The sequence below is a fragment of the Bradyrhizobium macuxiense genome (genome assembly GCF_001542415.1).
GTDB classification, from domain to species: Bacteria; Pseudomonadota; Alphaproteobacteria; order Rhizobiales; family Xanthobacteraceae; genus Bradyrhizobium; species Bradyrhizobium macuxiense.
Genome location: NZ_LNCU01000010.1, coordinates 42353 through 97579 on the forward strand (window position 1 = coordinate 42353; position 55227 = coordinate 97579).

The 55227-nt window shown below is 64.9% G+C and carries 53 protein-coding genes, 6 pseudogenes and 1 riboswitch (1 of these 60 running past the window's edge); of the genes and pseudogenes, 25 read left to right on the plus strand and 34 right to left on the minus strand.

Translation table 11 applies throughout. The annotated features are described in order from the left end of the window. From AS156_RS43780 to AS156_RS00965, 6 genes and pseudogenes are all read left to right on the plus strand, one after another. Window positions 1-107: pseudogene (locus tag AS156_RS43780) on the plus strand (S49 family peptidase); the annotation flags it as partial. Window positions 108-223: 116 nt separating this feature from the next. Next, entirely contained in the window at window positions 224-415 is a 192-nt protein-coding gene (locus AS156_RS00945; protein ID WP_066499281.1) for a hypothetical protein, read from the plus strand. Window positions 416-693: 278 nt separating this feature from the next. Beyond that, window positions 694-1629, plus strand: coding sequence for a glycine--tRNA ligase subunit alpha (locus AS156_RS00950; RefSeq protein ID WP_066498757.1), 936 nt, complete (start codon window positions 694-696; stop codon window positions 1627-1629). Beyond that, window positions 1629-3725: a glycine--tRNA ligase subunit beta gene (glyS, locus tag AS156_RS00955; protein WP_066498759.1), complete on the plus strand. Its 2097-nt coding sequence runs from the start codon at window positions 1629-1631 to the stop codon at window positions 3723-3725. Before AS156_RS00950 ends, glyS begins: the two co-directional genes overlap by 1 nt. A 158-nt stretch (window positions 3726-3883) precedes the next feature. Then, the gene (locus AS156_RS00960; protein WP_245312511.1) at window positions 3884-4318 is read left to right on the plus strand and encodes a class I SAM-dependent methyltransferase; all 435 of its coding nucleotides are present in this window, start codon (window positions 3884-3886) and stop codon (window positions 4316-4318) included. Window positions 4319-4535: 217 nt separating this feature from the next. Then, window positions 4536-5618 carry a hypothetical protein gene (locus AS156_RS00965; RefSeq protein ID WP_066498761.1) on the plus strand — a complete coding sequence of 361 codons (1083 nt, stop codon included), beginning with the start codon at window positions 4536-4538 and terminating at the stop codon, window positions 5616-5618. A gap of 122 nt (window positions 5619-5740) precedes the next feature. On the opposite strand, the gene AS156_RS00970 is transcribed toward AS156_RS00965, so the two are convergent. After that, entirely contained in the window at window positions 5741-6100 is a 360-nt protein-coding gene (locus AS156_RS00970) for a DUF1236 domain-containing protein (protein WP_066498763.1), read from the minus strand. 235 nt (window positions 6101-6335) lie between these two features. On the opposite strand from AS156_RS00970, the gene AS156_RS40180 reads away from it, so the two are divergent. From AS156_RS40180 to AS156_RS01000, 8 genes and pseudogenes are all read left to right on the plus strand, one after another. Further along, window positions 6336-6491 (plus strand): DUF3096 domain-containing protein, encoded by a 156-nt coding sequence (locus AS156_RS40180; RefSeq protein ID WP_082747267.1) that lies wholly within the window; start codon window positions 6336-6338, stop codon window positions 6489-6491. A 91-nt stretch (window positions 6492-6582) separates the two neighbouring features. Next, window positions 6583-8362 (plus strand): pyruvate, phosphate dikinase (locus AS156_RS43785; protein ID WP_245312490.1); only part of this gene is annotated, 1780 nt, incomplete at its 3' end. Window positions 8363-8365: 3 nt separating this feature from the next. After that, a pseudogene (locus AS156_RS43790) lies at window positions 8366-9478 on the plus strand (putative PEP-binding protein); the annotation flags it as partial. 416 nt (window positions 9479-9894) lie between these two features. Beyond that, window positions 9895-11364, plus strand: a complete 1470-nt coding sequence (locus AS156_RS00980; RefSeq protein ID WP_066498764.1) for a cell wall hydrolase — start codon at window positions 9895-9897, stop codon at window positions 11362-11364. 259 nt (window positions 11365-11623) lie between these two features. Next, on the plus strand, window positions 11624-12868 hold the full coding sequence (locus AS156_RS00985) for an MFS transporter (RefSeq protein ID WP_066498772.1): 1245 nt from the start codon (window positions 11624-11626) through the stop codon (window positions 12866-12868). 45 nt (window positions 12869-12913) lie between these two features. Beyond that, entirely contained in the window at window positions 12914-13900 is a 987-nt protein-coding gene (acuI, locus tag AS156_RS00990; RefSeq protein ID WP_066499284.1) for an acrylyl-CoA reductase (NADPH), read from the plus strand. Between the two features lie 178 nt (window positions 13901-14078). Then, window positions 14079-14663: a hypothetical protein gene (locus AS156_RS00995; RefSeq protein WP_066498774.1), complete on the plus strand. Its 585-nt coding sequence runs from the start codon at window positions 14079-14081 to the stop codon at window positions 14661-14663. A 144-nt stretch (window positions 14664-14807) separates the two neighbouring features. After that, entirely contained in the window at window positions 14808-15041 is a 234-nt protein-coding gene (locus tag AS156_RS01000) for a DUF6894 family protein (protein ID WP_066498775.1), read from the plus strand. Window positions 15042-15066: 25 nt separating this feature from the next. Here AS156_RS01000 and AS156_RS01005 read toward each other — a convergent pair whose 3' ends face one another. From AS156_RS01005 to AS156_RS01050, 10 genes are all read right to left on the minus strand, one after another. Next, complete coding sequence (locus tag AS156_RS01005) at window positions 15067-17760, minus strand: DUF2339 domain-containing protein (RefSeq protein ID WP_066498777.1); 2694 nt, start codon at window positions 17758-17760, stop codon at window positions 15067-15069. A 112-nt stretch (window positions 17761-17872) separates the two neighbouring features. Then, window positions 17873-18379 carry a tyrosine phosphatase family protein gene (locus AS156_RS01010; protein ID WP_066498780.1) on the minus strand — a complete coding sequence of 169 codons (507 nt, stop codon included), beginning with the start codon at window positions 18377-18379 and terminating at the stop codon, window positions 17873-17875. A 77-nt stretch (window positions 18380-18456) separates the two neighbouring features. Further along, window positions 18457-19065, minus strand: coding sequence for an HD domain-containing protein (locus AS156_RS01015; protein ID WP_066498784.1), 609 nt, complete (start codon window positions 19063-19065; stop codon window positions 18457-18459). After that, a complete protein-coding gene (locus AS156_RS01020) occupies window positions 19062-19688 on the minus strand; it encodes a DNA-3-methyladenine glycosylase I (RefSeq protein ID WP_066498787.1) in 627 nt (208 codons plus the stop codon). Before AS156_RS01020 ends, AS156_RS01015 begins: the two co-directional genes overlap by 4 nt. Then, window positions 19685-20566 carry a CAF17-like 4Fe-4S cluster assembly/insertion protein YgfZ gene (ygfZ, locus tag AS156_RS01025; protein WP_066498792.1) on the minus strand — a complete coding sequence of 294 codons (882 nt, stop codon included), beginning with the start codon at window positions 20564-20566 and terminating at the stop codon, window positions 19685-19687. The genes AS156_RS01020 and ygfZ overlap by 4 nt, the downstream gene beginning before the upstream one ends. A gap of 177 nt (window positions 20567-20743) precedes the next feature. Further along, the gene (locus tag AS156_RS01030) at window positions 20744-21010 is read right to left on the minus strand and encodes a hypothetical protein (protein WP_066499286.1); all 267 of its coding nucleotides are present in this window, start codon (window positions 21008-21010) and stop codon (window positions 20744-20746) included. A gap of 152 nt (window positions 21011-21162) precedes the next feature. After that, window positions 21163-21819 (minus strand): HAD family hydrolase, encoded by a 657-nt coding sequence (locus AS156_RS01035; protein ID WP_066498794.1) that lies wholly within the window; start codon window positions 21817-21819, stop codon window positions 21163-21165. After that, entirely contained in the window at window positions 21809-22186 is a 378-nt protein-coding gene (locus AS156_RS01040) for a TIGR02301 family protein (RefSeq protein WP_066498798.1), read from the minus strand. The genes AS156_RS01035 and AS156_RS01040 overlap by 11 nt, the downstream gene beginning before the upstream one ends. Window positions 22187-22281: 95 nt before the next feature. Next, a complete protein-coding gene (locus AS156_RS01045) occupies window positions 22282-22701 on the minus strand; it encodes an NUDIX hydrolase (RefSeq protein WP_066498803.1) in 420 nt (139 codons plus the stop codon). A gap of 126 nt (window positions 22702-22827) precedes the next feature. Continuing rightward, entirely contained in the window at window positions 22828-23328 is a 501-nt protein-coding gene (locus AS156_RS01050; RefSeq protein WP_066498804.1) for a hypothetical protein, read from the minus strand. A 62-nt stretch (window positions 23329-23390) separates the two neighbouring features. Between AS156_RS01050 and AS156_RS01055 the strand changes: the two genes are divergently transcribed. Continuing rightward, entirely contained in the window at window positions 23391-24152 is a 762-nt protein-coding gene (locus AS156_RS01055; protein WP_066498807.1) for an SOS response-associated peptidase, read from the plus strand. 391 nt (window positions 24153-24543) lie between these two features. On the opposite strand, the gene AS156_RS01060 is transcribed toward AS156_RS01055, so the two are convergent. From AS156_RS01060 to AS156_RS43795, 4 genes and pseudogenes are all read right to left on the minus strand, one after another. Beyond that, window positions 24544-24933, minus strand: a complete 390-nt coding sequence (locus tag AS156_RS01060; RefSeq protein WP_066498810.1) for a RidA family protein — start codon at window positions 24931-24933, stop codon at window positions 24544-24546. A 3-nt stretch (window positions 24934-24936) separates the two neighbouring features. Continuing rightward, on the minus strand, window positions 24937-25404 hold the full coding sequence (locus AS156_RS01065) for a DUF6691 family protein (RefSeq protein WP_066498813.1): 468 nt from the start codon (window positions 25402-25404) through the stop codon (window positions 24937-24939). A 2-nt stretch (window positions 25405-25406) separates the two neighbouring features. Continuing rightward, window positions 25407-25697 (minus strand): YeeE/YedE family protein (locus AS156_RS01070; RefSeq protein ID WP_245312491.1); only part of this gene is annotated, 291 nt, incomplete at its 5' end. A 4-nt stretch (window positions 25698-25701) separates the two neighbouring features. Beyond that, a pseudogene (locus AS156_RS43795) lies at window positions 25702-25832 on the minus strand (YeeE/YedE family protein); the annotation flags it as partial. A gap of 195 nt (window positions 25833-26027) precedes the next feature. Here AS156_RS43795 and AS156_RS01075 point away from each other — a divergent pair. Next, a complete protein-coding gene (locus AS156_RS01075) occupies window positions 26028-26513 on the plus strand; it encodes a DUF4262 domain-containing protein (RefSeq protein WP_066498815.1) in 486 nt (161 codons plus the stop codon). 304 nt (window positions 26514-26817) lie between these two features. Continuing rightward, window positions 26818-27252, plus strand: coding sequence for a hypothetical protein (locus AS156_RS01080; protein ID WP_066498817.1), 435 nt, complete (start codon window positions 26818-26820; stop codon window positions 27250-27252). A 16-nt stretch (window positions 27253-27268) separates the two neighbouring features. On the opposite strand, the gene AS156_RS01085 is transcribed toward AS156_RS01080, so the two are convergent. The 3 genes from AS156_RS01085 to AS156_RS01095 all read right to left on the minus strand — a co-directional run bounded on the left by AS156_RS01085 (window position 27269) and on the right by AS156_RS01095 (window position 28998). Then, window positions 27269-27781, minus strand: a complete 513-nt coding sequence (locus tag AS156_RS01085) for a mismatch-specific DNA-glycosylase (RefSeq protein ID WP_066498819.1) — start codon at window positions 27779-27781, stop codon at window positions 27269-27271. A gap of 66 nt (window positions 27782-27847) precedes the next feature. Further along, window positions 27848-28327, minus strand: coding sequence for an NUDIX hydrolase (locus AS156_RS01090; protein ID WP_066498827.1), 480 nt, complete (start codon window positions 28325-28327; stop codon window positions 27848-27850). 272 nt (window positions 28328-28599) lie between these two features. Continuing rightward, a complete protein-coding gene (locus tag AS156_RS01095) occupies window positions 28600-28998 on the minus strand; it encodes a hypothetical protein (RefSeq protein ID WP_066498829.1) in 399 nt (132 codons plus the stop codon). 157 nt (window positions 28999-29155) lie between these two features. Between AS156_RS01095 and AS156_RS01100 the strand changes: the two genes are divergently transcribed. Continuing rightward, entirely contained in the window at window positions 29156-30820 is a 1665-nt protein-coding gene (locus AS156_RS01100) for a flavin-containing monooxygenase (protein WP_245312492.1), read from the plus strand. 158 nt (window positions 30821-30978) lie between these two features. Here AS156_RS01100 and thiC read toward each other — a convergent pair whose 3' ends face one another. The 7 genes and pseudogenes from thiC to AS156_RS01130 all read right to left on the minus strand — a co-directional run bounded on the left by thiC (window position 30979) and on the right by AS156_RS01130 (window position 36590). Continuing rightward, the gene (thiC, locus tag AS156_RS01105) at window positions 30979-32844 is read right to left on the minus strand and encodes a phosphomethylpyrimidine synthase ThiC (RefSeq protein ID WP_066498830.1); all 1866 of its coding nucleotides are present in this window, start codon (window positions 32842-32844) and stop codon (window positions 30979-30981) included. 140 nt (window positions 32845-32984) lie between these two features. Beyond that, entirely contained in the window at window positions 32985-33593 is a 609-nt protein-coding gene (gene thiE / locus AS156_RS01110; RefSeq protein WP_066498831.1) for a thiamine phosphate synthase, read from the minus strand. Beyond that, window positions 33580-34362, minus strand: a complete 783-nt coding sequence (locus AS156_RS01115) for a thiazole synthase (RefSeq protein WP_066498832.1) — start codon at window positions 34360-34362, stop codon at window positions 33580-33582. The genes thiE and AS156_RS01115 overlap by 14 nt, the downstream gene beginning before the upstream one ends. A 187-nt stretch (window positions 34363-34549) precedes the next feature. Next, the gene (gene thiS, locus AS156_RS01120) at window positions 34550-34747 is read right to left on the minus strand and encodes a sulfur carrier protein ThiS (RefSeq protein WP_066498835.1); all 198 of its coding nucleotides are present in this window, start codon (window positions 34745-34747) and stop codon (window positions 34550-34552) included. Continuing rightward, window positions 34738-35422, minus strand: a pseudogene (locus tag AS156_RS01125) (FAD-dependent oxidoreductase); the annotation flags it as partial. The pseudogene AS156_RS01125 and the gene thiS, both read right to left, overlap by 10 nt. Before the next feature lies 1 nt (window position 35423). Next, a pseudogene (locus AS156_RS43800) lies at window positions 35424-35756 on the minus strand (FAD-dependent oxidoreductase); the annotation flags it as partial. Further along, window positions 35744-35901: riboswitch (TPP riboswitch) on the minus strand. Its footprint overlaps the pseudogene before it by 13 nt. 164 nt (window positions 35902-36065) lie before the next feature. Continuing rightward, entirely contained in the window at window positions 36066-36590 is a 525-nt protein-coding gene (locus tag AS156_RS01130; protein WP_066499292.1) for a lytic transglycosylase domain-containing protein, read from the minus strand. Between the two features lie 311 nt (window positions 36591-36901). Between AS156_RS01130 and AS156_RS01135 the strand changes: the two genes are divergently transcribed. Then, entirely contained in the window at window positions 36902-37114 is a 213-nt protein-coding gene (locus AS156_RS01135; protein WP_066498837.1) for a hypothetical protein, read from the plus strand. Window positions 37115-37128: 14 nt separating this feature from the next. On the opposite strand, the gene AS156_RS01140 is transcribed toward AS156_RS01135, so the two are convergent. Together AS156_RS01140 and AS156_RS01145 are read right to left on the minus strand one after the other, a co-directional pair. Further along, the gene (locus AS156_RS01140) at window positions 37129-38487 is read right to left on the minus strand and encodes an ATP-binding protein (protein ID WP_066498839.1); all 1359 of its coding nucleotides are present in this window, start codon (window positions 38485-38487) and stop codon (window positions 37129-37131) included. A gap of 2 nt (window positions 38488-38489) precedes the next feature. Then, entirely contained in the window at window positions 38490-39227 is a 738-nt protein-coding gene (locus AS156_RS01145) for a response regulator (RefSeq protein WP_066498840.1), read from the minus strand. Between the two features lie 358 nt (window positions 39228-39585). On the opposite strand from AS156_RS01145, the gene AS156_RS01150 reads away from it, so the two are divergent. The 3 genes from AS156_RS01150 to AS156_RS01160 all read left to right on the plus strand — a co-directional run bounded on the left by AS156_RS01150 (window position 39586) and on the right by AS156_RS01160 (window position 41009). After that, entirely contained in the window at window positions 39586-39963 is a 378-nt protein-coding gene (locus AS156_RS01150) for a PRC-barrel domain-containing protein (RefSeq protein ID WP_066498844.1), read from the plus strand. A 77-nt stretch (window positions 39964-40040) separates the two neighbouring features. Beyond that, window positions 40041-40568, plus strand: coding sequence for a PRC-barrel domain-containing protein (locus AS156_RS01155; RefSeq protein ID WP_066498845.1), 528 nt, complete (start codon window positions 40041-40043; stop codon window positions 40566-40568). 234 nt (window positions 40569-40802) lie between these two features. Beyond that, entirely contained in the window at window positions 40803-41009 is a 207-nt protein-coding gene (locus tag AS156_RS01160; protein ID WP_066498847.1) for a hypothetical protein, read from the plus strand. 48 nt (window positions 41010-41057) lie between these two features. On the opposite strand, the gene AS156_RS01165 is transcribed toward AS156_RS01160, so the two are convergent. Then, window positions 41058-42296 (minus strand): cytochrome-c peroxidase, encoded by a 1239-nt coding sequence (locus AS156_RS01165; RefSeq protein ID WP_066498848.1) that lies wholly within the window; start codon window positions 42294-42296, stop codon window positions 41058-41060. 125 nt (window positions 42297-42421) lie between these two features. Between AS156_RS01165 and AS156_RS01170 the strand changes: the two genes are divergently transcribed. Beyond that, window positions 42422-43999 carry an acid phosphatase gene (locus AS156_RS01170; protein ID WP_066498849.1) on the plus strand — a complete coding sequence of 526 codons (1578 nt, stop codon included), beginning with the start codon at window positions 42422-42424 and terminating at the stop codon, window positions 43997-43999. A 154-nt stretch (window positions 44000-44153) separates the two neighbouring features. On the opposite strand, the gene AS156_RS01175 is transcribed toward AS156_RS01170, so the two are convergent. Then, window positions 44154-45551, minus strand: a complete 1398-nt coding sequence (locus AS156_RS01175; RefSeq protein ID WP_245312494.1) for a glycerophosphodiester phosphodiesterase family protein — start codon at window positions 45549-45551, stop codon at window positions 44154-44156. 220 nt (window positions 45552-45771) lie between these two features. On the opposite strand from AS156_RS01175, the gene AS156_RS01180 reads away from it, so the two are divergent. Next, window positions 45772-48810 carry an alpha-mannosidase gene (locus AS156_RS01180; protein ID WP_160331039.1) on the plus strand — a complete coding sequence of 1013 codons (3039 nt, stop codon included), beginning with the start codon at window positions 45772-45774 and terminating at the stop codon, window positions 48808-48810. Here AS156_RS01180 and AS156_RS01185 read toward each other — a convergent pair. The 5 genes and pseudogenes from AS156_RS01185 to AS156_RS01200 form a co-directional block, all read right to left on the minus strand. Beyond that, window positions 48807-49961 carry a mandelate racemase/muconate lactonizing enzyme family protein gene (locus AS156_RS01185; protein ID WP_201455979.1) on the minus strand — a complete coding sequence of 385 codons (1155 nt, stop codon included), beginning with the start codon at window positions 49959-49961 and terminating at the stop codon, window positions 48807-48809. The genes AS156_RS01180 and AS156_RS01185 overlap by 4 nt on opposite strands. Before the next feature lie 192 nt (window positions 49962-50153). Then, window positions 50154-51371: an ABC transporter substrate-binding protein gene (locus tag AS156_RS01190; RefSeq protein WP_066498858.1), complete on the minus strand. Its 1218-nt coding sequence runs from the start codon at window positions 51369-51371 to the stop codon at window positions 50154-50156. Between the two features lie 184 nt (window positions 51372-51555). Then, window positions 51556-51900, minus strand: a 345-nt coding sequence (locus tag AS156_RS43805) for a DUF4403 family protein (protein ID WP_245312495.1), incomplete at its 5' end; no start/stop codon positions are given. A gap of 1 nt (window position 51901) precedes the next feature. Next, a pseudogene (locus AS156_RS01195) lies at window positions 51902-53129 on the minus strand (DUF4403 family protein); the annotation flags it as partial. Window positions 53130-53326: 197 nt separating this feature from the next. After that, on the minus strand, window positions 53327-54016 hold the full coding sequence (locus tag AS156_RS01200) for a L,D-transpeptidase (RefSeq protein WP_066498860.1): 690 nt from the start codon (window positions 54014-54016) through the stop codon (window positions 53327-53329). A gap of 249 nt (window positions 54017-54265) precedes the next feature. On the opposite strand from AS156_RS01200, the gene AS156_RS01205 reads away from it, so the two are divergent. After that, window positions 54266-55227: the 5' portion of an acyltransferase family protein gene (locus tag AS156_RS01205; protein WP_066498864.1), read on the plus strand. It continues 250 nt past the right edge of the window; only the first 962 of its 1212 coding nucleotides appear in the window; its start codon is at window positions 54266-54268; its stop codon lies off the right edge, out of view.

The window sequence follows — 55227 nt, forward strand, 5'->3', positions numbered from 1 at the left end:
GGCGGGCCCCGGGGGCACTGGCGGCTTTGGACGGGATCGGCGGCCTGCCGGACGAATTGATCTCGGCGCTGGAAACCAGGGCGATTTGGGCCAGATTCGGGTTCTGAACACGTGGATTTGAGCGCGCCATTTAGCCCTAAAAGTGCGATTGCGGCTCGAGCCGGGTTAAGGGAGAATACTAGTCATTGGGGGCCTGATCGACGTGAACGACAAGGATCGACCGATGCCGCCGCTGATCGCATTTGCAGGCGTCCTGGGTGGCCTGGCCGTGGTCCGCTGGGCGTACAGGACCGCCGTCCGGATCAACCAGGAACTGGAAGAGGCGCGGCTCGAGCGCGTGGCCGAGACCGCGCGTGCGAGCGAAATCAAGACCCTGCGCCGCGACCCCGTGACCGGGGCCTATCGCCCGGGCTAGGGCTCGGATCTCCCTCGCCCCGCTCTTGCGGGGTCGAGACGAGCGAAGCTCGCTCTTAGAGGGCGGGGGTGAGGGGCTGCTTCCGCAGAATCGATAAACGTGAGTTCGCGGAGAATCCCCCTCACCCGAAATTCGCGCTGTGCGCGAATTTCGACCTCTCCCCGCAAGCGGGGCGAGGTAAGAGGTGACGGAAACACCGCCCATCGCCTTGATTCCATTGGCCGTCGCCGATACGGTCTCGCGCGCTTCACACCCCCCTCGCGAGACCTGTACTGACGATGGACGCCCTGCCTGACCACATGCGCCCGGAACGATCGTTCCAGGGCTTCATCCTGGCTCTCCAGCACTTCTGGGCCGAGCAGGGTTGCGTCATCCTGCAGCCCTACGACATGGAAATGGGCGCCGGCACCTTCCATCCCGCCACCACGCTGCGCGCGCTCGGGCCGAAGCCCTGGAATGCGGCCTATGTGCAGCCGTCGCGGCGGCCCAAGGACGGCCGCTACGGCGAAAACCCCAACCGGCTGCAGCACTACTACCAGTTCCAGGTGATCATGAAGCCGTCGCCGCCGAACCTTCAGGAATTGTACCTGAAGTCGCTCGCCGCGATCGGCATCGATTCCGCCGTGCATGACATCCGCTTCGTCGAGGACGACTGGGAGAGCCCGACGCTGGGCGCCTGGGGCCTCGGCTGGGAGTGCTGGTGCGACGGCATGGAGGTGTCGCAGTTCACCTACTTCCAGCAGGTCGCCGGTGTCGAATGCGCGCCGGTCGCGGGCGAACTCACCTACGGGCTCGAGCGTCTCGCGATGTATGTGCAGGGTGTCGACCGCGTCTACGACCTCAACTTCAACGGCCGCGAGGGCGCGGAGAAGGTCACCTATGGCGACGTCTTCCTGCAGGCCGAGCAGGAATACTCGCGGCACAATTTCGAAGTTGCCGACACCGCGATGCTGTTCGAGCAGTTCAGGATGGCGGAGGACGCCTGCCGCAAATATCTCGCCGCCGGCTGGCGTGAGGGCGGTAACACGAAGGAACATCTGATGGCCTTGCCGGCCTACGACCAGTGCATCAAGGCGAGCCACGTGTTCAACCTGCTCGACGCCCGCGGCGTCATCTCGGTGACGGAGCGCCAGAGCTACATCGCGCGCGTGCGCGAGCTCGCAAAGGCTTGCGGCGAGGCATGGATCCATACTGAAACGGGCAGGGCGGTCTGATGCCCGATCTTCTCCTCGAACTGTTCTCCGAAGAAATCCCCGCACGCATGCAGGCGAAGGCGGCGGACGATCTGCGCCGCATGGTGACCGACAAGCTCGTCGCCGAAGGTCTCGTCTATGAAGGCGCGAAAGCTTTCGCGACGCCGCGGCGGCTTGCGCTCACCGTGCACGGCATTCCCGTGCGCCAGCCCGACCTGAAGACTGAACGTCGCGGCCCAAAGATCGGTGCCCCGGATGCGGCGGTGCAGGGCTTTCTGAAAGCGACTGGTCTCAAGTCGCTCGATGAGGCAAAGGTCCAGAAAGATGCAAAGGGCGACTTCTACATCGCGCTGATCGAGAAGCCCGGCCGCCCCGCGATCGACGTGATCGCGGAGATACTGCCGGTGATCATCCGCACCTTCCCCTGGCCGAAATCGATGCGCTGGGGTGCGCGCTCGGCCAAGTCAGGCTCGCTGACCTGGGTGCGCCCGCTGCATGCCATCACTGCGACCTTCGGGCTCGAGACCGAAGAGCCCGATGTCGTGAAGTTCTCCGTCGACGGCATCGAGGCCGGGCAGACCACCTATGGCCATCGCTTCATGGCGCCGGGAGCGATCCCGGTGCGCCGATTCGAGGATTACGAGGCCAAGCTGAAGGCGGCGAAGGTCATCCTCGATCCGCAGGCGCGCAAGGACATCATCCTCGATGACGCCAAGGAGCTGGCGTTCGCGCAAGGCCTCGAGCTGGTCGAGGATCAGGTGCTGCTCGACGAGGTCTCCGGCCTTGTCGAATGGCCCGTCGTGATGATGGGATCGTTCGAGAAGGAATTTTTGTCGATCCCCGACGAGGTGATCCGCGCCACCATCCGCAACAACCAGAAGTGCTTTGTGGTCAAGGACCCCAAGACGGGCAAGCTGACCAACAAGTTCGTGCTGACCGCCAATATCGAGGCGCCCGACGGCGGCAAGACCATCGTCGCCGGCAACGAACGCGTGATCCGGCCGCGCTTGTCGGACGCGAAGTTCTTCTACGAGACCGACCTCAAGACGAAGTTGGAAGCCCGGCTGCCGAAGTTCGAGCAGATCGTATTCCACGAGAAGCTCGGCACCCAGGCCGAGCGGATCAAGCGGATCGAGCGGCTCGCCGCCGAGATCGCGCCGCTGGTCGGCGCCGATGTCGAGAAGACCAGGCGCGCCGCGCGCCTCGCGAAGGCGGATCTGCTGACCGAAGTGGTCGGCGAATTCCCCGAGCTGCAAGGCTTGATGGGCAAGTATTACGCGTTGGCGCAGGGCGAGGATGTATCCGTCGCTACCGCGAGCGAGGAGCATTGGAAGCCGCAGGGGCCGACCGATCGCGTGCCGACGGATCCGGTGAGCATTGCGGTGGCTCTGGCGGACAAGCTCGACACGCTGGCGGGGTTCTGGGCGATCGATGAGAAGCCGACGGGATCGAAGGACCCGTACGCGCTGCGTCGCGCGGCGCTGGGCGTGATCAGGCTGATCATCGAGAACACGCTGCGCCTGCCGGTCCTGAACACCGCCAAATCGGCTTTGCTTGGGCTGTCGACCAAGGCCGATGCCGAAGCGGTGCCGAACGATCTGCTTGCCTTCTTCGCCGACCGCCTGAAGGTCCAGCTCCGCGATCAGGGAGCACGTCACGATCTCGTCGATGCCGTGTTCTCGCTCGGCGGACAGGACGATCTCCTGCTCGTCGTGCGCCGCGTCGAGGCGCTCGGCAAATTCCTCGACAGCGATGACGGCAAGAACCTGCTCGCAGGCACCAAGCGCGCCAGCAATATCCTCGCGATCGAGGAAAAGAGGGACAAGCGGACCTTCGATGGCGCGCCCGATGCCGCGCTGTACAGGCTCGATGAAGAGAAGGCGCTGGCGAAGGCGATCGACCAGGTGAAGAGTGAAGCCTCCACCGCGGTCGCCAAGGAGGACTTTGCCGCCGCGATGAGTGCGATGGCAAAACTTCGCCCGGCGGTCGATGCGTTCTTCGACAAGGTCAAGGTCAATGACGATGACCCGAAGGTGCGCGAAAACCGCCTGAAGCTGCTCAACGAGATCCGCGCCGCGACGCGCGCGGTTGCGGACTTCTCCAGGATCGAGGGCTGATCGATGGACCGCGCAACGCTCGTCGCTTACGACAAGGAGGCGGCGGCGTTTGCGCAGGACTGGCACGACCAGCCGGCGCCGGTCGACTTGCAAGAGATCGTCACGCGCTTCTTCATCAGGGGCGGNCCGCCGATATCGGCTGCGGCAGCGGCCGCGAGGTGGCATGGCTGAGCGCCAACGGTTTTCCTGCCGAAGGGTACGACGCCTCCGAAGGCTTGCTGGCCGAAGCTCGCGCGCGCTATCCGCAGTTGCGCTTCACGCACGCCGAACTGCCTGAACTGAAGGGCATCGCGCCCGGTAGCTTTGACAATGTGCTGTGCGAGACCGTGATCATGCATCTCGACCACGCGCTGATCGCGCCGTCGGTCCGCCGCATGCTCGATATCGTGAGGCCCGGCGGCATCTTCTATCTGAGCTGGCGGGTGACCGCCGGAGACGATCTGCGCGATGCGCACGGCCGGCTCTATGCCGCGTTCGACGCGGCCGAAGTGCGGGCCGAACTGGCGGCCGCGGAGAGGCTGCTCGACCAGGAGATCGTCAGCGCATCCTCCGGCAAGGTCATTCACCGCATCGTCGTCCGGAAGGGCTCCTAGAGCCCCGTTCCGATTGGATCGGAACGGGGCTCTAGCTTTTTGTTTTGACGCGTTTTCTTCACACGAACCGGTATCCGCTTCGCTCGAAAACGCTCCTAAGCAATCATTGGAAATATTCCGACACAATTTGCAATTTGTTAACCATGCCCTGCCAAGGTCCTGACAGATCAACGATTTCTTAAGAAGTCGCCCTCGCGCCAATGCAGGGACCTTTCCGATGACCTCGATCGGCACCGCGCTCAATCCCTATGCCTCGGCCTATGCGCGGGCTGCGGCGACGCCGTCGCTCTCCGCGACGCTGTCCGGCGACGGCACGGCCGGCGATCTCTCGGCGCCCAACTCGGCGACCACGCTGACGCTGTCGGACGCTGCCCGCGCGCAGCTCGCCAAGGCGCCGCTGCCCGACTTCGCGACCGTCACCAGCGATGCGCGCACCACGCTCGATCGTGTCTATACGGTTGCCGGCGTGAAAGGCCCGATCGTCGACGGCAAAACGACCGTCGACCTCTCGTCGCTGGACCGCCGTTCGCTGTTCGCGATCTCGACCAACAATGGCGGCAAATTCACGCCGGACGAGCAGGCGGTCGCCGCCGGCGAATTGAAGCAGCGCTTCGATGCGGCGCTGGCGCCGTCGCTTGCGACCACGCGCCTGACCGGCGACTACAGCGTCAGCTACGAGGCGGCGCTCGATTATCTCGATGGCGCGAGTGCGGAAGAGAAGGCCACCGCAACGTGGGCCAGCCAGCGCGCCGCGGTGCTGAAGGGCTATCAGGCGACGCAGCAGGATCCGACCAAGGCGCCGTCAGGCATAACCGGAGACCCGATCGCCGCCGCACTGGCGGGGACCGCGCCTCCCGCGAAGGGCAACAGCCGCGACTTCAGCAGCGTCGCGAGCGACGTGCGCGCGTTCCTCGACCGGCAGAAGGGCGAGGCGGCAAGCAACGGCAAGGAACTGGTCTACGATGCCAGGCGCAAGACCGGACAATTGGCCGATCTGTCTTCGCTCGACAACCGCTCGCTCTCGGCGATCTCGCTGAACCAGGACAAGAAGTTCTCCGTCGAGGAGATCTACGCGGCCAAGCAGGAACTCAACACGCGGACGCGGCTCGCCGTGCTGGATTCCTTGAAGCAGAGCCTGTCGGCCGGCGATCCGCGCCAGTTCAGCCTCGGCATTCTCAAGCAGTATTCCTCCATGAGCTCGGAAGAACGGCAGGCGGCCAACTGGACGCCGGATTTCCAGGATGCCGCGATCAAGAGCTACAAGTCGACCTCGACGCTGCTCTCGATCCTCAAGTCCTGAGCAGGACAACGCGCAACAGAAAAGCCCTGCCTGAGGGGAGGTCAGGCAGGGCTTTCTGGTCCGGCTCGATCTTCGCGCACATCCGCTTGCGCGGGCCCGGACTGATCGTTCAGGCTAGTGCATTAATCGACCACCTGAACGATGCGACGCGAGCGCGGTTCGACCAGCACGGTCTCGCCGTTCACGACCGTGTAGCGATAGGGTGTCGCACCGAAGCGTTGCGGCACGTCGTAATAAGTCACGCCCATCTCCGGCAGCACGGTGCCGACCACGACGCGATCCGGAATGGTGTAATTCGGAACGCGCTCGCGCACGATGTATTCGCGGAACGCCGGACGCTGCTCGACCGCGATTCCCCCGTCCTCGTCGACTGCGACCGGAGGACCACCGCGGACGACGCCGACAGTCTGGGCCTGTGCGGCAACAGCCGGTACCGTGATCGCAGCGGCAATGGCTGCAACGGCAATTATTCTGTTTCGCATGGCTCGCTCCATTTTCATGTTGCAAGACGCCGGCATTCGCCAGCGCGCACTGGGAGCCAATGCATCCTGCGCGTCGATGTTCCGGAAAAACCGCTGTCATATACGCGGCATTTTCGGGCAAATTTCGTGAGGAAGGGAACCTGTTGGCGCGACGGGCGTCTTGATGTCGGAACATCGCCAGCCGATAAACTGCCGCCCTCGATTCGATCTTCAAATCTCAGCCGGAGAAACTTCAATGGTCATCACCGCTGCGCATGTGCCTGCTATCGTGGCTTTGATCGCAGGCATATTGATCCTGATCATGCCGCGGCTCCTCAACTTCATTGTAGCCATCTACCTCATCTTCACCGGACTGGTCGGGATGGGCCTCCTTCGGTGGCTGCACATGTAGCGGGAAAGCGGGGTTTCGCGGCTTGCGCGGGACCCCTCAAAATGGTGTAAGGCGCGCATCTTCGACCCCTCTTTTCGGATTGTTGTCTGACATGGCCAAAGCCGTCGCGAAGTCCAAGAAAACTGTCGTGAAAACTACCGAGAAAATAGCAGCGAAATCAAAGCCCTCCGCGCCGGCCCGCAAGGCCGTGCCGCAGGCACGCAAGGTCCTGAAGAAGAGCGCCCCGAAAACCGCCGCCAAGCCGGTGGCAAAGCCTGCCAGCAAGGCGCCGGCCGCGAAGACTGCGCCCGCTGCAATCAAGGCGGGCAAGTGGGTCTATACGTTCGGTGACGGCAAGGCCGAGGGCCAGGCGACCTTGCGCGATCTGCTCGGCGGCAAGGGTGCCAATCTCGCGGAGATGGCCAATCTCGGTCTGCCGGTGCCTCCCGGTTTCACCATTCCGACCTCGGTCTGCACCTATTTCTACGAGCACGGCAAGTCCTACCCGAAGGAGTTGAAGGCGCAGGTCGAGAAGGCGCTCGACTATGTCGGCAAGCTGACCGGCAAGTCGTTCGGCGATACCAAGAACCCGCTGCTCGTCTCGGTCCGCTCCGGCGCACGTGCCTCGATGCCGGGCATGATGGACACCGTGCTCAATCTCGGTCTCAACGACCGGACGGTCGAAGCGCTCGCCGAGCTCTCCGGCGACCGCCGCTTTGCCTATGACAGCTACCGCCGCTTCATCACGATGTATTCGGACGTGGTGCTCGGCTTCGAGCATCATCACTTCGAGGACATCCTCGACACCTTCAAGGACAGCCAGGGCTATTCACTCGACACCGACCTGACCGGCGACGACTGGGTCGAACTGGTCGGCAAGTACAAGGAAGCGGTGGCGAAGGAAACCGGCCACGACTTCCCGCAGGATCCGCACGACCAGCTGTGGGGCGCGATCGGCGCGGTGTTTTCGTCCTGGATGAACGCGCGCGCGGTGACCTACCGCAAGCTGCACGACATTCCGGAGTCCTGGGGCACCGCCGTCAACGTGCAGGCGATGGTGTTCGGCAACATGGGCGAGACGTCGGCGACCGGCGTTGCCTTCACGCGCAACCCCTCGACCGGCGAGAGCAAGCTCTACGGCGAGTTCCTGATCAATGCGCAGGGCGAGGACGTCGTTGCCGGCATCCGCACGCCGCAGGACATCACCGAGGAAGCACGCCAGGAAAGCGGCTCCGACAAGGCGTCGATGGAAGCCGCGATGCCCCAGGCGTTCAAGGAACTGACGCGGATCTACACGCTGCTGGAGAAGCACTACCGCGACATGCAGGACATGGAGTTCACGGTCGAGCAGGGCAAGCTGTGGATGCTGCAGACCCGCGGCGGCAAGCGCACCGCGAAGGCCGCGCTGCGCATCGCCGTCGAGCTCGCCAATGAAGGCCTGATCTCCAAGAAGGACGCGGTGACGCGGATCGATCCGGCTTCGCTCGATCAGCTGCTGCATCCGACCATCGATCCGGCGGCCAAGCGCGACGTGATCGCGACCGGTCTGCCGGCTTCGCCCGGCGCCGCCTCGGGCGAGATCGTGTTCTCCTCGGATGAAGCGGCCAAGCTGCAGGCCGATGGCCGCAAGGTCATCCTGGTCCGCATCGAGACCAGCCCGGAAGACATCCACGGCATGCACGCCGCCGAGGGCATCCTGACCACGCGCGGCGGCATGACGTCGCACGCGGCGGTGGTCGCCCGCGGCATGGGCAAGCCCTGCGTCTCCGGCTGCGGCACCATCCGCGTCGATTACGGTCGCGGCACTATGAGCGTGGGTCAGCGCACCTTCAAGACCGGCGATGTCATCACCATCGACGGCTCGGTCGGCCAGGTGCTGGCCGGCCGCATGCNNNATGCCGATGATCGAGCCGGAGCTGTCCGGCGAGTTCGGCACGCTGATGGGCTGGGCCGACCAGGTCCGCAAGCTCGGCGTCCGCGTCAACGGCGACACGCCCGATGACGCGCGCACCGCGGTGAAGTTCGGCGCCGAAGGCATCGGCCTCTGCCGCACCGAGCACATGTTCTTCGAGGAGACCCGCATCCGCACCGTGCGCGAGATGATCCTCTCCGAGGACGAGCAGTCGCGCCGTGCCGCGCTGTCGAAGCTGCTGCCGATGCAGCGCGCCGACTTCGTCGAGCTGTTCGAGATCATGAAGGGCCTGCCCGTCACGATCCGCCTGCTTGATCCGCCACTGCACGAGTTCCTGCCGCACACGCAGGCCGAGATCGAGGAAGTGGCGCGCGCGATGAACACCGATCCGCGCAAGCTCGCCGATCGTGCCCGTGAGCTGTCCGAGTTCAACCCGATGCTCGGCTTCCGCGGCTGCCGTCTGGCGATCGCCTACCCTGAAATCGCCGAGATGCAGGCGCGCGCGATCTTCGAGGCGGCCGTCGAAGCCGGCAAGCGCACCGGCAAGCCGGTCGGTCTCGAGGTGATGGTGCCGCTGATCGCGACCAAGGCCGAGTTCGATCTCGTCAAGGCGCGCATCGATGCGACCGCCAATGCCGTGATGAAGGAGACCGGCGTCAAGCTGAGCTACCAGGTCGGCACCATGATCGAGCTGCCGCGCGCCTGCCTGATGGCGGGCCAGGTGGCGGAGACCGCGGAGTTCTTCTCGTTCGGCACCAACGACCTGACGCAGACCACCTACGGCATCAGCCGCGACGACGCCGCGAGCTTCCTCGGCACCTATGTCGCCAAGGGCATTCTCGAGATCGATCCGTTCATCTCGGTCGATCGCGACGGCGTCGGCGAGCTCGTCCGGATCGGCGTCACGCGCGGCCGCAAGACGCGCCCGAGCCTGAAGGTCGGGATCTGCGGCGAGCACGGCGGCGATCCGGCGTCGGTGGCGTTCTGCCACGAGGTCGGCCTCGACTACGTGTCCTGCTCGCCCTATCGCGTGCCGATCGCACGCCTCGCCGCCGCGCAGGCCGCGCTCGGCAAGGCGATCGCGAGCCAGGCGTAACGCCTCTGACGGCGAACCAAGCGATGTCATGCCCAGGCTTGTCCCGGGCATCTTCGTTTCTGGAGGGCTGCCGACATCGTCATTGCGAAGAGCGAAAGCGACGAAGCAATCCATCCTTCCGCGTGCGTTGAGCGATGGATTGCTTCGCTGCGCTCGCAATGACGATCGAATTGACGGTTATGCGCCTCAACACTTCGTTCACCATCTTCGTTGACGCGACATTTACGACTTTCGTGCGCCGCGCATTTACCAAGGCGCGCGATGTGACCTCGCGAAAATCCACGACCGCTTGAGTGTAGCGCGCGTGCAACGCCGATTAACTCCGCGGCAACCTAAACAGGTTAGCTACAAAAAGGATCGAATTGCGCGCGTCTGCTGCGTTCGATCGCACTCTGTAAGCGTTGCGTGAGCGTACGATGTTTGTGTTGCGTAACCAGCCGAAGAGCGCACGGCTTGCGCTCTTCGGTCTCGGTCTCAGCATCTTCGCTTTGATGCCGACCGAGATCGGATATCAGGATATCGCCTCGCTGCTGGCCCGCCAGCCGGGCGTCGCGGAGCGCTGGCAGAAGCGCGTGTTCGCGTCCGCCGTCGGTTCCATCCAGGTCGCCACCTACAGCTTCGGCCGTCCGATCGGCACATCCGCGCCGCAAGCGCCGACGCTTCTGCTCGCAAGGCTCGATAATCAGGGCATCGATATCTCCGGGGCGGTGACGCGCAATCCGATCGCGGCGCCGCCGCCGCGTTACCAGGCATCCGATTTTCCCAAGGTCGATCGCACGCTGAAGGGCGATCGTCTCGTGGTCGCAAAGCCGGATCCGGCCGCGCCCGCCAATGCCGTACCGCCGAACGAGGATCCGGCAACGTCCAATTCGTCGGTCAAGGGCATGAAGACGACCGACAAGGCGCCGGCCGAGAACGCACCGCTCGATCCTGAATTGCAGGAGGCGCTGCGTGCGCCGCCGCTGCCGCAATATTCGACGTCATCGCTGCCGCAATACGATGTGTCTCTTTCGCTCGAGGCCGACCCGCTCGACGATTTGAAGCCCGCGCCCGCGGCTCCGGCACCCGCCGCCAGCGGAGCCGCACCGAGCGATCCGTTCTCGTTCCAGACGGCGAGCCTGTTCTTTGGTTCGTCGCTCGGCTCGCCGGAGAACATCGAGCGCTGGCTGCCCGGCGAGGAGCCGGTGATCGTGACTCCGGCCGCGCCGCCGGATCCCGACATGAAGGTGATGACGTCATTGCCCGTCGATGCCGACGGGCCGGTCAAGGCCGGCGAGATGGGCGAGAGCATCGCGCCGAAGGGGCAGGTCAATGCCGACAACCAGCGCGCCAAGACTCCGGCGGAGCGGCTCGGCCTGTTCGACGCGAAGTCGCGCGCCAAGTCGGAGAAATGCCTGGCGGAGGCAGTCTATTTCGAAGCGCGCGGCGAAGCCGTACGTGGCCAGATCGCGGTGGCTCAGGTGGTGATGAACCGCGTCTTCTCCGGCAAATATCCGGAGACCGTGTGCGGCGTCGTCTACCAGAACAAGAACCGCCGTTTCGCCTGCCAGTTCACCTTCGCCTGCGACAACATTCCAGACGTCGTGCGCGAGCCTGACATGTGGGACCGTGCGAAGAAGATCGCGTCGGCGATGCTCGACGGCAAATTGTGGCTGCCGGAGGTCAACCGCTCGACCCACTACCATGCCTATTGGGTGCGGCCGTCCTGGGTCAGCGAGATGAAGAAGACCTACAAGTTCGGCGTCCACACCTTCTATCGGCCGCGCGCCTGGGGCGACGGCAGCGATGCGCCGAAGTGGGGGAATCCGGCAGAAACCGCAGAGATATCGGCCGAGCTCGCCGAGGCTGCGCAGAGCTCAGCCGAGCAGGCCAGCGCGAAGCGCTAGGCTCTTCGCGGATGACCCGACCCCATATGCGCAGCGCATCGGGGGCTCTCGATCCTGTTGCCGACATACTGGCAATTCCGGATTCCGGGGCGCGCGTCCTGGAAATGACGTTCATCATGCTTTCCGATTTCGCAGGGCAGCCCTGCAGGCGAAGATTTTTCTCCCGTCCCCCTTGGGGTTTTCATGCATCTGCATTAACTGCCCGTAACGTTGCGCGCGGGACGGTTGCCGTGCGCCGGCAGTCGCGGGGAAAGATCAGATGGCTGTAACCACCGGGGACCTTCGTCCGGCGTCGAGCACGTGGCGCACGCCGCTCGTGATCATCGTCTGCGGTTGCGCGATCGCGCTGCTCAGCTTTGGTCCGCGCTCCAGCCTCGGCTTCTTCGTGCAGCCAATGGGGCGCGAATTCGCCTGGGGCCGAGATGTCTTCGGCCTCGCGATCGCATTCCAAAACTTGTTGTGGGGCCTTGGCCAGCCGATCGCCGGCGCGATCGCCGATCGCTTCGGCCTGCTGCGCGTGATGATCGTCGGCGCCTTGCTGTATGCGGCGGGCCTGTTGTTGATGCGTTACGCGACAACGCCGTTGTCGCTCGACTTCAGCGCCGGCGTGCTGATCGGTTTCGGCCTGTCAGGCTCGTCGTTCAACCTCGTGCTGGCCGCCTTCAGCAAGCTGTTGCCGCCCGAGCGGCGCGGCATCGCGCTTGGCGCGGGTACTGCGGCGGGCTCGTTCGGCCAGTTTCTGTTCGCGCCATTCGGCGTGGCCCTGATCGACAATTTCGGCTGGCAGACCGCGCTTGTCGTGTTCAGCGCGTTGATGCTGCTGATCCTGCCGCTGTCGCTGGCGCTCGCGACGCCGCCGGCCAAAACGGGCAACGTTCCGGCCGCCGACCAGCAGTCGTTCAAGACCGCGCTGGCCGAAGCCTTCGGTCATCGATCCTACGTGCTGCTGGTGCTCGGCTTCTTCACCTGCGGCTTCCAGCTTGCTTTCATCACCATCCATCTGCCGGCCTATCTCGCCGATCGCGGCATTTCGGCTTCGACCGGTGGTTGGGTGGTTGCGGCGATCGGCCTGTTCAACATCGTCGGCTCGCTCAGCGTCGGCTGGCTGCAGAACTACTTTCCGAAGCGCTACCTGCTCTCCGCGATCTACTTCACGCGCGCGCTCGCGACCGTTGCCTTCATCTCGTTCCCGGTCACGCCATTCTCGGCGATCGCATTCGGCGCCGTGTCGGGGCTGTTGTGGCTGTCCAGCGTGCCGCCGACCTCGGCGCTGGTGGCGTTGATGTTCGGCACGCGCTGGTTTTCCACGCTCTACGGCTTCGCCTTCGTCAGCCATCAGGTAGGCGGCTTCCTCGGCGTGTGGCTCGGCGGCGTCGCGTTCGAGCGGTTTGGTTCCTACACGCCGATCTGGTGGCTTTCGATCCTGTTCGGCGTGCTGTCGGCCCTGATCAATCTGCCGATCGTCGAAGCCCCGGTCGCTCGCCCGGTTGCGCAGCCTGCCTGATGGGTTAAACATTCCCCGAAACCAGGATTTCGGGGAGTGCACATCGTGGCAACGTTCAAGGCAATCAGGATCGACAAGGCGGACAAGGGTACCACCGCCGCACTCACGCAATTCGACGATGCCGAGCTGATGGATGGCGACGTCACGGTGCGGGTCGAGTGGTCGACGCTGAACTACAAGGACGGCCTCGCACTGACCGGCAAGGCGCCGGTGGTGCGCCGGTTCCCGATGATCGCCGGGATCGACTTCGCCGGCATCGTCGAGCAATCCGGCCATCCCGACTGGAAGGCGGGCGACAAGGTCGTCTGCAACGGCTGGGGCATGGGCGAGACCCATCTCGGCGCCTATGCCGAGAAGGCCCGCGTCAAGGGCGACTGGCTGGTACGGCTGCCCGATGGCATTTCGGCGCGGGATGCGATGGCGGTCGGCACCGCCGGCTATACCGCGATGCTGTCGGTGCTGGCGCTGGAGAAGCATGGCCTCACCCCGAAAAGCGGCCCGGTCGTGGTGACGGGTGCCGCCGGCGGCGTCGGCTCGGTCGCGATCGCGGTGCTGTCGAAGCTCGGCTACCACGTTATCGCCTCGACCGGGCGGGTGTCGGAGACCGACTATCTGAAGGGTCTTGGCGCCTCCGAGGTGATCGACCGCGCCGAACTGTCGGGCCCGGCCAAGCCGCTGGCGAAGGAGCGCTGGGCCGGCGGCATCGACAGCGTCGGGTCAACTACGCTGGCGAATCTGGTGTCCATGACGCGTTATGGCGGTGCCGTCGCAGCCTGTGGTCTCGCAGCCGGTATGGATTTGCCGACGTCGGTCGCGCCCTTCATTTTGCGGGGAGTGTGCCTTCTCGGCATCGATTCAGTGATGTGCCCGATCGAATTGCGAAGGACCGCCTGGCGCCGTCTTGCCAGCGATCTGGACAAGGTAAAACTGGCTGATATCACTCGCGAAATCGCCTTGGACGAGGTCATCGGCTACGGCCCGAAAATCCTCGGTGGCGAGGTCCGCGGCCGGGTCGTGGTAAAAATAGTCTGAGGGCGTTCAGACTTTACCAACCAAGCTGCTCCAATGTTGCCACTGTTGGTATGGTAAGCAGCGGGTAAAGAGACCTGCAGCATGATCTGGGGGCCTCGCGCAGATGTCGATGGCGCCTGTGTGGGGATCGTGCGCATACAAGGAGCGGGAGCCCGCGCTCGTAAGTTGGAGTAGCTGCATGCTTGCGCGTTTGATTTTGGGGGCCGTCACGGCCGGAGCCATGGTCGTGCCGGCGTTCGCAGGCATGATGACCGCCGACGAGGCCCGCAAGTTCGTCGCAGGCAAGGTTTTCGCCTTCACCTGCTTCGATGGCACCCGCGGTGCCGGCCGTATCCTCGACGACATGGGCGCGGCAGGTTCGATCCAGTTCTCCGGCTCCGGGCCGATCCGACATGTGCGCCTGCCGGGCAACACCTTGCAGATCCGCGGCCAGAGCGTCTGCGCCTCGCTGAAGGGGCTGCCGTTCGAGCCGTGCTTCAATCTCGACAAACAGGACGACCGCACTTTCCGCGGCTCGGTCTCCGGAATGGGCTTTGCCTATTGCGAATTCCGTCACCAAGGCGGCCAACAGATGCTGATGGCCCGCGCGGTGGCGCGGCCGCGCCATCGTCGATCCGAGCAGACACGTTCGGCCGACGCGTCGCCGACCGAGGTGACGGCACGCGTGGAAACGCCGCGCGTCGAGAGCAACAAGCTCGAGCCGGTCAAGACCCAACCGGCCAAGAGCGAGGCCCCGCCGGAATTGCGTCGCTCGACCGATTGACGCTACAAGTTAATCTTCGCGCTGACACGAATATTGGTCGCCAAGCCGTAGTCATACGGATGGCGGCCTGCACACCTTGGTAGCTACTCAATGTTCAACGTCCGCCGGAAAGTCGGGCGTTGGCCCCTGCATTTGAGTAGAATTATGGCGCAGTATTTTTTCAAGATCAGTCACGGCGAATACGCCGGCGCCTCCGATCAGGCGACGGAGTTCGAGAACCGGGACATGGCCTGGTCCGAGATGACGAAGGTCTGCAGCAACTTCCTTGGCAGTATCTCGCGCAATCTGAAGCAGAACAGCGAGTGGCACATGGAGTTGCTCGACGAAGGCCGCAAGCCCGTGTTCAGGATCCGCCTCGTTGCGGAATCCGTCGACTGACGCCCGCCGCTCTTCACAGCTCCGCCTATCCTTCAGCTTGAGGGACAGGCGGCGGGGCCTGCTTGCGAAACAGGATCCGCTGGTACAGCCAACCGATCGCGACCAGCACGATGCCCAGGCACATGAACGATAGGGCACGATAGACGCCGGTCAGCGTCGACATGTCGACCAGGAACGCCTTGAGGATCGTCAGGCCGATCACGGCGGCGGAGGCGAGCCGCGCTCGCTGCGAGTTCACCAGAATACCAATACCCAGCAGCACGACGCCGAACATCAGCCAGGCGATCGAGTAGGTGTACTGCTCTGCGTCAGTGGTCTCGCCGTAAGTCAGCACCGGCCCGTGATAGAGCCTGCGAATTTCGAACGTCACGTAGGCGAGCGCGAGGATCAGCGCGCCTGCCGCGATGCTGTTGCCATAGGCGGCGGGGCGATGACCCGCTACCGCATAGGACAACAGCAGCGCGAGCACGGCCGGCAGCGCATAGCCGAGCAGCAGCAGGTTGATGAAGCTGCCGCCGACGTCGTCGGACCACAGCATCGGATTCTCGAGCCCCAGCAGTCCGAACACGCTGGCAAGCCCGGCGAAGGCGGTCAGCAGGACCGCGCCGACATTGTGAACGATGCTGCCGCTGCGCAGCCGCAGACGCTCCAGCCCGATCGCCATCGCTAGCGTCACGCCGACCTGCAACGCGACCTCGGTGAGGCCAGTGGCCTCGCGATACACGTCGCCGCCGTTGACGGCGTGACGGATCTCCATGAAGGCGAGCAGCACCGTGAACAAGATGGCCGCGGACTCGACCATCCGCAGCGGGACGTCGTCGCCATTGCGGCGCAGGAAGGTGCTGCCCGCCCAGAACGACAGCGCCGGAATGCCGTAACCCCACAACAGCCAGTTGAAGATCGGCGTGGTGCCGACGGCGTCGCCGGCAATCCGCGGCTCGTAACCGATGCGCAGCACCACGATGGCGGCCAGGAGTGCGGCGAGCCAGCGCAGGAACGGAATCGGCCGCTGCACCGAGAGCCATGCCGTGCCCATCGATACCAGCGCCAGCGCGATGGTGAGCCGGCCCCTGTCGAGCGCGAAGGTGAGCGCCAGCGCGAGCGAGGCGAGCGCGCCGGTGGCGAACAGCGCGATCGAGGGCGACGGCTCCGGCCGTTCGCTGCGCCGGCTCAGCACTTCGGTCGCGGCCGCATAGGCCGCCGCAAGCAGCACGGCGAGGATCGCGAACGGGATCGAGCGGTCCAGATGCGCGATGCGCGCATAGAGCGCGACGAGCAGCGCGACTGGCGTGAAGACGGCCGCTGCAGCCCAGGTTGCCCTGAGCTTCGTCGTGGCAAAACGCATCTGCGCGAGGAAGCCCGCGATGCCGAACCCAGCCGCAAAGGCCGCTGCGGTCATGAGATGCAGCGAGACCGAACCATCGGTCGTGGACGGGCCGATGCCCGGGATCGCGCCGCCCGGCAGCACCAGCATGTCGAGGTTGCGGCGGACGGCCCATTCGCCGAACACGATGAAGACGAAGGCCGAGGCGGCGCCGATCGCGCCCGCTGCAGCAGGCGCGCGCCAGGCGACCACCAGACTGCCGGCGACCAGCAGCGCGAAGGTGATCATCGCGCCGTCGGCATGGAAGCTGCTCAAGACGATCGCCATCGCGCCGAACAGATAGGCCGCGAGTGAACCGGACGAGATCGGCTCGATCTCCTCGCCGTCGCCGTCGGGGCCGAACATGAAGCCGCAGACCACGAGCAATGCGGCAAGCACGAAGCCCGCGATGACGTGGAAGGCGTGCGGCGCGACCATGTCGGGCCCGCATTGCAGACAGGGGAAGGTCCACAGCAGCGCAAAGGCGATCGTCGTCACTGCCAGCCAGCGCCACAACCGGATGCGCGCAAGCCCGAACGAGGCCGCGGTCACGACGGCGAGATAGATATAGAGCGACCAGTAGTCGGGCTTGTCGGAGGAGACCAGGATCGGCGTGACGAAGGCGCCGACAATGCCGAGCCCGGCGAGCACAGGGCCATGCAGCAGCGCGGCTGCGAGCGTACCGAGAGCGACCAGGCCGAGCAGGATGAAAGCGGTTGCCGGCACGAGGAAGTCGTAGAGCGCATAGGCGGCATAGACGGTGGCGAATGCCACCGCGGTGCCGGCGGCAGTGAGGATCGCCGGGATGTTGGCGATCGGCAGCGCCGCGATGTTCGAGATGTCTTCCTTGCGCCGCGTCCACTCGCCGGCCGCAAGCAGCGCCAGCGCGAACAGGCCGCCGAGCATCACGCGCACGCCGGGGCCGAGCAGGCCGGCCTCGATCGAGTAGCGCACCATGAAGAAGCCGCCGAGCGCGAGCGTCAGGCCACCGATCCACACTACCCAGCGCGTGCCGAGGGTTTCCTCGAGGCCGGGCGCCGGTTGCGGCAATGGTGGCGGCGCGGCGCTCGGGGCGCTGGCTGACGGCTGGTCCTGTGCATCAGGCGCAACGGAGGCCGCCTCCGGCAGCGGCGGTGGTGCCGGGGCGACCTGCGGTGCAGCTGATAGCGTCGGCTCGAATTCCTCATGCGGTGCCAGCGGTGGCGGCGCGACCGGACGCGCGGCGGCCGGCGGCGCGGCCTCGATCGCGTCCAGCCGGCTGCGCAGCGTCGCAACCTGGTTCAGCGCCTTGCGCGCGAAGATGATCGCGACGATGGCGATGACCAGCGTCAGGAAGTCGAATGGTGAATAGAACATTGGGCCTCCGGCAAAGCGCGCCGGACTCTTGGCCAGCCAGCGGCCCGTCGCAATGTCTTTTGTGCAGCCTGAGGGGCTGGAAGTTCAAACGATCGGGCGTGACGAGTTTTTGCTATTCCAGATCGATGCGGAACGGGCGGCCTTCGACGCTCATGCTGCCCGGACCCATCGCATCGAGCGCGCGCAGCATCCGGCCGTCACGGCCCAGCGCCTTGTCGGCGAGGCTGACGATCAACCGGTTGGGGGCCGCGATCGGCGAGGCGTCGCGGATCAGCCGAGCGATCGCCATTTCATCGCGTTGCGGATTGAGCGCGCAGGCCGCGGCAAACGCGCTCGCGGTCGACCGGCTGATGCCGGCATAGCAGTGGACCACCATCGGCGCACGACGGTCCCAGCCGCGCACGAAGCTCAGCACCTGCTCGATATGCGCCTCATTGGGCGCGACGAAGCCGTCCATCGCTTCCGTGATGTCGTCCATCGACACTTTCAGGTGGTGGGCGGGAAGTACGGATGGCGGCCGCAGCACCTGATCGACATTGGCCATCACGGTGAGCACATGGCTGGCACCCGTGGCCCTGACCGTGTCGGGGAGCGCGGCAAGCGAGCAGACGTGGAGCATGATGGTTCCTGAAATTCTTCTCTCTGTCCCGGCAATTATAGGCCCGTACGGAGGAGGGTGAAAGCCGCTGCGGCCGGTCAGCCGTGCAGCGACTTGAAGCGTTCGAGGAACTGTTTCTCGGCCCTGGCGGCGGTCCATGGCGTCAGATAGTCGCGCTCGGTCGCCTCGGGCAAACCGGGATCGCGGCCGAACAGGCGCTTGGCTTCGCTCTCTGAAAATCCCGCAAGATACGTCGCCTCGAGATAGGCGGCGCCGCGATCGGCGGCCTTGATCTGCTGGGTGATCTCGTCCGCGAGCACCGCTGGCAGTCCGAACCGGATATGGATCGCGGACAACAGCCGCTTCTCCACCACCTTGTAGTCGCCGCCGAGCACCGCCTTGAACGGCGAGATCATGTCGCCGATGACGTATTCCGGCGCGTCGTGCAGCAGCGCGGCCAGCCGGAAACGCGCATCGACGCGCGGCATCTGCTGGCGCAGCACGGCTTCGACCAGAAGCGTGTGCTGCGCCACCGAGAAGATATGCGCGCCGCTGGTCTGGCCGTTCCAGCGCGCCACCCGCGCCAGCCCGTGCGCGATGTCGACGATCTCGATATCGAGCGGCGACGGGTCGAGCAGGTCGAGCCGGCGGCCGGACAGCATCCGCTGCCAGGCACGGACGGATTCGACCGATCTGCGCGCGGTCATTTCGTCTTGAGCCGCGGTGCGCGGAGCTTGCCGCTGCAGGCCTGGTGACAGAAGCAGGTGACGAGATGATCGTTGACCATGCCGGTCGCCTGCATGAAGGCATAGACGATGGTCGGACCGACGAACTTGAAGCCGCGCGCACCGAGATCCTTGGACACCTTGATCGAGACCGGCGTCGAGGCCGGCACGCTCGCGGTGGTCTTGAACTGGTTGACCTTCGGCTTGCCGTCGACGAAGTCCCACAGCAGCTTCGAGAAGCCGGGACCCTTCTCCATGATCTCCAGATACGATTTGGCGCTGGCGATCGCGCCTTCGATCTTGGCGCGGTTGCGGACGATGCCGGCATCGTTCATCAGCGCGTGGACCTTCTTGTCGCTGTAGCGCGCGATCTTCTCGGGCTGGAAGTCGTCGAAGGCTTTGCGGAAGTTGTCGCGCTTGCGCAGGATGGTGATCCAGGACAGGCCGGCCTGGAAGCCGTCGAGGATCAGCTTTTCGTAGAGCGCGCGGTCGTCGTATTCGGGCACGCCCCATTCGGTGTCGTGATAGGCGACGTAGAACGGATCCTCTCCCGGCCACGGGCAGCGCGTCTTGCCGTCCGGATGCAATTGTGCGGCGCGGCTCATGCGACGGTCTTCTTGGGTGAGGCGCGAACGACGTCAGGCTCGGCGAGATGAAGCGACAGGCCGCCCGCGGTCAGCGACAGCCCTGCGTCGAGCGCGTCGGCGACGCGGTCGATGCGGACTAATGCCAGGCCATTTTTGCCTGCGGTCGAACCGATGGTGCCGACCTGTTTCTCGCCGGCCAGGATCGTTGCGCCGGCTTCGGGCGAGGGGCCGTCGAGGATGATCTTCACCGTGCGGGTGCGCGCCGTGCCGCGGTGCTGCATGCGCGAGACCACCTCCTGGCCGACATAGCAACCCTTGTCGAAGTCGACGCCGTGGAGGTGATCCATGTTGGTCTCATGCGGGAAGGCGTCGCCATACATGAAGTCGAGCCCGCCGCGCGGCACGCCGGTCGCGATGCGATGCGCGTCGTAGGCCGCGCTGTCCACGAGGTCGGCACCAGCGAGATCGGCGACATCCTCTTTCGAATCTTCCGGGATCAGGAAACGCCAGCCAAGCGCTGCATCACGGGGATCGATGAACGCGAAGTCCGCCTTTCTTACCGGCTCGCCGTCCCACACTGCCAGCACACCGAGACGGTCGGAGAAATCTTCGACCGCGACCTTCGCGCGCAGCTTGTAAAAGCTGAGCTTGTCGGCGAGGCCCTTGGCGAGCGCGCGCGGCGCGTCGATCAGGAAGCCGCCGCCGAAGTCGGCCGCGAGCTCGGTGATCAGAAAGTCGACGATGATCTTGCCCTGCGGCGTCAACAGCGCGCCGAACCGTGCCTGTCCCGGACGCAGCTCGGCGATGTCCGCGGTGATGAGGCCGTTGAGGAAGTTGCGGGCGTCCTCGCCAGTGACCCTGATCACGCCCCGATCCGGAAGAAACGCTGCTTTCATTCGCAAAATTGGCTCTTTTCCAGGTTCGTTGGGAGACGCGCAGGCCGCGAGCATCCCCTGCCAAGCTAAGGCGCTCGCGTGCACCGAACAAGGCCCGAACGGCTGTGGAAAGCGAGCGTCAAGAACGTCATCGCCGGATAGGCGGGTGCATTCCCGCGAGGCCCAGAGCCGTAACGGCTACTGCCGGGCCAGCGTCAGCGAGAATTCGCCGTTGCGCACGCGCGCGCCAAGACCTTCGGCGAACTTGGCCACCGCATCCTCGCCATAAGTGGAGACAAGCTCGGCCAGCGCCGCAAACAGGCTCGCCTGCGCCAGGCAGTCGCCGTCGACGCCGTCATGACGCGCTTCCGCCCAGGCCTCGTTGAGGTAGCCCAGCGCCGCCTGCTTCTGCTCGTGATCGGGCCGGGGGTTTTGGTGAAGGGAGAACGACGCTGGATGGCGCATGAAACTCATCAAAATGGATGAGCGGTCCGGGGGCGAACCACTACGTGACGGTCGAGATGTATCACGCATGCGGGTACCGCCTAGCCATATCTTTAAGAAGGGTTAACGGCCGGCCCGGCATTTAAAGGGGAATTCCGGGCGCCGGCTGTGGCTCACCCCAATGAGCTGTGGATATGGTCCAGCACCGCCCGCGGCGAGGCGCACAGGTGGCTCGCACCGGCCTCGGTCAGTTCCTCCGCCGTGCCGTAGCCATACGTGACGCCGATCGCGCGGATGCCGTTCCTTTTGGCCCCGACCACGTCGTGGCTGCGGTCGCCAATCATGACCGCCTGGGCCGGATCCACCCCGGTTTCTTCAAGCGCATAGGCCAGCAGCTCGACCTTGTTGACGCGCGTGCCGTCGAGCTCCGACCCGAACACGTGATCGAAATGGCCGTCCAGGCCGAAATGCGCGACGATCCGCTTCGCGAACACATGCGGCTTGGAGGTCGCCACGAACATCCGGCGCGGCGACGATCGCAGCGCGGCCAGCACCTGCGCGATATCGGGGTAGACCGCGTTCTCGAACAGCCCGACATCGCCGAATCGCTCCCGGTAGAGCTCTATCGCGCGATCGGCGAGTTCCTCGCCGCCGAGCAGCATCACGAAACTTGCCCGCAACGGAGGCCCGATGCACCAGGTCAGCTCGTCCTGCGAGGGAACCGGCTGGCCCAGCCTGTGCAGCGCATACTGGATCGAGCCGGTGATGCCGGGTTTCGGATCGGTCAGCGTGCCGTCGAGGTCGAAGAAGATTGCGGGCTCAGTTGGCATATCGGGCCGTCAGGTCGCGCGAGATTTTCGAACCCTCCTCGATGTAGCGGCGGATCGCCACGGCGGCCGCCGGGGTGCAGGTGCGGTAGGTCTGCTGGAACCCGTTATAGCCGCGGTTGAAGCCGGCGATCATGCGAGCGCGGCGGTCGCCGGAAGGGGTTTCCGCGTCGATCAGCGCCTGCATCTCGTTCCGCCATTTGGCCCCTTCATTGGCGCCGCAGATGCCCCGCAAATAGTGCAGGGTGCCGAGGATCTCGGCCAGCCGCTGCAGGTCACCGTCGAACGGCGCAGCCGCGTCCTGCGCCCGGGTGGGCGCCGAAAGGCATGCCGACAGCAGGATCAGAACGGCGAAAATCGCTTTGGGCATCAGGGGTTCCAGAATGGCCGTGGTATGCCCCCTCAATGCGCCAGAGGCAAGGCGGCCAAGCGGCGGCAAGGCGCACCTTGGCCCCGAATCGGTCCTCAAACCAGCCGCCTGGCGGCCGCAATGACCTCGTGGAGCCCGCCGGTGACCTTGAGGTCGCCGATCTCCTCAGGCCGCAGCCATTTGAAATCGTCATGCTCGTCGTTCAGCACCGGTTCCCGCGACGCCCAGCGCGCCGCGAACGACATGATCAGGTAATGCCCGGTGCCGGGGTCGGTCGGCAGCACCTCGCGCCAGCCGGCGAGGCCGAGGATTTCGATCCGCAGCCCTGTCTCCTCGTCGACCTCGCGGTGCAGGGCGGTGTGCAGGGATTCGCCGAATTCGACCCGGCCGCCGGGCAGCGAATAGAAGCCTTTGCCGGGCGAGCGGGCGCGGCGCACCAGCAGCACCTTGCCTTCGCGGAAGATCACGCCGGAGACGGCGAGCTGCGGACGGATCGGGGGTTCAGGAGAGGTCAAGGCAATCGGAAACCTGTTTCAGAGCGTGATCCGGAAAAGTGGAGGCCGGTTCTCGCTCGCGACAAACGCGGAACGCGTTTGCGCGGAGATCATGCTCAAATAAGGGATGCCATCATGCCCCATAAGTCAGGCGCTCGCCATGATGCTGTCGACGTCAGCCTCTGCGGTACCGTTGATGACCCCGGCGGTCAGCATCACCAGCGGCTTGACCCAGACGATCGCCTGCTCGGCGAGCGCGACCCGGTTCTTGTCCTGCTGCAACTGGCGCATCGCCGCGCCGACCTCGAGCAGGATGCGCGTCATGTTGTTGGTGAGCTGGTCGAATTCGGCGCGAATCTCCGCATTGGCCGTCTGATAGGCCTCGATCGCGAGATCGCGCGCCCGGAAGCTCGACGCGGTGAAATGCTCGGCATAGGACAGCGGCCGCCATTCCAGGAAATCGCTGGCGCATTCCGGCATGTCCGGAATCATCTCCAGCAACATGATGGCTTCGTTGAAGTGATTGAGGTAGTCGGTCGCAAGCCCGGTGCGGGGATTGATGTTGGCGGCGCGTAACTGCGCGGCCCGCGCCTCGTCGGGGTGCGTCGGTCGCGGGGATGAGCCCGCTATGGCGGCCGTTGAGGTCATCTGTCGCAGTCTTCGGCGGTCCGGGTTAAAGGGCAATAAACGAATACCACTCTGGACGGGATATGTGCGGACGCTTTGTGATCACCTCGCCGCCGGCGGCGTTGCGGCAGATATTCGGCTATATCGAGCAGCCGAATTTTCCGCCGCGGTATAATGTTGCGCCGACCCAGCCGATCCCCGTCGTGATCCTGGACAATGGCGGCCGGCATTTTCAATTGATGCGCTGGGGCCTGATCCCGTCCTGGGTCAAGGACCCGCGCACGTTTTCGCTTTTGATCAACGCCCGCTCCGAGACCGTGCGCGAGAAGCCCGCGTTCAAGAACGCGATCAAGCGCCGCCGCGCGCTGATCCCGGCCGACGGCTATTACGAATGGCAGGACGCCGGCGGCCGCAAGCGGCCGTTCTTCATCCATCGCCGCGACGGCCATCCGCTCGCCTTTGCCGCGCTCGCCGAGACCTGGATGGGCCCGAACGGCGAGGAGCAGGACACGGTTGCGATCGTCACCGCGCCGGCAAGCCGCGATCTCGCGACATTGCATCACCGCGTGCCCGTGACCATCAGGCCCGATGATTTCGCGCGCTGGCTCGACTGCCTGCCCAATGATGTCGACGATGTGATGCCGCTGCTGAAGGGCCCCGACGTCGGCGAGTTCGCCTGGCACCAGGTCACGACACGGGTGAACAGCTTTGCCAACGATGATGCGCAACTGACGCTGCCGATGACCGCGGACGAAATCGCCGCCGAGGAAGCCCCGCCGCCGAAGAAGCCCGCGCCGCGCAAGGCGCCCGCGCCGGAGGATGACGGGCAGGGGTCGTTGTTCTAGCGATTGCTAGAGGAGCCGTGCAGAGCGGCCAAGATGGAAGCACTCCGCCTTCTCCACATCGTCGTCCCTGCGAAAGCAGGGACCCATACTCCGCGGCGGGTGTTGTGAACGGGACTCGTCGTTCCAGCTTCGCTCAGCGATAGACATTCGTGGTTATGGGTCCCTGCTTTCGCAGGGACGACAGCGAGTTTGTGGTGACGCCTGCGACATGCATCGGAATCCTCGCGACGTGAATTGTCCGAGCCTTGCTTCTCGTTTTCGCCCTATCTTCAGAGAGGGCGCAGGGAAAGCCGGGCGCCGATCGCCCCCATGGGTCCGTGCAACAAAAAAAGCACGGGAGGCAGGATCACAGGTGTAACCGGAAGCATCCCGGCTTTCCCTGCGCGACGGGTTACGGCCCCTTCACCGACGCTACGCCCTCGATCTCGATCAACATCTTCGGATTGGGCAACGCAACCACCACGCAGGTGGTGCGCGCGGGATAGGGCGGCGGACCGAATGCGCCGGCGTAGAGCGCGTTCATCGTGGCGACGTCTTGCGCGCGCGTCAGCAGCACGTTGACCTTGACGAGGTCGCGCATGGTGGCGCCGGCCTCGTCAAGCACGCGCTTGAAGTTGGTGACGACATTGGCGAACTGCGCCTCGAAGCCGTCGGGCAGCCCGCCGTTCGCGTCGAAGCCGGGAATGCCCGAGATGAACAGGAGATCGCCGACGCGGGCGCCGAACGAGAGCGGCGGGGCCTTGATGCCGGCCGGCGGCGGGAAGTGCTTGATCGCTGTCATGGGTCACCCGTCTGCGCGAGAGGGAATGGGAGGGCTTTGCACGGCGCTCGGCACGGCGGCACGCCGGCGCCAGAACTCGTAGCCGATCATGCCCGCGATCATCGCGACGACGAACACCACGATCGGCAGCGAAAGGCCGGCGAGATTGACTAGCGCGGGGCCCGGGCAGATGCCGACGAGGCCCCAGCCGATGCCGAACAGCACGGCGCCGGCGACCAGCGGCGCATCGATGTCGCTGCGATCGGGCCAGAGGAAGCCGGCCGAGACCACCGGCGCGGTGCGGTTTCGCGCGATCGCGAAGCCGGCCGCGGTCACTGCGACCGCGCCGGCCATCACGAAGGCGAGCGTCGCATCCCAGGCGCCGAAGATGTCGAGGAAGCCGAGCACCTTCTGCGGATCGGTCATGCCCGAGATCAGCAGCCCCGCGCCGAAGATCAGCCCGCAGACGAAACTGGCAACGACAGCCGGCATCGCTAGCCTCCCAGTCCGTGCCTGACGATCGCGACCGTCGCGAACGCCGTAAGCATGAAGATGCAGGTCGCCGCGATCGAGCGCACCGACAGCCGCGCGAAGCCGCAGACGCCGTGGCCGGAGGTGCAGCCATTGCCCATGCGGGTGCCGAACCCGACCAGCAGGCCGGCGGTCGCGATCACCGCGAGGCTCGATGTCATCACCGGCCGTGGCAGCGGCGCACCGAACAGCGCCGCGACCAGGGGCGCCGCAATCAGCCCCGCGACGAAGGCGATCCGCCAGTTGCGATCGGCNNNNCCGGCTTGCAGCACGCCGCCGAGAACACCGCTGACGCCGGCGATCCGCCCGGTCAGTAGCATCAGCAACGCCGCGGCGAGCCCGATCAGCGCGCCGCCGAGGAAACCGGAGAGTGGGGTGAAGTTATGCATGGCAGCGGGCCCTGCGGTGAAACCCTTGCGAAGCGATCGGGCAGCCGTCGCTTGCCTGGCAAGGATACCGCGCCTTGCCTGCGGATGACAAAGCCAAATTGAACGAGCATGCGCTGCGCCATCGATTGCCGGACGGCATAGGGCGAACTACGCTTAGGCCTCCGCCAGCATTATGGGCCATCCAACGGGACGCCGATGCAGGACCAATTCAAATGGCCGCCCGCCGAGAGCGAAGTTGACGAAAAGATCCTGGATGACGTTCGCACGCATGGATGTCACATCGTGCAGGTCCTCTCCAACGGAAGCGAGCCGGAATACGCGTTCTCGGTCGGCCTGTATCTCAACTTTGCCCAGGCCGAACTAGCGATCTTCGGGCTCGACCGGCGCGACGCGGCCAATGTCATCAACGAGGTGCGTGCCCGCGCGGCAACCGGCCACATCTATTCCGATGGCGATGTCTGCGACGATCTGCTGGTCGACCGCCGGCTGTGCTTCGCGCGTGTCCCCGGCAGCGCATACCGACCCTATTTCGGAACCGCGCTGTGGTTCTACGGCATCACGCGGCGGCCGTTTCCGATCCTGGAAATGGTCTGGGCGGACCTCGATGGACGCTTCCCGTGGGAGAGTGGGTATGACGTCAGGTTGAAAAAGTATCAGCCGGTGCTGCGATCGCTCTCGTGAGAGCGAAGCCCGATCCGGATGCGCCTTGGCGCGCTGAGCCGCAGCCGACGCCTTTCGTCGCGCCTTGATTCATTCACTTACATTACGGCAGCCTTGCAAGCCTGCATGAGCGTTGCGAGCTTGCATCAGGCCGCGACGACTATCCGTCGCGCGCGCGAATGTGTTCGCGCAGGGCGCGGCCCGATGCTAGACAACTGGGATAAGTCCAACCTCCAACATGCCGAGCAGGCATTTCAACCGAGTTGCCCATCGATAAGCTTGGTGCGAATCGATCTCCCCCCACACGTCGTTCGGAGAACTTCCCATGAGATTGTCATCCGTCGCCCGCGCCGCGCTGTTCGCGCTGGCGCTGCTCACCGGATCGTCCGCCGCCCGGGCTGACGAGGCGGCCGTGACGCTGGTCATCTTCAAGGGCGGCTGGATCTTCGGCGGCTCCGTCGGCAAGGGTGTCATGACCTTCCACGGCAAGACCTACGGGCTCACCGCCGGCGGGCTGGACTACGGCCTCGTCTTCGGCGGCTCCCAGACCACGTTGCAGGGCCGGGTCCGCAATATCCGCCGCGCCCAGGATATCGCCGGCGTCTACGCCGCGGCGGGCATGGGCGTTGCGCTCGGCGCCGGCGTGCGCGGCATCGTGCTGACCAATCCGAACGGCGCGGTCCTGGAACTGGGCGGCAAGCAGGTGGGACTGATGGCCAATGTCGACCTCAGCGGGCTTGCGATCACGCTGAAGGAATAACGCTCAGCTCGTCTACCTATCCCGCGATCCACGCGGCCAGCTCGCGCCACGGCTGCAGCGTCCAATGTCCTGATGCCGCGCCTGAAGGTGACGGCAATACAAAGACATCGGGAAAACCGCTCATCGCCGGCTGCCGGCCGAGCGCGAGCGCGCTGGTCGGCCGGTGATAAAACAGGCTCGCCGCCTTCTTACTGGTGAACGCGATCGTTCTCGGCCGATGCGTCTCGATCTTCGTCCTGAAGCCGATGACGTCGAACGACTGCCTGGCGATCTCATGATCCATCCCGGCGCCGGTCTTGGAGAGATCGGTGAAGCCGATGCCGAGCGCGAGCAGCGCCGCGAACTCGTTCGGTTGATATCGGCGCGGCGTGATGCCGGCCTCATGCAGCGCGCGCCAGAAGCGATTTCCCGGATGGGCGTAGTAATGGCCGACCGCCGCTGAGCGTGTGCTGGCGGCGGTGCCGACGAACACCAGGCGGAGATTGGCGCGGAGCTGGTCGGGGAGGCGGTGGGAGATGTTGTCGGGCATTCAGTTGACGAGCGAAGCGGGGCGTTGGCGGCCGGATGCCCGCATCAGCATAGCGGCGGCCCCGCATCAAGCCAAACCGTCTTCGGATCGTCCCAGTCTGTCGGTCAGACTGCTGAGAATGGCGACCTGGCCCTTGGTCACTTTCCGCAATGCATCCTCGATCGGAAACCAGGCCGCGCGGTCGGCCTCGGGGAATTCGGCGAGCCGGCCCGACTTCGGCGGCCACTCCAGCTCGAAAATGTTGCTCTTGAACGACGCCAGGTCGAACTCGCCTTCGAAAGCCCACGCGCTGACCTGCTTGCCGCCTGGTTGCTTGAAGACCCCGAGTGCGATGAACACGCCGGCTGGACGCTGCCCCGTTTCCTCCTCGAACTCCCGCTTCGCGGCAACAAGCGGATCTTCGTCATCTTGATACAGGCCCTTCGGGATCGACCACGCGCCATCGTCCTTCTTCGCCCAGAACGGTCCGCCGGGGTGCACGAGCAGCACCTCGGGGCCGCCGCGTGCGCGGCGAAACATCAGCAGGCCTGCACTTCGTTTGGCCATGGTCGATCCCGAAGAGTTGATTCAATACGCCGCCGGGCACGGGTTCATCACCCGCTTCCAGACGCGGCGGCTTCGGTTCACCTCTCCCCGTCGGGGAGAGGTCGGATTGCGCTCGGCGATGCGGAGCATCGTCGGAGCAATCCAGGTGAGGGGCTTTGCGCTCCCGATAGACCGATACCCCTTACCCGATTTGCTACGCAAATCGACCTCTCCCGAGGGAGAGGTGACGTCTGGTCCTGCTTCGGCAGCTCCACCTGATCTCATGCTGCGCGCTAGCGCGCCGGCTCCTTGATCCGTTCGTCGGTCGCGACCGATTCCGCCGGCCGGGTCGCGCGCACCATCAGAAACGTTCCCGATGCCGACGTCCCCGGTATTGTCCAGCGCCCGTCGATTTCCGTCGCCTCGGCATTGACCGAGCCTTCATAATGCACCGTGTGGTAGCCGAAGCCTGATGGTTCGTAACGCTTGACGAACGAGACCGCGCCGCCGGAACGATGGCCCGCGATCGAGGCGTTGTGGGTGCTGATCGGGCAGGTGGCCGACATGCAAGGCTCGGTCACGCTTCCGCCGATCGCACCGCCGGTCTCGATCAGCGTCGCCAGGAACGTGACCATGCCTGCGCCAGGCTGAACGTAGCTGCCGTCCCAGACGCCGGTCAGAGTGGCGGTCATTGTGATCCCGATGAAGTGTGGGCGATCAATCGTTCGCATGATGTGGCGCATGCAGCGCCTCAACGCAAGTTGCGCCTTCCTGCGGCGGTTGCCTGATCAGGCAAAACGGTCTGTAATCCGGCCAAACAGATCAAGAAGAATTCCGGAGCGGGAAATCATGGGCGAGGCCAAATCCCATTACGAGGTGATCGTCGTCGGCGCCGGCGTCGCGGGCATCTACCAGATCAAGCGGCTGGTCGATCTCGGCATCGAAGCCACCGTGCTCGAAGCGGCGCCCGATCTCGGCGGCACCTGGTACTGGAACCGCTATCCGGGCTGCCGCTTCGATTCCGAGAGCTACACCTACGGCTTCTCGTTTTCGCGCGAGCTGCTCGACGAATGGCACTGGAAGGAGCGCTTCTCCGGGCAATCAGAGAATTTGCGCTACCTCAACTACGTCGCCGACAAGTTCGACCTGCGCAGGCACATGCAGTTCAACTGCAAGGTCGAGACGATGCGCTTCGACGAGGCGCGCGATCTCTGGCAACTCAGGATCAGTGACGGCCGCGAACTGACCTGCCGCTTCGTGGTGCTCTCGATCGGACTATTGTCCGCGCCGACGATGCCGCGCGTGGAAGGGATCGACGACTTCAAGGGTCGCTCATTCCATACCTATTACTGGCCGCACGAGCCGGTCGAACTTGCCGGCAAGAGAGTGGCCGTGATCGGCACGGGCGCCACCGGCATCCAGTTGATCGGCGAGATCGCGGACAAGGTCGCCGAGCTCACGGTATTCCAGCGCCGGCCGAACTGGAGCGCGCCGCTCAACAACAGCGCGATCTCCGACGAGGAGATGGCCGACATCCGCGCGCGCTATGACGAGATCTTCGCCGCCTGCGCGCTGACGCCGGGCAGTTTCGTGCACGGGCCGGACAAGCGCGGCTTCTACGAGGTCAGCCGCGAGGAGCGGCTGAAGCTGTGGGACAGACTCTACGACGAGCCCGGCTTCGGCATCTGGCTCGCGAATTTCCGCGAGATTTTCATGGATGAGGCCGCCAACGCCGAACTGTCGGAATATATCGCCGATCGCATCCGCCGCCGCGTCAACGATCCCAAGGTCGCCGAAAAGCTGATCCCCAGGGATCACGGCTTCGGTGTGCAGCGCCTGCCGCTGGAGACCAGATATTTCGAGGCCTACAACCGCGACAATGTGCATCTGGTCGATCTCAGCGAGACGCCGCTGGTGCGCGTCACCGAGACGGGCCTGCGGACCTCGGCGCGCGACTACGACTTCGACATCATCGTCTACGCCACCGGCTTCGACGCCATCACCGGCGCCTACGACCTGATCGACATCAGGGGCATCGGCGGCGAGAAGCTCGCCGACAAGTGGAAGCAGGCGCCATCCACCTTCCTCGGCATGCTCGTCCACGGCTTCCCGAATTTGCTGATGCCCACGGGCCCGCAAAGCGCGTCAGCCTCGACCAACTTCCCGCGCGGCATCGAGAACGGCGTCAACTGGTGCACGGGCCTGCTGCAATACATGTGGGACCGCGGCCTGACCCGCGCCGACGCCACGTTAGAGGCGCAGCAGCGCTGGACCGCGCACGTCGCCAAGATGTACGAGATCATGCTGATGCGCAAAGCCAAGGGCTGGTTCACCGGCTACAACTCGAATGTCCCCGGCCACGAAGAGGGCACGGTGCGCTATTTCGTCTACAACGGAGGCACGCCGAAGTTCTTGGGGATCATAAATGGGGTCGCGGAGAGGGGGTATCAGGAGATTGAGTTTGGTGCAGGGGCGGGTGGCAGTGGGCAGACGGCTGTGGCCGCGTCGGTGTAGCCCGCATGGCGCAGCGACATGGAACGCCTCATGGCCGCGGATGTCGCTCCGTTCATCCGGACTTACGCTGATTGCAAAAAAAAGCCGGGCTTTCGCCCGGCCCTTTCGCTTTTGATGGATGCCCGGGGCAAGCCCGGGCATGACGAGTGGAGAAGGGGTCACAACACCCGATTGCTCTCCTTCACCTTCTCCGCATCCAGATACACGTCGCTTCCCATTTCCTTGAACTTGGCGCTCATCTGCGCCATGCCCTGTTCCCTGTCATTCAACGTCGCGGCGTAGTCGCGAACGTCCTGGGTGATCTTCATCGAGCAGAATTTGGGGCCGCACATCGAGCAGAAATGCGCGACCTTGTGGGCTTCCTTCGGCAGCGTCTCGTCGTGGAAGTTCTTCGCGGTGTCCGGATCGAGGCCGAGGTTGAACTGGTCCTCCCAGCGGAAGTCGAAGCGGGCGCGGCTCAGCGCGTCGTCGCGGAGCTGCGCCGCGGGGTGACCCTTGGCGAGATCGGCGGCGTGGGCTGCGATCTTGTAGGTGATGACGCCGGTCTTGACGTCGTTGCGGTCGGGCAGGCCGAGATGCTCCTTCGGCGTGACGTAGCAGAGCATCGCGCAGCCGAACCAGCCGATCATCGCGGCGCCAATGCCTGACGTGATGTGGTCGTAGCCCGGCGCGATGTCCGTCGTCAGCGGCCCGAGGGTGTAGAACGGCGCTTCGCCGCACTCCTGGAGCTGCTTGTCCATGTTGATCTTGATCTTGTGCATCGGCACGTGGCCGGGGCCTTCGATCATGACCTGGCAGCCCTTGTCCCAGGCAATCTTGGTGAGTTCGCCGAGCGTCTCGAGCTCGGCGAACTGCGCGCGGTCGTTGGCGTCGGCGATCGAGCCGGGGCGCAGGCCGTCGCCGAGCGAGAACGAGACGTCATACTTGCGCATGATGTCGCAGATCTCGTCGAAATGGGTGTAGAGGAAGCTCTCCTTGTGATGCGCCAGGCACCACTTCGCCATGATCGAGCCGCCGCGCGACACGATGCCGGTGACTCTGTTGGCGGTGAGGTGGATGTAGGACAGCCGCACGCCGGCGTGGATCGTGAAGTAGTCGACGCCCTGTTCGCACTGCTCGATCAGCGTGTCCTTGTAGAGCTCCCAGGTCAGCTGGACGGGATCGCCGTTGCACTTCTCCAGCGCCTGGTAGATCGGCACGGTGCCGATCGGCACCGGCGAGTTGCGCAGGATCCATTCGCGGGTGGTGTGGATGTTGCGACCGGTCGAGAGGTCCATCACGGTGTCGGCGCCCCAGCGGATCGCCCACACCATCTTGTCGACCTCTTCCTCGACCGACGAGGTCACCGCCGAGTTGCCGATATTGGCGTTGATCTTGGTCAGGAAGTTGCGGCCGATGATCATCGGCTCGAGCTCGGCATGGTTGATGTTGCTCGGGATGATGGCCCGTCCCCGCGCGATCTCGGAGCGCACGAACTCCGGCGTGATGAAGGCCGGCACCGACGCGCCGAAGCTTTCGCCGTCGGCAAGGGCGGCTTCGGCGCGCTCGAGCTGTTGCTTGCGGCCGAGATTCTCGCGCTCGGCGACGTAGATCATCTCCTTGGTGATGATGCCGGCGCGGGCAAACTCAAGTTGCGTGATCTTGTGACCGTCGAGGCCGCGCAGCGGCTTGTGATGCGCGGTGAAGGCCTTCGCGGCATGCGCGGCGCCGACATTGCCGTTGTCCTCCGGCTTGATGACGCGCCCTTCATATTCCTCGACGCCGCCGCGCTCCTTGACCCAGGCGAGACGATTGCGCGGCAGGCCGGTGTTGACGTCGATTGTCACAGCCGGATCGGTGTAGGGGCCCGAGGTGTCATAGACCGGCAGGTTCGGCTCGCCGGCACCTTCCGACAGGATGATCTCGCGCAGCGGCACGCGCAGATCGGGCGCGGCCTCCGGCGTTGCGAAGATCTTGCGCGAGGCGGGCAGCGCGCCGGTGGTCACGGCGGGACGCGTGGTGTCGGGGTTGGAGCGGATGTTCATGAGGGATCCTCCGTTTTAATTCGGTCAGTTGTTTTCGTCATTGCGAGGAGCGAAGCGACGAAGCAATCCATCGCTCAGCATATGCTGAACCATGGATTGCTTCGCTTCGCTCGCAATGACGGTGGTGAGAGTTGTCTGCATCACGCGGCCTCCGCGTCGAGGCCGAGCCACTGCCGCACCCGCGCGTCCGGGTCGGCGTTCTGGGTGACGTCTGAGACGACGGCGATCGAGTCGGCGCCGGCGGCGAAGATCTCGGCCGCGTGCTCGAACTTGATGCCGCCGATCGCGACAAGGGGGATGGTGCCGATCCGCTTCTTCCACTCGGTGATCTTCGGAATGCCCTGCGGCTCGAACCGCATCGACTTCAGCGTGGTGAAGAAGATCGGGCCGAGCGCGACGTAATCGGGCTTGGCCGCGAGCGCGGTGGCAAGCTCGGCGTCGTCATGGGTGGAGATGCCAAGCGTGAGCCTGGCTTTGCGGATCTCGGAGAGATCGGCTCCCGCGAGGTCTTCCTGGCCGAGATGCAGGTGCTCGGCGCCGGCGACGATCGCCGCGCGCCAGTAGTCGTTGACGACGAGCTTGGTCGGCGTGCCCTTGGTGATCGCGAGCGCGTCGCTGACAATCTGCAGGGCCTGGCCGTCGTCGAGCTCCTTGGCGCGGAGCTGGATGGTGCCGACGCCGAGCTTGGTCAGGCGTTCGACCCATTTGAGGCTGTCGACGACAGGATAAAATCGATCAGGATACGGCATGCCAGAACGGGGTCCCAACGACAGGGGTGGACGGGGAGGCGAAGTCGCGGGCTTCCATCAGCCCGGCTTCGTAGGCGGTGCGGCCGGCCTCGACGCCGAAGCGGAAGGCATTGGCCATCGCGACGGGATCGGCGGCCTTGGCGATCGCGGTGTTGAGCAGCACGGCGTCGTAGCCGAGCTCGAGCGCCTCGGTAGCGTGCGACGGCGCGCCGAGGCCGGCATCGACCACCAGCGTGATGTCGGGCAGCCGGTCGCGCAGCAGCTTCAGCGCGTCGCGGTTGATGATGCCCTTGGCGCTGCCGATCGGTGCGGCCCACGGCATCACCACCTTGCAGCCGGCATCGACGAGACGCGATGCGACCGAGAGATCCTCCGTGCAATAGGGGAACACTTCAAAGCCGTCCTTCAGCAGGATGCCGGCGGCCTCCACCAGGCCGACCACGTCGGGCTGCAGCGTGTCGTTGTCGGCGATCACTTCGAGCTTGATCCAGCTCGTGCCGAACAATTCGCGCGCGAGCTTGGCGGTGGTGACTGCTTCCTTCACGCTGCGGCAGCCCGCGGTGTTGGGCAGCACGGTGACGCCGAGCTCGCGGATCAGCGACCAGAACGCGTCGCCGGTCCTGCCGCCCGCCGCCTCGCGCCGCAGCGACACCGTGACGATGTTGGCGCCGGAGGCCCGGATCGCGTTCTGCATGATCGCGGGCGAGGGGAAGAGGGCCGTGCCGATCAGCAGGCGCGAGGTGAAGGTTTTGCCGTAGAAGGTGACCATTTGTCTTAGTGTCCCTCTGCTTTCAGCCCCGGACTCAACTCGTCGTCCCGGCGAAAGCCGGGACCCATACACCGCGGCTTCTCGTTGGCGCACGCGGGTCGACGTTCTTCGTAGCAATAACCGGTCGTGGTTATGGGGCCCGGCTTTCGCCGGGACGACGTGGGGAGGGAGTGTGCGCTAGCCACCATCACCCTCCCTGCCGCGGCGTGATGATCTCGATCTCATCGCCGGCGTTCAGCGCGGTTTCGGCCCAGCGGCTCTTCGGCACCACGTCGTAATTCACGGCGATCGCGAAATGGGTGCCCTCGTAGTCGAGCTCGGCCAGCAGCGCGCCGACGCTCGCTGCGTTGATATCCCGCTGCTCGCCGTTGACGATCACGCGCATTGCATCACCTCGTTGTCGATTTCGCCGCGCGCCACATAGGCGAGCGTCAGCTCCGCCAGCGCCGGCGCCAGCAGGAAGCCATGACGGTAGAGTCCGTTCACCGTGATGCGTTCCTGTTCGATCCGGATTTTCGGCAAATTGTCGGGGAAGGCGGGGCGCAGCCCGGCACCGAATTCGACGATGCGCGCCTCGCCGAAAGCCGGATGCACGACATAGGCCGCGCCGAGCAGCTCCAGCGCCGAGCGCACGCTGACGCCGGTATCTTCAGATTCGATCGAGGTCGCGCCCAGCATGAAGCGGCCGTCGCCGCGCGGGATCACGTAGAGCGGCCAGCGCGGATGGATCAGGCGCACCGGGCGCAACAGCTCCACCTCCGACGTCTCGATGATGATCATCTCGCCCTTGACGCCGCGCAAGGTTGGCTCGCGGTCGCGTGCGACAAGGCCGCGGCAATCGATCACGAGACCGTCGAGATCATCGGCCTCGACATCGCTGCCGAACTTGATGGTGCCGCCCGCCCTCGCGATCGCGGCATGGAGCTGCGGCAGCACGCGGCGCGGCTCGACATGGCCCTCGTTGGGATAGAACAGGCCCTCGCGGAAACGGCCCTCGAGCGACGGCTCGAGCGCACTCACGGCCTGCGCATCCAGCCGCTGATACCCGGTGGTGAGGCGGNGCGGGCGAAGCGCTCGAAATCGGCGCGGTCGCGCGGATGCGCCACCACCAGCGAGCCGTTGAACGGGGTTTGCGGAAAATGGTCGCGCCACAGCTTGAGCGAGCGCATGCCGAGCCTGAAGATCACGGGCTCGGCGGATTCGTCCTCGCACCACGGCGCCAGCATGCCGCCGGCCCAGTGGCTTGTGGATTCCGTCATCGCCGCGTCACTGCGCTCGTGCAGGGTAACGGCGTGTCCGGCCTCTGCGAGCAACAGCGCATGCCAGGCACCTGCTATGCCTGCGCCGATGATGGAAACGGGGGATTCCCCCCGCGGTCTTGACGTCTGGTACATCCCTGTCCCTTCGCCGGCATGACCCGGATCAGGTTCAAAGGGTCACCGCGGTCCCGGACATTTCGTCAATTGGCCAAGTCACCAATCGGCTAAGTCCAAGCTTGCGGTATCTCAGCTCCTCATCGGAGCACCCCTCGGAACGGCTCTAATGTAGGCGGATGGGGGAGTGTGTCAACGCATTATGCCCGGAACTGCGCCGCGGTGCCGCGGGGCTTGCCGTGCGCGCGGCGCATGTCGTGAGAGCGGAGCGGTCAGTCGGTGACCGGCCGGGCGAGGTCGCGCGCAAGAGACGCGTGGGCGCGATCACCCTTATTTTGAAGCCTGTTCCGCGCTCGCCTCGGTTGCCTCGGAGGCCGGCTGTTCCTGCCGGGCGAACGCCTTCGGCGGCGCACTCTCGCCGACATGCCTCGCCTCTTTCAGGTGCTCGACGCGCTGGCGCTTTGCGGCATAGTAATACCCGCCTGCGAAATAACGCACGGCTCGATTGTGATCGCCGTTGGCAGCGCGGTAAGCGCCGGCGAGGTATTTGATGCCGTATTTGAGGTTGGTTGCGGGGTCGCGCAGGCCCTCGGCGGTACCCGTGTAGCCGAGCCCGCGGGCGGTCCCGAGCTTGATCTGCATCAGCCCGATGCAGCCGCCGCGCCCGATCAATCTCGGCTGGTACTTGCTCTCGCGGACGATGACGCGATGCACCAGCTCTTCCGGCACCAGGTTGGCCTGGGCCTCGGCCGAGACCATCGCCTCATAGAGCGCGCGCGATTGCGCGTTCGCGCTTGCGCACGACGCCAGCACCGCAATTGCGGCGAACGAGGCAAGGATGGGCAACTTGGTCATGTCGATACGCTCGAGGCCGTTCAATGGGCGTGGGATTGCTGCGCCTTCATTGGTACGGAGAGCGGGCAGGAATGTGGCAAAACCTTCGCACGCGCGAAGGTCGTATGGCCGACCTTGTCCCCGGTGAACCCGGGAGTGGGGATCGGAAGACAAATGCTTCAAATTGTCAGAGCCGATTTTTGCCGCACGCCTACACGGGGATTGTCGTGCAAACGACTCAACAGAGGTCTACACTGCCTCTCGGCAGCGTGCACAGGCTCAGCACGACTGACCATTCAAAAACATTAGAAACGTCACCAGGGAGATGCGCCATGGCTTCTCAATATCTGGCTCGTCGGGACTCCGGTTCTTTGCCTCGCGAGAATCCCTGCGCACAATGCGGCAAGCCGATCCCGCGCCCGGACTGGATCGAGCACGGCGAAGGCCGCACGTCTTATCTGTGGAATTGCCGCGCCTGCAACTATCGCTTCGAGGCGATCGCGATCTACGAGCACGAGCAACTGACGACACCGCTCGCAGCCTGAACTCGACAGCCTGATCAGGCCGCGGATTTCTGCGGCGCCGGCTGCGGTTGCTGGTGCGCCGGCAACCGGATGCGGACCACGAGCCCGTGCGGCTTCCGGTCGTGCAGCGACAGCGTGCCGCCATGCGCGAGCACGATGGCGTTCGCGATCGACAGGCCGAGGCCGAAGCCCTCGGCCTCGTCCATGTTGCGCGCATGGTCGCCGCGCACGAACGGCTCCAGCACGCTGGCCTTGTGCGCATCCGAAATGCCGGGGCCGTCGTCCTCGACGTCGATGGTCAGCCCGTCGGGCGCGGATGTGAGGCGGACGGCGACCTGTCCGCCGAACCGCACGGCGTTCTCCACCAGATTGGTGATGCTGCGATGCAGGTCGCCGGGCCGCGCGATCGCCATCGCGTGCTGCGGGCCCTCATAGGTGACCTTGTGCCCCATGTCGGCGAACTGGTCGGTGACGAGGTGCAGCGTGCTCGCGATGTCGACCAGCGTCATCTCCTCGAGCTTGCGGTCGTTGCGCAGGAACGACAGCACCGATTCCAGCATCGAGCGCATCTGGTCGAGGTCGCGCAGCATGCGGTGACGATGGGTCTCGTCCTCGATAAATTCCGCGCGCAGCCGCATCCGCGTGATCGGCGTGCGCAGATCGTGGCTGATCGCGGCCAGCATTTTGGTGCGGTCGTCGATCAGCGCGGTGATGCGCTCGCGCATCCGGTTGAGCGCCTTGGCGAGCGAGCGGATCTCCTCCGGGCCGCGCTCGGGCAGCGGCTCGGCAGCGCCGCTCAGGCTGAAGGTCTCGGCCGCCTTGACGAAGGACGACAGCGGCGCGGTCAGTGCCCAGGCCGCCCACAGGCCGAGCAGGGTGACGCTGATGACGGCGAACAACACGGTCATCATCCACGGGCCGCCCCAGAATGGCCGCAGATGCTGATCGGGCAGCAGGTTCGCGGAGATCATGGTGCCGTCGGGCAGGCGGATGCCGATGCGGCGGACATCACCCCCGCGCGGCGCCGTGCCGGCCTCATGCGGCAGCGTGAAGACGCGATAGCCGGGACCGAGCCGGCGCAGCGCGTGCAGGCTGGGTGCGGCGGGTTCGCCCATCGGGGTCGTATCGGCCGGCAGGTCGCCGATCGCGAGCTGCGGGAAGGCGCGCGCGATGTCGTCCTTCAGCCGCGGCCGCTCCGGGACCGGGGCATGCGCGAGCAGTTGTGCGGCGGCGGCGAGCTGGGTGTGCCAGCGATCCGGCGGGTCGGGTTGGTCCGGGCGATGGATCAGGAAGCTTGCGGTGACGATCAGGTGCAGCGCGACGATCGACACGACCACCAGCGCCGCGATCTGCGCGCCGATCCCCCGCAGACTCAGCACACGCAGCAGTTTCATGGTCAGTTGCTCGTGGCGGCAACCGCCTCCACCCTCGGTGTGAACATGTAGCCGCCGGAGCGCACCGTCTTGATCATCGTGGCTTCCTGCGGATCGGGCTCGATCTTGCGGCGGATGCGGCTCACCAGCACGTCGATCGAACGCTCGAACGAGCCGGCGCTGCGGCCCTGCGTCAGGTCGAGCAGGCTGTCACGCGACAGCACGCGGCCTGGCCGCTCGCAGAAGGTCCGCAACAGGTCGAACTCGGCGCTGGTCATGGCGACGCGTGCGCCTTCGGGATTGCGCAGCTCGCGCAGGCGGATATCGATCCGCCAGCCGAGGAACGACAGCGTGGTCGCGCCCTCGATCGCGCTGGCGTTGCGCGCGGCGGCTTGCCGGCGCAGCACCGCGTTGATCCGGGCCAGCAGCTCGCGCGGGTTGAACGGCTTCGGCAAATAGTCGTCGGCGCCCATCTCGAGACCAAGGATGCGGTCGACGTCCTCGCCGCGCGCGGTCAGCATGATGATCGGGGTCTGCGATTCCGCACGGACCTTGCGGCACAGGCTGAGGCCGTCCTCGCCCGGCAGCATGACGTCGAGGATCAGCAGATCGACCCGATGGTCGGCCATCGCCCGGGCCATCTCGCGGCCGTCTGCCGCCGTCGTCACATTGCAGGAATTGGTGCGGAGATATTTTGCGATGAGGGCCCGCGTTTCGCGGTCGTCCTCGACGACAAGGATGTTGGGCGTGGCCTGAGTCATACCGTTCTTTGTCCGTGATTCGGGGAAGGCGGCACAGGAATTCTTGTTTCAGTATGTTTCTGAAATCTTGCCCGGCAGTCACAGTTAACAGGTCAGGGCTCTCCTGAAAAGTTATCGTTATTTCATCAAGGCGTAATGCGTTGAAATCTCGACAGTAGTTCTACGAGACGTGACTTGTTCGGAGGTCCTCGATCCACCCGGGAGGTGCCGTTTGCGCGGGAAGGCCCGTCATCCCCTGCAAGCTCGTCCTGCGTCGAGCCGGCGATGCGGTGCGCAAAAGGGAAGGAAGCCTGTCGCATCCCGTCGGAACCCGCCCCCTGAGGTTGCGTTGATTCACTTTCAGGCATGGGAGGGTGAGATGACTGTCGAGACCAAGACAAGACCGCATCAACTGGTTGCAAGCGATCGCGTCGAGGGCACGGCGGTGCGGCGGCCTAACGGCGACATGATCGGTCATATCGAGCGGCTGATGATCGACAAGATTTCGGGGAAGGTATCGTACGCCGTGCTGAGCTTCGGCGGCTTCCTGGGCATCGGGACCAACCTCATTCCGCTGCCGTGGGGCCGGCTGCAGTACAATCCGAAGTTCGAGGCCTACGAGCTCGATATCGACGACGACGAGTTGAAGCGCGCGCCGTCATTCCGCGCCGACAAGGATTTCGACTGGGGCGATCGATCGCAGGAAGTCGAGCTGCATCGCTTCTACGGTGTTCCTCCGTACTGGGGCGGCTTTTGAGCGCACCCAATTTAGGAACGGTCGCTAACATCAAGGGTTTTCCTCGCATCTATTCTGGGAATGAGGAGAACCCATCAATGCTAGTCAGATCCATCGTTGCCGGCGTAGCCGGATCCGTGTTGCTTGCGAGCGTTGCTTTCGCGCAGACACCGACGGATAAGAGCGACAAGGCAGGTATGGCTCCTGCGGCGACGACCACGTCGTCGTCCTCCTATCAGGGCAATTGGCGCGCGTCGAAGGTCGTCGGCCTTCGCGTCTATAACGACAGCAACGAGAGCGTCGGCTCGATCAACGACCTCCTGATGGACAAGGGCGGAACCATCAAGGCAGTGGTGATCGGCGTCGGCGGCTTCCTCGGCGTCGGCGAGCATCTGGTCGCCGTGCCGCTCGACAAGGTGAAGTTCTCGACCGAGCCTGTCGTCAATACGAACGCCAGCGCGTCGAACACGGGCAGCGCCAACAAGATGTCGCCGACCAGCACGACCGGCGCGGCGCCGCCCGCGGCGGCGGCGAAGCCGAATCCCTGGTATCCGGATCACGCGGTCTTCAGCGCGTCCAAGGATGAGCTGAAGGCGATGCCGGAGTTCAAGTACTCGACCGAGTAATGCACGGCGTCATCTGGGAAGCAGAAGCGCGCCCGGTGATGCCGGGCGCTTTTTTGTTCGGGGATGGGTCCGGCTGCCCCGCTGTCGCATCTGGCGACGTCGCGGATTGGATCTGTCGTTGCGTGAACCTCCGCTTGCTTCATATTGCCGCCAACCGTTTTGCTTACAGTCGGCTCGACTTCGCGATACACCAATCGATGAAGATGTTCCGACGCTTGCGAGAGGGTGACGACCATGGATGTCGACAAGGCGACTGCAGTGATTTCCGCTGCCGGTATCGAGCTGACTGATCGGCGTCGGAACGGCACGGATGATGGTTGGTCCCTCAGTTTCTCCAACGGCGCCGTCGTGGAGATCAGGGACAATGGGGAAGTCTCCGTCTCCGGCAAGGGAGCGGAGGTGGTCGCAAGCCATCTCGGCCTGCCCGGCAAACCTGCCTGAAATTGCCCGCGGCCTGAAGGCGGACCACGACCCGAGTCGCGTCAGCCGTCACTTCGCCGGCTCATACCCGTCGGTCAGCGTCCCGAGAAAGGCAACGACATCGTCGATCTCGGCCGCGGTCAGGGCCGGCGCCTCGCCGGCCTTGCGGTCGAACGGCGGGTCCATCGAGACATTGGCTTTCGCCGCCTCTGGCAGGTCGTCATATCTGTCGATGCTGCCGTCGGCCTTGCGCGGATACCAGCGTTCGGGCCGGGTTTCCCGCTCGACATAGAACCGCACCGCGTCGCGCAGCGAATGCATGACGCCGTTGTGGAAGAAGGTCTGGCGGAGCGCGACATTGCGCAGCGTCGGCGTCCGGAACAGGCCGCAATACTCCGCGCGTTTCAGGAAATCGGTGCGCAGCGGCCCGCACAAGCCGAGGTCGAAATACGCAGGGTCGTTGTTGGCGGGAATGTCGGGATTGCGCGGCACGGCAAGCGCGATCAGCCCGTAATCGGTGAACTGCGGCGGAGTGCCGTCATTGCCCCTCTTGCTGATATGGCAGGAGGCGCAATTGCCCTTGTCCGGCGCATTGAACAGGTCGAGCCCGCGGGCTTCCGCTGATGTGAGTTCGGCCTTGCCGGCCAGCACCGCGTCATACTTGCTCGAATAGGGATAGAAGGTGCGATAGTCCTGCTGGTACACTTCGAGCGCCTTGAGGGCGGTCTTGTAGACGGTGGCTGGATCAGTGGCTGCCCTATCAGCTCCCTTGGGTCCGGCAATTGCCGCGATCGCCTTGCCGTGGCCCGCGGCGAGCACCCGGCGCGCCACCTCGGCCTCGTCCCGATTGCCCATCTCGAAATCCGAGAGCAGCGGAATTGCGGCCTGCGCCGCGCCGCGGTCGACCCGCCCATCCCAGGTGAGGCCTCCGGTCGGACCAGTGTCGATGCTTTCGTCGGCCTCGTCCTCGGAATCGTGGAAATGCTCGGTGAAGGGCGGCACCGCCTGCAGGTATTTCAGGGAGGGCACGGCACGCACTCCCGCCTGTTGCAGGTCGCCACCCCCCAATTGCACCGCGCGCGCATTGGCCGGACCGAAGCCGCGTGCGGGATCGTGGCAGGACGAACAGGCAAGCTTGCCGGATCCCGATAGCGACGGATCGAAAAAAAGCGCCCGACCGAGCGCGGCGAGTTGCTCGGCCTGCCGGCGCGCCTCGGCGCGTGTCATCCCCGGTCCGGCCTGGCCGGGGACGATGGCCAGGACCGGCAGGACGATCGCCGATGCGAAGATCCAATGCTTAATCCGCATGTTGCAAACCGGGCCTATGGCTGACTACCGTCACGGCGATGCGACCGTGCCTTCGGTGAGCGTCCGGGCTATGACGACATCCGAACGGAATGAGAGCGACAATCAGGTCAGTGCAGGGGGCTCGAATGCGGACGAAATCGGCGGTTGTCATTTGTGCATCGAGTCTCGTGATCGGTGCGTTCGGTCCGGCGCTGGCCGCCGGAAACGGTCCGGGGGCCAAGGCCCATGCGGGCAAGGATACCGCCGCCGATCTCGCGCTGATCGACACGGTCGTAGTGATCTATGCGGAGAACCGCAGCTTCGACAATCTCTATGGCAGTTTCCCGGGCGCCAATGGTGTCGCGAAGGCTCCCGCCTCGACGCGGCTGCAGCGCGATCGCGACGGCAAGCCGTTCCATGAATTGCCGCCGGTCTGGGACGGCCTGACCGCCAAGGGCGTGACGCCGCCGGTGACCCAGGCCGAGACCGAGCATCTGCCCAATCGCCCCTTCTATCTGGACGACCCGAAGGGCTTCAAGCTCAGCTACGGCACCATCACGCACGACCTCTGGCACCGCTTCTACCAGAACCAGATGCAGATCAATGGCGGGCGCAACGACAAGTTCGTCGCCCATGCCGACTCTGGCGCACTGGTGATGAGCCTCTGGGACGGATCGAAAACCGCGATGTGGAAGGTCGCCCAGAAATATGTGCTGGCCGACAATTTCTTCATGGGCGCTTTCGGCGGCTCCTTCCTCAATCACCAATGGCTGGTTTGCGCCTGCGCGCCCTATTACCCCAAGGCCGACACCAATCCGGCGAAGCCCTCGATCGCCGTGGTAGAGGCTGACGGGGTGACGTTGAAGGAAGCTCCCAACTCGCCGAAATCGGCGATGGACGGCATTCCGAAATATGTCGCCGACGGCAACCTCACGCCCGATTTCTACGCCGTGAACACCATGCAGCCGCCGTATCAGCCGAGCGGCAACGATCCTGCGAAGGATGGCGACAAGGCTTATGCGGATCCGACCAAGCCAACGACGCTGCCGCCGCAGATCGAACCGACCATCGGGGATCTGCTCAGCCTAAAGCACATCACCTGGGCCTGGTACGGCGGCGCGTGGCAGGATGTGCTCGACCACGGCAACAGGTCGCCGGTGCCGAACTTCCAGTATCACCACCAGCCTCTCAACTACTACGCCAACTTCGCCCCCGGCGCCGCGGCCCGCGCCGAGCATCTGCGCGACGGCGGCCTCGCGGGCTCCGAGTTCATCAAGGCGATCGACGACGGCAAGCTGCCGCAGGTGTCGTTCTACAAGCCGCAGGGCGATCTCAACGAGCATTCGGGCTATGCCGACATCCAGGCGGGCGACAGCCATATCGCCGATGTGATCGCGCATCTCGAGAAGAGCCCGCAATGGCCGCATATGCTTGTTGTCGTCACCTATGACGAGAACGGCGGCCTGTGGGATCACGTGGCGCCGCCCAAGGGCGACCGTTGGGGCCCGGGCTCGCGCATCCCGGCGATCATCGTCTCGCCCTATGCGCGGCGCGGCTATGTCGACCACACGCCGATGGACACCACCTCGATCCTGCGCTTCGTCACGCGCCGCTTCGAGCTGCCGACCCTGCACGGCATCACCGTGCGCGATGCTGCGATCGCAGCTCATGACGAGAAACCACTCGGCGATCTGACCAGCGCGCTCGTGCTCAAGGACAAGTGAGGCCGGCGTTTCCAAGCGTTGGCGGTTCAGTCAGTTGTCCCACAACTCGTCGTGACCGGGCTTGCCCCGGGCATCACTGTCTTGGCTCTGCGTCAAGAAAGACGTGCATGGCCGGGGCGAGCCCGGCCATGACGACCAAATATTCGCGGCGGTCTCACCACCCCAGTTCACGTAGATAGGCGGCGCGGGCGGCGACGCCGGTGTGCGTGAAATCGGTGAACACCCCATCGACGCCGAGACGGAAGAACTTCAGATATTCCATGCCTGGATCGCCGCGATAATCAGCAGCGAGATATTTCTTCTCGTTGCGGAACGTGAAGACGTGCACGAGCAGGCCGAGCTTGTGCGCGTCGGCAATGACGCTGGTTGCGTCCTGCGTCGAAGCGTCCGGCGTCGATCCCTTGTAGGGCGTGCCGTCGGCGTTGCTGTCCTTCCAGGGCAAGATCTTGTACGGCACGATATAGGCCTTCCACGGACCGATGCCGTCGGCATAGGTCTTGATCTCCGCAAGGCCCTCAGGTGTCAGCATCGTATCGAAGGTGCGCGGGTCACCGGCGACCGTCCAGTCGTACGGACGGGAATTGGCGATGTTGTTGAGCAGCACCTTGCCGGTCTTGAAGTCGACACCGTTGCCGTCGATGAGCTGGACCTGCCGCGTCTCTAGGCCATGGCTGCGCATGTATTTCAGGCTGCCGGGCTCGAAGCTCTGGACGATGATGGGAGCATCCTTCGCGTTGAGGCCGTTGTCCTTGATGATCTTGATCAGCGCGTCCTCGAGCGGATGGCTGCCGGGCGCGCCGCAGCCATTGGCGATTGCCTGGGCGTTGTTCCAGGTCGGATTCTTGGTTTCCGGATAGACGGCGATCGGACGCCCCGTCGCCTTGCTCTTGGCTTTGGCGATGTCGAGGATGTCCTGGAAGCTGATGATCGGGAATTTGCCGTTGAACAGCTTCGGCCGTTCATTGGCCGCATCATAGGTGGTGCCGGCGATCCATTCCTTCAGCTCGGCCATGGTGAAATCGGTAATCGACCAATCATTGGTATGGTCGTCGCCATCGACGATCAGCGCTTTCAGCACGGACTTGGGATCGTCCGGATCAATGAGGTCGGTCGGGTATTCGGTCGGCCCGCTCGCCGCCGATTGGGCCCATTTCACCTTGACGGGGACGCCCGGCGTCGTGCGCTTGCGGGCCGCAACCACCGCATTGGTCTTGGCCACCTCGGTGACATTGGTATTGTCGCTCAGCCAGGGGTTATGCCGCGCCACCAGGACGCAGTCCTTGGTCAGGTGCAGGTCCTCTTCGAGCGCGTCGGTGCCAAGGTCCGCGGCCAGCTCATACGATGCCTCGGTTTCTTCAGGCATCAGCCCAGGCACGCCGCGATGCCCGATCACCATCGGTGGCTTGCCATCGAGGGTCGGGAAGGGCTTTGCGCCGGCGGGCGCCGAAGCGGTTTGCGCCGATGCCATCGATGGCGGGAGGCACGCCAGGGCCGCCGCACCGAGCAGCATCGCTCCAATATGGACTTTCCGTCGTGAACGATTGTGCTTCACGGCCACGCCTCCATCCTCCGTGCCGGACTGAACCCGGCCGACGCTCTCCTCTTGTCGCAACTTTCTGACAGTCGGATGACCGGCCGGGCGCCCGTCCTCAATCCATTAACCACGCATTTCGAGACCATCGATTCCGATACCTGAATTGCCGCTATAGTCCTGCCGCAGCGAATTGGTGCAGGCGATGGACGCAACGGATCAACATAATAGCAACCCCGCGGTGGCCCGGCTTCGCGGGCGCTACCCCCAGTATACGCGGGCTCGGCTGGAAAGCTTTGCCCAGAGGCTGCTCGACAAAACTCATCCCGATCGCATGCCGGTGGTTTCGCTCGAGCTTGCCGGTCCGACCGAGCGGATCAGCTTCGCGGAGGGGCTCAAGCTGGACTACAGGCCGATCCCACTCGGCGAGCCGCTCGGTCCGCTTTGGGCGACCTATTGGGTGCGAGTCGTGGCCGATGTGCCCGAGGCATGGGCCGGCTCGCGCGTGGATCTCTATTGGGATAGCCGCTCGGAAGCCCTGCTTTGGCTGGATGGACGTTCGTCGCAGGGATTGAATCCCGGCCGCCACACCGCGCCGCTCCTTCAGCCGGCACGCGGCGGCGAGCGCCTCACATTCCATGTGGAGGTGGCCTGCAACGGCCTGTTCGGCGAGTTCGGGAGCAACCCGCTCGGCTACGCGCTCGCGGGATGCGAGCTGCGCCGCTTCGATCCCGAGGCGTTCGCGTTCTATTTTGATTACGACGTGCTGCGTCAACTCGAGGCTGACCGCGATCCCTCGAAGGCAACAAGGTCGTATGGCGGTGTCGGCGAGATCGTGCAGCCGGCACTGGATCGGACATGGGCCGGTCGATTGCTGCACGACCTCAATCGCGTCTGCAACATCGCGGATCCCGACGATCGCGCCACCTGGCCCGCGGCGCGCGCGATTCTCGACACGCTGCTCGCCGCGCGCAATGGCACGATCGCCCACGAATTGTCGGCGATCGGCCACGCCCATCTCGATACGGCGTGGCTCTGGCCGCTGGACGAAACCCGGCGCAAGGCGCAGCGTAGCTTCTCGACGGCGGTTGCGCTGATGGACCGTTATCCCGACTTCAAGTTCGCCTGCTCGCAGGCCTATCAATATGCCGTCATCGAACAGCACGATCCCGATTTGTTTGCACGCATCCGCGTCAAGGCCGCGGCCGGGCAATGGATTCCCGTCGGCGGCAGTTGGATCGAGCCGGACTGCAACCTGCCGTGGGGCGAGTCGATGTGCCGTCAGTTCCTGTATGGCCAGCGCTACTTCGAGAAGACCTTCGGCAAACGCTCGACCGTGTTCTGGAATCCTGACGTGTTCGGCTACGATGGTCAGTTGCCGCAGCTGATGCGGCAGGCGGGAATGTCGCGCTTCCTGACCCAGAAGCTGTCCTGGAACAAGTTCACGTCGCCGCCGCATCACAGTTTCCACTGGCGCGGCATCGACGGCAGCACGGTGCTGACCCATTTCCCGCCCGCGGACACGTACAACGGATCGGCGCAGGTCGCGGAGCTGCGCTATCACGCCGCCAACTACAAGGACGCTGACCGTTCGGCTGACGCAATCTATCTGTTCGGATATGGCGACGGCGGCGGCGGTGCCGATGAAACGATGCTCGAGACGCTGCAGCGCACGAAGGACCTGCAGGGGTTGCCGAGAATCCAGATCCGCACGGTGGACGAGTTCTTCGACCGCCTGGCCGTGAGTGCCGGGAACTTCGCCACGATCGAGGGCGAACTCTACCTCGAATATCATCGCGGCACCTACACCACGCAGTCGGCGGTCAAGCGCCTCAATCGCGCCTGCGAGGCGAGCCTTCAGGCGCTCGAATTCGTCGCCACGCTTGCGAGGGCATGGCAGCAGCCCGCGCCGTCGGCGGAGGACATCGAAGGCCTGTGGCGCGCGCTGCTGGTAAACCAGTTTCACGACATCATTCCCGGGAGCAGCATTCGCGAGGTCTACGAGCGCGCGGAAGTCGACCTCGCTGCCGTGGAGGAAGAAGCCAAACGTCGCACGCAGGATTTGCTGGCCGCGCTGAGTGACGGGGAGGAGGGCACCTGGACCCCGGTCAACACCCTGGGCAGCTCTCGTGCCGAAGTCGCGTCCGATCCCGAAGGCTCGCTCCGCTATGTCGTCGCCGCGCCGTTCGCGGCGGGCGAGGCGACCACGCTCGACGAGCGCGTGACGGTGTCGGTCGGTCCTGACGGCTTCGTGCTGTCGAATGCGCAGCTCAGGGCCTGCATTGACCGCACCGGCCTGATTCAATCGCTGGTCCATCTGCCGACCGGCCGCGAAACCTTTGCGTCGCCTGCCGCCCGTTTCCTCGTGCTGGACGACAGGCCGCTCCAGTTCGAAGCGTGGGACATCGATCCGTTTGCGCTGGAGACCGCGCGCGAGTTGATCGGAGAAGTGAGTTGCGAGGTGCTGTCGGATGCGGGCTTGCGCGGCGAGGTTCGTTTCGAGCGCGCGCTCGGGCGCGCGAGCCGGCTGTCGCAGGTGATCCGCCTCGATGCCGGCGCGCGTCACCTCGAATTCGAAACGACGGTCGACTGGCAGGAGCGCAAGACGCTTCTGAAGGTCATGTTTCCCGTCGCCGTCCGCGCATCGAATGCCACTTACGAAACCATGTTCGGTGCGACGGCGCGGCCGACGCACGCCAATACGGATGCCGACGCCGCCAAGTACGAGGTCCCCGCTCACCGCTGGTCGGATCTGTCGGAGCCGGATTTCGGCGTGTCGATGTTCAGCGACTCCAAGCACGGCTATTCGACCTTCGGCAACCAGCTCGCCCTCACGCTGCTGCGCGGCCCCGAGTCTCCCGATCCCAAGGCTGATATCGGACATCACCGCATGCGTTACGCGATCTATCCGCATGAAGGCGATTGGCGCGCCGCCGACACGGTCGGGCGAGCCCTGCGCTTTGCGCGTCCGCTGCTTTGGATCAGCGGACGACCGCAGCAGCCGTTGAGACAGTCGCTGCTGAAGGCGTCTCCCTCCAACGTCGTCGTCGATACGATCAAGCCGGCCGAGGACGGCGACGGCTGGGTGGTGCGGCTCTATGAAAGCGCGGGCGCGCAGGCCCGCACGATCATCGATTTCGGCGTCGATGTGTCGTCGGTGTGGATGAGCAACATTCTGGAAGATCGGATCGAAGCATTGCCGATGGGCGGCCGGACTTGCCGCCTGTCGCTGCGTCCGTTCCAGGTCGTAACCCTGCGGATTTTCCAGGTGCGCCGCTAACCACGCGACGCACGGTACTCGGCGCGTGTGACCAGCCAGTCCGCGGCGGCCTTGAGATCAGGCTCCACGCCCAAGCCCGGTCCGCCGGGCAGCGGGAAGAGCCCTTGCTGCACGCGCGGGAACGGCTGCGCCAGCACCTCGCGCAGAGGATTTTCCATCACATCGTGCTCGAGCAGTCCCGGACCTCCGACCGCTGCGAGCACCTGAGCCGCGGCAAGCAGACCGAGACCGCTGCCGAGCCAATGCGGGCAGTAGGACCGTCCCATCTGGACGGCGCGCCGGCCGACCGCGACGGCGCCGGTGACGCCGCCCCATTTCAGCATGTCCGGCTGAATCACGCCGAGGTGGCCATTCGCGATCAGCGTTGCGAACGCCTCGTATCCCATGACGTTCTCGCCGCCCGCCAAAGGCACCGGAGACAACATCGCGAGTTCGGCCCATTCGGCAGCAGGGCGATCGGCCGCAACCGGCTCCTCGATCCAGCCGAGACCGAAGGCACCGAGGCGCGGCACGGCGCGGCGGGCCTCGGCCAGATCCCAGCCCTGGGTCGCATCCGCCATCAGGCGCTCGCCGGGCCGCAGATCGCGCGCGATGCTGGACACGACACGTGTGTCGGTTTCGGTGCCGAACCCGACCTTGACCTTGAAGGCACGAAATCCCTCGTCGCGGCAACGCGCCACCGTTTCTGCTGCCGTGTCGGGATTGAGACCGCTCGCATAGGCCGGCACCGCATCTCGTGCCGCAGTGCCGGCCAACAACGCGCGTAGCGATTGTCCGGCGCGCCGAGCGGCGAGATCCCACAGCGCGAGGTCGAGCCCGCCGATGCACGCAGCGAAGGGGCCCGGCTCGGCGCCTTGAATGGCCCAGCGATGGGTCCGCGCGGTCAATGTGTGCCAGGCATCGGAGGGATCGAGATACGTCCCGGCAATTGCCGCCGGACAAATAACTGTCTCCAGCAACCGCATCTTGTTGTCGGCACTGTAGGGTGGGAAGTTGCACCAGATCTCTCCCCAGCCGTGCGCGCCGTCGGCATCCTCGACGCGAAGCAGAAGCACGCTGCGCCGTGGAATGCTGCCGAACGATGTCTTGACCGGTTCCCCGACCTCGGCCCGAAACAGGAACGCCTCGATGCGCGCGACGCTCATGGTCATGGACATTCTCCTGGCGGCGGGCAGATCGAGCGACTGATGCGGATAGCAGGCCTTATCCGTCCGTGCGCTCCCCAGAACAATACATTGTTCAGATGGCACCATCTCGAAAGGAGATATCAAAAACAAGGAAGACGCGGATCGCTCAACCGACCCGCGTCCTTCGAGCTCAGGTTTGGGAAGAAGCGACCTGCCTCAGTTCGCCGCCTTCACCAGCGGGCAGCCGCCCTTGTCGAGCGGGCGGAACGCCTCGTCGCCGGGGACGGTGGCGATCAGCTTGTAGAGGTCCCACTCGCCCTTGGATTCTTCCGGCTTCTTGACCTCGAACAGGTACATGTCGTGCACCATGCGGCCGTCGATGCGGATATGGCCGTTCTTCGCGAAGAAGTCGTTGATCGGTGTCTTGCGCATCTGCTCCATCACCTTCGGCGCTTCGTCGGTACCGATAGCCTCGATCGCCTTCAGGTAATGCATGGTCGCCGAGTAAAGCCCGGCCTGGATCATGGTCGGCATATGGCCGACCTTGTCGTAGAAGCGCTTCGAGAAGGCGCGGGTCTCGTCGTTCATGTCCCAGTAGAAGGCGTCGGTGACGATCAGGCCCTGCGTTGCCTTGATGCCGAGCGAGTGGGTGTCGGTGATCTCCATCAGCAGCGCGATCATCTTCTGGCCGCCCTGGGTCAGGCCGAACTCGGAGGCCTGCTTCAGCGCGTTGGTGGTGTCGCCGCCGGCATTTGCCAGCGCCACGACCTTGGCCTTGGAGGCCTGCGCCTGCAGCAGGAAGGACGAGAAGTCCGACGAGTTCAGCGGATGACGCACGTCACCGAGAACCTTGCCGCCGCTCTCCTTCACGACATTGGCGGCATCGCGCTCCAGCGCCTGGCCGAAGGCGTAATCGGCGGTGACGAAGAACCAGGTGTCGTCGCCGCGCTTGACCATCGCCTTACCGGCGACGTTCGACAGCGCGTAGGTGTCGTAGGTCCAGTGCACCGTGTTGGGTGAGCAGGCAGGGCCTGTGATATCAGACGAGCCGCCGCCGGAATTGATGTTGATCTTGTTCTTCTCGCGCGTTAGCGCCGAGATCGGCAGCGCGACCGAGGAGGTCGGCACGTCGACGATCGCGTCGACCTTGTCGTTGTCGTACCAGTTGCGCGCGATGCTGACGCCGACGTCGGGCTTGTTCTGGTGATCGGCTGCGACCACCTGGACCGGCTTGCCCTTCACCTTGCCGCCGTAATCGGCGACCGCCATCTCCACTGCGGCGACCGAGCCCTTGCCGGTGGCGTCCGCATAGAGGCTCGACATGTCGGTGAGCACGCCGATCTTGACGACGTCGTCGGAGATCTGAGCGTTGGCCGCGGTGCCGGAGGCAGCGAGCGCTAGGCCGGCCGCCGCTGCGGCCAAGAGCAATTTCATCGTGTTTCTCTCCCTGATATCCCGTTGAGGGCTGGTGTCACCGGCACCTTCTATCCGGTGCGGCAAGCTGTCGCAAAGACGAAAGGCGCCACGGAGAACCGTACCATCGTCGAAGGGCGGGCCGGTTGGACCTGTGGAGTGCTCCTTTACCTCGCCCCGCTTGCGGGGAGAGGGAAGAGGGTCGCTACAGCGCCGGTAGTGCGCTCACGGCGGCGTTGATGGTGCCCTGGGTTTCCACGATCACCCGCAGCGTCCTCGAATCGAAGTCGATGCCCGCCAGCCGGATACTGGTGATGTCGGCGTCGACACGGATGCCTTCCTCGTTCTTCTGCAGGTCGGCGATGGCGGCTGCGATCTTCCGCTGCGCATTGGTTGCGAACGGCTTCAGGTCGACGATCAGCCGGTCGGCGAGCGCCTGTTGCAGATGCGGGATCACGGCACGCGCGGCCGCGCCGAGCAGGCCGAATGCAGCCTCGGATTCGACCGCCAGTTCGACATCCGTCAGCCGCAGCGTCTGCGCGTCCTGGTCNGGTCGAGCCGGGGCCGGCCCCAGATATAGACAGTCGCCTCGGCGCCGAGGCCGAACCAACTCGTCTTCTCCTTGGCGTGCACCAGAAGCGAGATCAGCAGGCGGTCGCCCGAGGCGGCGACGCTCGCATGCCTGACGGTGACGTCGACCGGGCCGGAACCGTCCTCGGGAAAAGTCTTGCCCTTGAGCTGGTCCTCGATGAGCTGGGTCAGGGTGGTGAACGACATATCGACCGGCAGATCGATCGAGACCTGGCTCGCCATCGGCGGCACGATCGAGAGCTTGGCGGGGAACGGGCAGTTCGGAGTGGTCTGCGCTTCCGTGATCCGGGTCTCGGCCTCGACGCCCATCGTGATGGTCATCGCCGACGCATCGATCTTCGGCTGGGCCGCGATCACCTTGGTCGGCCGCAGCTCGAGCCACATCGGCGGCATCGACGAGGTTCCGCCGGTGCCCTGCAGCGGGATCGAGCGGCAGGCCTTGGCCCACTGGGCGCGCGCATTGTTCTCGAAAGTCGGATCGTTCTGCAGCTTCGTCTGCACGGCGGCGATCTGATCGGCGACGGTCTTGTCGATCACCGGCTTGACCTGGGCCGGCACGCTGACCTTGACGCCCGCGGCCGACAGGCTGGAGTCGTCGAGATTGACCTGCGCCTGCAAGTTCGGTTCCAGCCGCCAGGACGCGCCGAGCTTCGGACGCGAGGTGAGAGTGACATTGCCCTTGATGTCGGCGTTGGCGTTAACCTGCTTGATGTTGACCGCGCCGATCTGCTTGGCGGCGTTGGCGCCGAGCAGGCTGCCGAGCGCGTTGCCGATCGCACCGGTTGTCTTGGCCGACAGCGATCCGGTGACCTTGAGCGCTCCATTGATCGGCGTCGCCAGCGTCAGCACATCCTGCGCGCCGGTGACCGCGATCGGCCCGCGCGACGCGGTCCAGCCGATGTCGGCGTTCTCCAGGATCTGCTGCACGGGATTGTTTGCCTTGCCGGCGAATGTCTTCGGGGCGCCGCGCTCGGCGGCGTCGCGGATGGCCGACAGTGCGACCGAGACCTTGGCCACGATCGTCGAGGACCGCGGCGCCGGCGGCAGCGGCGGCAATTGCGCGAGCTGCGGCTGCGGCACCGTGGCGCCTGGCGCGAGCCAGTCCATGGCCTTCAGACTGATTACGAACGAGATCAGCACCACGGCGATCCCGAGCATTATCGTCCTGGGATGCATCGATAGACGCATCATCCCCCCGGATGAAATGAACTTTGACGTCGGTTGTACAGGCCCCTCGACGAGGGCGCTAGTGTGGCCGGATCAAGCTGCTTCGGGGGCGGAAGTTGGCGCGCGCCGGCGGATCGCCGAAGATATTAATGGTCATGAATGCGACAACGGCCCCGGCGTGCTGCCGAGGCCGTTATTCGTTTCCGAATGCGTCCGGTTCAGCGCGTGGCCGAGCCGAGATCGGCGCGGCGGTCGGTCATCGGCAGCACGATCACCTTGGTGCCGACATTGACCCGCGAATAGAGGTCGACGACGTCAGCATTGGTGAGGCGCAGGCAGCCCGACGAGACATGGGTGCCGATCGTCTCGGGCGCGTTGGTGCCGTGGATGCGGTAGACGGTGCCGCCGAGATACATGGCGCGGGCGCCGAGCGGGTTGCCGGGGCCGCCGGCCATATGGCGCGGCAGGTAGGGCTGGCGGGCGATCATTTCCGGCGGCGGGGTCCAGTCCGGCCACTCCGCCTTCTTGGTGATGGTCTGGGTGCCCGACCAGGTGAAGCCTTCGCGGCCGACGCCGATGCCGTAGCGGATCGCGCGGCCGCCACCGAGCACATAATAAAGGTAGGTGTGCGGGGTATCGATGATGATGGTGCCGGCGGCTTCGCGCGTCGGATATTCGACGATCTGGCGGCGCAACCGGGCCGGCAGCTCGGCGGAACGATCTTCATCCTGGACCTGCGGCGCGGACTGCACCGGAGGCGGCGCCGCCTCGGTCTGCGGCACCAGGAAGAACGGGAAGATCGGCAGCGGAGCGGCTGCGGCGGAAGTGGAGAAGGCAACGGTACCGATCGCCAGCGCACCGAAGGCAGCGGCAGCGAGACGCGAGTTCAGCTTCATGGAATTGAACATTGTCGACCCCTGTTGTTTGCGCCCTTGCGCGCCGGTTCGGCGCGTCGTTGTCGCAAACCAGTACAGGTCAGGCGTTTCAGGACGTTTGCACGAAATCGCCAAAATGGTTTCGTGCCGTTAGGGAATTGTTTCGTGCGTGTTTCGTCGAGCGGTTAACGGCGGGTTGCCGTAGCTGTGCCAGCTCAGGACAAATTTCCTTGGCACGGCCCTTGCTGTCCCGAACCGTTGTTTGTGGACGGAGACGACATAATGCAGGGCCCCTCGATCGGCAGCATGCTGGATCAGCAAAAAGGCTTTGGTCCCGGGTTCGATTTTTTGCGCATCGCGCTGGCGATCTCCGTCGTCGCCGCGCATACGCCCTATGTCGCCGCGGGCAGCGGCGATGCAGAGCAGACCTGGATCGTCTGGTTTCCGCAATATGCCATCCTGGTGATGTTCTTCGCGCTGAGCGGATTTCTCATCGCGGCCAGCGGCCTGCGGCTCAGCCTGAAGGAATTTCTGGTCAACCGCGGAATGCGCATCGTTCCCGCGCTTGCAGTCGAGATCGTGCTGTCGGCGTTGATCCTTGGTCCGATCTTCACGGCGCTGCCGCTGTCGGATTATTTCACCAGCATCGGCACCTACAAATACTTCACGAACATCTTTGGCCTCGTCAACTACGTGCTGCCCGGCGTGTTCGCCGGCAATCCTGCGCCCGAGGTCAACAGCTCGCTCTGGACCGTGCCGTTCGAATATGGCTGCTACGCCCTGATGACGGTGTTCATCGTGTTCGGATTGCTGCGCAGGCCCGCGCTCATCGTTTTGGGTGCCGTCGTGCTGGTGGGGATCGGCCTTGCGCTCCAGGTCACCGGGCACGTCGCACAAGCCGCGCAACTGCCTGCCGGTGTCGCCGGCACGCTGCACGACAAGATCTTCAGCACGGCGCCTTTCCTGGGGCGCGGCGCGAAGCTGCCGGTCGCGTTCATGCTCGGCATCGCGATCTATCTCTATCGCAACCGCATTCCCTATGACGGGCGCCTTCTTGCCGCCTGCTGCGCGCTGTGCGCGGTGGTCGCGGCTCTCGGTCCGGCGGACTGGATGACCCAGCCGGTGCTCAATGCCCTGGTCAGTCCGGCGCTGGTCTACATCACCGCGTTCCTTGGCGTATCGAAGCTGCCGCGCCTGCCGCTGTTCTCGAAGGGCGACTATTCCTACGGGATCTATCTCTACGG

What these genes read in the sequence shown, in the direction of transcription:
- AS156_RS01165 (WP_066498848.1), bottom strand. Translation starts at nt 42,296, where the DNA reads ATGCGGATTAAGCATTGGATCTTCGCATCGGCGATCGTCCTGCCGGTC.
- AS156_RS01140 (WP_066498839.1), bottom strand. Translation starts at nt 38,487, where the DNA reads ATGAAACTGCTGCGTGTGCTGAGTCTGCGGGGGATCGGCGCGCAGATC.
- AS156_RS01155 (WP_066498845.1), top strand. Translation starts at nt 40,041, where the DNA reads ATGCTAGTCAGATCCATCGTTGCCGGCGTAGCCGGATCCGTGTTGCTT.
- AS156_RS01040 (WP_066498798.1), bottom strand. Translation starts at nt 22,186, where the DNA reads ATGCCCAAAGCGATTTTCGCCGTTCTGATCCTGCTGTCGGCATGCCTT.
- AS156_RS01150 (WP_066498844.1), top strand. Translation starts at nt 39,586, where the DNA reads ATGACTGTCGAGACCAAGACAAGACCGCATCAACTGGTTGCAAGCGAT.
- AS156_RS01020 (WP_066498787.1), bottom strand. Translation starts at nt 19,688, where the DNA reads ATGAGCCGCGCCGCACAATTGCATCCGGACGGCAAGACGCGCTGCCCG.
- AS156_RS01015 (WP_066498784.1), bottom strand. Translation starts at nt 19,065, where the DNA reads ATGACCGCGCGCAGATCGGTCGAATCCGTCCGTGCCTGGCAGCGGATG.
- AS156_RS00945 (WP_066499281.1), top strand. Translation starts at nt 224, where the DNA reads ATGCCGCCGCTGATCGCATTTGCAGGCGTCCTGGGTGGCCTGGCCGTG.
- AS156_RS00970 (WP_066498763.1), bottom strand. Translation starts at nt 6,100, where the DNA reads ATGCGAAACAGAATAATTGCCGTTGCAGCCATTGCCGCTGCGATCACG.
- thiE (WP_066498831.1), bottom strand. Translation starts at nt 33,593, where the DNA reads ATGCCGTATCCTGATCGATTTTATCCTGTCGTCGACAGCCTCAAATGG.
- thiS (WP_066498835.1), bottom strand. Translation starts at nt 34,747, where the DNA reads ATGCGCGTGATCGTCAACGGCGAGCAGCGGGATATCAACGCAGCGAGC.
- AS156_RS01050 (WP_066498804.1), bottom strand. Translation starts at nt 23,328, where the DNA reads ATGACCTCAACGGCCGCCATAGCGGGCTCATCCCCGCGACCGACGCAC.
- AS156_RS00995 (WP_066498774.1), top strand. Translation starts at nt 14,079, where the DNA reads ATGCTTGCGCGTTTGATTTTGGGGGCCGTCACGGCCGGAGCCATGGTC.
- AS156_RS00985 (WP_066498772.1), top strand. Translation starts at nt 11,624, where the DNA reads ATGGCTGTAACCACCGGGGACCTTCGTCCGGCGTCGAGCACGTGGCGC.
- AS156_RS01160 (WP_066498847.1), top strand. Translation starts at nt 40,803, where the DNA reads ATGGATGTCGACAAGGCGACTGCAGTGATTTCCGCTGCCGGTATCGAG.
- AS156_RS01035 (WP_066498794.1), bottom strand. Translation starts at nt 21,819, where the DNA reads ATGCCAACTGAGCCCGCAATCTTCTTCGACCTCGACGGCACGCTGACC.
- AS156_RS01145 (WP_066498840.1), bottom strand. Translation starts at nt 39,227, where the DNA reads ATGACTCAGGCCACGCCCAACATCCTTGTCGTCGAGGACGACCGCGAA.
- AS156_RS01130 (WP_066499292.1), bottom strand. Translation starts at nt 36,590, where the DNA reads ATGACCAAGTTGCCCATCCTTGCCTCGTTCGCCGCAATTGCGGTGCTG.
- AS156_RS01000 (WP_066498775.1), top strand. Translation starts at nt 14,808, where the DNA reads ATGGCGCAGTATTTTTTCAAGATCAGTCACGGCGAATACGCCGGCGCC.
- AS156_RS01060 (WP_066498810.1), bottom strand. Translation starts at nt 24,933, where the DNA reads ATGACAGCGATCAAGCACTTCCCGCCGCCGGCCGGCATCAAGGCCCCG.
- thiC (WP_066498830.1), bottom strand. Translation starts at nt 32,844, where the DNA reads ATGAACATCCGCTCCAACCCCGACACCACGCGTCCCGCCGTGACCACC.
- glyS (WP_066498759.1), top strand. Translation starts at nt 1,629, where the DNA reads ATGCCCGATCTTCTCCTCGAACTGTTCTCCGAAGAAATCCCCGCACGC.
- AS156_RS00950 (WP_066498757.1), top strand. Translation starts at nt 694, where the DNA reads ATGGACGCCCTGCCTGACCACATGCGCCCGGAACGATCGTTCCAGGGC.
- AS156_RS01170 (WP_066498849.1), top strand. Translation starts at nt 42,422, where the DNA reads ATGCGGACGAAATCGGCGGTTGTCATTTGTGCATCGAGTCTCGTGATC.
- AS156_RS01185 (WP_201455979.1), bottom strand. Translation starts at nt 49,961, where the DNA reads ATGACCATGAGCGTCGCGCGCATCGAGGCGTTCCTGTTTCGGGCCGAG.
- AS156_RS01085 (WP_066498819.1), bottom strand. Translation starts at nt 27,781, where the DNA reads ATGCCCGACAACATCTCCCACCGCCTCCCCGACCAGCTCCGCGCCAAT.
- AS156_RS01100 (WP_245312492.1), top strand. Translation starts at nt 29,156, where the DNA reads ATGGGCGAGGCCAAATCCCATTACGAGGTGATCGTCGTCGGCGCCGGC.
- AS156_RS01030 (WP_066499286.1), bottom strand. Translation starts at nt 21,010, where the DNA reads ATGCGCCATCCAGCGTCGTTCTCCCTTCACCAAAACCCCCGGCCCGAT.
- AS156_RS01075 (WP_066498815.1), top strand. Translation starts at nt 26,028, where the DNA reads ATGCAGGACCAATTCAAATGGCCGCCCGCCGAGAGCGAAGTTGACGAA.
- AS156_RS01005 (WP_066498777.1), bottom strand. Translation starts at nt 17,760, where the DNA reads ATGTTCTATTCACCATTCGACTTCCTGACGCTGGTCATCGCCATCGTC.
- AS156_RS00965 (WP_066498761.1), top strand. Translation starts at nt 4,536, where the DNA reads ATGACCTCGATCGGCACCGCGCTCAATCCCTATGCCTCGGCCTATGCG.
- AS156_RS01055 (WP_066498807.1), top strand. Translation starts at nt 23,391, where the DNA reads ATGTGCGGACGCTTTGTGATCACCTCGCCGCCGGCGGCGTTGCGGCAG.
- AS156_RS01065 (WP_066498813.1), bottom strand. Translation starts at nt 25,404, where the DNA reads ATGCCGGCTGTCGTTGCCAGTTTCGTCTGCGGGCTGATCTTCGGCGCG.
- AS156_RS01090 (WP_066498827.1), bottom strand. Translation starts at nt 28,327, where the DNA reads ATGGCCAAACGAAGTGCAGGCCTGCTGATGTTTCGCCGCGCACGCGGC.
- AS156_RS01135 (WP_066498837.1), top strand. Translation starts at nt 36,902, where the DNA reads ATGGCTTCTCAATATCTGGCTCGTCGGGACTCCGGTTCTTTGCCTCGC.
- AS156_RS01115 (WP_066498832.1), bottom strand. Translation starts at nt 34,362, where the DNA reads ATGGTCACCTTCTACGGCAAAACCTTCACCTCGCGCCTGCTGATCGGC.
- ygfZ (WP_066498792.1), bottom strand. Translation starts at nt 20,566, where the DNA reads ATGAAAGCAGCGTTTCTTCCGGATCGGGGCGTGATCAGGGTCACTGGC.
- AS156_RS01200 (WP_066498860.1), bottom strand. Translation starts at nt 54,016, where the DNA reads ATGTTCAATTCCATGAAGCTGAACTCGCGTCTCGCTGCCGCTGCCTTC.
- AS156_RS40180 (WP_082747267.1), top strand. Translation starts at nt 6,336, where the DNA reads ATGGTCATCACCGCTGCGCATGTGCCTGCTATCGTGGCTTTGATCGCA.
- AS156_RS01010 (WP_066498780.1), bottom strand. Translation starts at nt 18,379, where the DNA reads ATGCTCCACGTCTGCTCGCTTGCCGCGCTCCCCGACACGGTCAGGGCC.
- AS156_RS00980 (WP_066498764.1), top strand. Translation starts at nt 9,895, where the DNA reads ATGTTTGTGTTGCGTAACCAGCCGAAGAGCGCACGGCTTGCGCTCTTC.
- AS156_RS01190 (WP_066498858.1), bottom strand. Translation starts at nt 51,371, where the DNA reads ATGAAATTGCTCTTGGCCGCAGCGGCGGCCGGCCTAGCGCTCGCTGCC.
- AS156_RS01080 (WP_066498817.1), top strand. Translation starts at nt 26,818, where the DNA reads ATGAGATTGTCATCCGTCGCCCGCGCCGCGCTGTTCGCGCTGGCGCTG.
- AS156_RS01095 (WP_066498829.1), bottom strand. Translation starts at nt 28,998, where the DNA reads ATGACCGCCACTCTGACCGGCGTCTGGGACGGCAGCTACGTTCAGCCT.